Raw genomic sequence first — 43,749 nt, forward strand, 5'->3', positions numbered from 1 at the left:
CGGCAACGCGCCCACCGCCCTGTTCCGGCTGCTGGAGATGATCGACGAGGGCGCGCCCCGGCCGGCCGCCGTCATCGGTGTCCCGGTCGGTTTCGTCGGGGCCGCCGAGTCCAAGGACGCTCTGGCCGCGCACCCGTCGGGCCTGGAGCACCTGGTCGTGCGCGGCCGTCGCGGGGGCAGTGCCATCGCCGCCGCCGCGCTCAACGCGATCGCGAGTGAGGAAGAGTGAGCGGCAAGCTGTACGGGGTGGGGCTCGGCCCCGGTGACCCGTCCCTGATGACCGTACGGGCCGTGGAGGCCATCGCCGAGGCGGACGTGATCGCGTACCACAGTGCGCGGCACGGTCGTTCCATCGCGCGCTCGATCGCGGCGAAGCACATCCGCGCCGACCACATCGAGGAGCGGCTGGTCTACCCGGTCACGACCGAGACCACCGACCATCCCGGCGGCTACAAGGGCGCGATGGAGGAGTTCTACACCGAGGCGTCGGCCCGGCTCGCCGCGCATCTGGACGCGGGACGGACGGTCGCGGTCCTGGCCGAGGGCGATCCGCTCTTCTACGGCTCCTACATGCACATGCACAAGCGGCTCACCGACCGCTACGACACCGAGGTCATCCCCGGCGTCACGTCCGTGTCCGCCGCCGCGGCCCGGCTGGGCACGCCGCTCGCCGAGGGCGAGGAGGTGCTGACGATCCTGCCGGGCACGCTGCCCGAGGAGGAGCTGACCGCACGGCTCGCCGCGACGGACGTGGCCGTGGTGATGAAGCTGGGGCGGACCTTCACCAAGGTGCGCGGCGCGCTGGAGAGTTCGGGGCGGCTCGGTGAGGCCCGCTATGTCGAGCGGGCCACCATGGCCGGGGAGCGGCTCGCCGAACTGGCGGACGTGGACCCGGAGTCGGTGCCGTACTTCTCGGTGGCCGTGCTGCCGAGTCAGGTCGACGCCGAGCGGCCCGAGGCCCGGGAGCGGGGCGAGGTCGTGGTGGTCGGGACCGGCCCCGCCGGTCCGCTGTGGCTGACGCCCGAGACGCGGGGCGCGCTGGCCGCCGCCGACGACCTGGTCGGCTACACCACGTATCTGGACCGGGTGCCGCGGCGGGCGGGTCAGGTCCGGCACGGCTCGGACAACCGGGTCGAGTCGGAGCGCGCCGAGTTCGCCCTGGATCTGGCCCGGCGCGGGCGGCGGGTCGCGGTCGTCTCGGGCGGCGACCCGGGCGTCTTCGCCATGGCGACGGCCGTGCTGGAGGTCGCGTCGCAGAAGGAGTACGCGGACGTCGGGGTGCGGGTGCTGCCGGGTGTGACCGCCGCCAACGCCGCGGCGGCCCGCGCGGGTGCCCCGCTCGGGCACGACTACGCCACGATCTCCCTCTCCGACCGGCTGAAGCCCTGGGAGGTCGTCGAGGGACGGCTGCGGGCGGCGGCCTCGGCGGATCTGGTGCTCGCCCTGTACAACCCCGGTTCCCGCAGCCGCACCTGGCAGGTGGGCAAGGCCCGAGAGCTGCTGCTGGAGCACCGCGCACCGGACACCCCGGTGGTGGTGGCACGGGACGTGGGCGGCTCCGGCGAGCGGGTCCGGATCGTGCGGCTGGCCGACCTGGACCCGGCCGAGGTCGACATGCGCACGATCCTGCTGGTCGGGTCCTCGCAGACGCGGGCCGTCCGGCGCGGGGACGGCGAGGAGATCGTCTGGACTCCGCGCCGGTACCCCGAGGCGTAAGCGGGTGCGGCCCGGTTCAGCTCTCCTCGGCCACCGAAGCGGCGGCCGGGGAGGCGGCTGGGGCGGGCCGGGCCAGGCCCTGTGTCCACTTCTCCTCGATCCGGCCCACCTTCCACACCAGCAGGGCCACGGCCCAGGTGGCGAAGAACAGCCCGACGACGACGTAGCCGATGATGTTCAGGTCGAGGCCGGACACCCAGTCCCAGAACGGGCCGTGCAGGTCGGCCTGTTCGGCGATCAGGCCCAGCAGTTCGACCGTGCCGATGAGCAGCGCCACGGCGACCGACAGGCCGGTGATGGTGAGGTTGTAGTAGACCTTGCGCACCGGCTTGGAGAAGGCCCAGCCGTAGGCGAAGTTCATGAACGAGCCGTCGATGGTGTCGAGCAGGGACATACCGGCCGCGAACAGGACCGGCAGGCACAGGATCGCGTACCAGGGCAGGCCGGAGGCGGCGCCCGAACCGGCGAGGACCAGCAGGGCGATCTCCGTCGCGGTGTCGAAGCCGAGACCGAAGAGCAGGCCCAGGGGGTACATCTGCCACGGCTTGGTGATCGACTTCATCAGGCGGCCCAGGAGCCGGTTCATGAAGCCGCGCTTGTCGAGCTGTTCCTCCAGGGCGGCCTCGTCGAAGTGGCCGGTGCGCATCCGGCGGAAGACCTTCCAGATGCCCGCCATGATCACGATGTTGATGATCGCGATGAGGTAGAGGAAGGTTCCCGAGACGGTCGTGCCGATCCAGCCGGTGACGCCGTGCAGTGCGGAGTCGTCGTTGGCGACCGGCCCGGACAGTGCCTTGACGCCGAGGGAGAGCAGGAAGGCCAGGGCGAACACGATGCTCGAGTGGCCCAGCGAGAACCAGAAGCCGACCGACAGCGGGCGCTGTCCCTCGCTCATCAGTTTCCGGGTGGTGTTGTCGATCGCCGCGATGTGGTCGGCGTCGAAGGCGTGGCGCAGGCCGAGCGTGTAGGCCGTGACGCCGATGCCGATCCCGAAGGTCTTGGCCCCCAGGGTGTAGTGCTCCGGGGCGACGATCACGACGAGCGTGAACCAGCCGACGAGGTGCAGGGCCAGGATGAACGCGGCCATTCCGCCGATGCTCGCCCACTCCTTGCGGGTCATCGACGTGCGGATGCGGTGCCGGGCGGAGCCGGGAGCGGTGGTCATGGGGGCGCAGGCCTCACGGGTCGAGGAACGGCTGTTCTCAGCCGCGCTCTCAAGGCTTCTGCGCGTTCACTGCAGGTACAAGACAGGTGCGGCAAAGCCCCTGTCAGGTTTCAGCCAGTAGTCGGGAAAGCCCGCCCGTGCGGGAGTTCACTGATCCACCGGGCCGCTTCTTCCGGACCTGCCACGGCGGACACCTGTTCGGGAACCGGCGGCCGGCGGACCACGACCACGGGCACTCCCGCCTCCCGCGCGGCCGTGAGTTTCGGCGCGGTGGCGGCTCCGCCGCTGTCCTTCGTCACGAGGACGTCGATGCGGTGGCGGTGCAGGAGTTCGCGTTCTCCGTCGAGGGTGAAGGGGCCTCGGTCGAGGAGCACCTCCATGCGGGCGGGGTGCGGGGCCTCGGGGGCGTCCACGGAGCGTACGAGGAACCACAAGGTGTCCAGACCGGCGAACGCGGCCAGGCCCATGCGTCCGGTGGTGAGGAACACCCGGCTGCCGAGGGCGGGCAGCAGCCCCGCGGCCTCCTCCAGGGAGCCGGCCTCGTGCCAGTCGTCGCCCGCGACCGGGACCCAGCCGGGGCGCCGTACCGCGAGCAGGGGAACATGGGCGGTGGCGGCGGCACGTGCCGCGTGGAAACCGATCGTCCCGGCGAAAGGATGGGTGGCGTCGATGAGTGCGTTCACCCGGTGCTCGCGCAGCCACGCGGTCAGCCCCTCCACTCCCCCGAAGCCTCCGATCCGGACCTCGCCCGGAGGCAGCCGGGGGCCGGCCACCCGCCCGGCGAGCGAGCTGGTCACGGTCAGGCCGGGTGTGCCGTCGAGCAGTTCCGCGAGGCGGCGGGCTTCGGTGGTCCCGCCCAGAATCAGTACGTGCATGGAAGTCCAGGTCCGTTCATGAGCAGCGAAGTGAAGGGTGGCCGCAGGGCCCAGCTGGAGCACACCGGCCTGCGGCACGGGTGGACCACGGGTGCCTGTGCGACGGCGGCCACGACGGCCGCGTACACGGCACTGCTGACCGGGGAGTACCCCGACCCGGTGACGATCACCCTGCCCAAGGGGCAGACGCCGTCGTTCGCGCTGGCGGCCGAGGAACTGGGCGACGGATCCGCGATGGCGGGCGTCGTCAAGGACGCGGGCGACGACCCGGATGTCACGCACGGCGCGCTGATCCGGGCCACGGTACGGCGGCTGCCCGCCGGGGCCGGGGTGGTCTTCAGGGCGGGGCCCGGGGTCGGGACGATCACCCGCCCCGGCCTGCCGCTGCCCGTCGGCGAGCCTGCCGTGAACCCCGTCCCCCGCCGGATGATGTGCGAGCACGTGGCCGAGGTCGCCGCCCGCCACGGTGGCACCGGCGACGTCGAGATCACCGTCTCCGTCGACCACGGCGAGGAGATCGCCCGCTCCACGTGGAACCCGCGGCTGGGCATCCTGGGCGGTCTGTCCATCCTCGGCACCACCGGGATCGTGGTGCCGTACTCCTGCTCGGCGTGGATCGACTCCATCCGCCGGGGCGTGGACGTGGCGCGGGCGGCCGGCCGTACGCATGTCGCCGGGTGCACCGGGTCGACATCGGAGAAGACGGTCGTCGCCGAGTACGGGCTGCCCGAGGACGCCCTGCTCGACATGGGCGACCTCGCGGGCGCCGTGCTGAAGTACATCCGCCGCCACCCCGTCGACCGGCTGACGATCTGCGGTGGCTTCGCCAAGCTGTCCAAGCTCGCCGCCGGCCATCTCGACCTGCACTCCGCCCGCTCCCAGGTCGACAAGGGCTTCCTCGCCGAACTGGCCCGGCAGGGCGGCGCGGACGAGGCGTTGCGTGCCGAGGTGGCCGAGGCCAACACCGGGCTGGCCGCGCTCCAGTTGTGCATGGCCGCCGGGGTGCCGCTCGGAGATCTGGTCGCCAGGACCGCTCGCGACGAGGCACTGGCCGTGCTGCGCGGTGCGCCGGTCACCGTCGACGTGATCTGCATCGACCGGGCGGGCACGGTGGTGGGGCGCAGCTCCGTGGCCTGAGGGCCCTTGCGCCGCCGGTGCGTTGCCGACCCGCTCAGCACACGTGCCGCTCCCGCTCCGCCGAGTAGAGGTGGCTGTCCCGGAACCCCTCCGCCCCCAGCGTCCGCCCGACCATGATCACGGCCGTGCGCAGCACACCGGCCTCCTTGGTCTTGGCGGCGATCTCGTCGAGGGTGCCGCGAATGATCACCTCGTCGGGGCGGGAGGCGTAGGCGACGACTGCGGCCGGGCAGTCGGCGCCGTAGTGCGGGAGGAGTTCGTCGACCACGCGGTCCACATAGCCGGCGGCCAGGTGCAGCACGATCAGCGCGCCGCTGCGGCCGAGGGTGGCCAGGTCCTCCCCGTCGGGCATGGCGGTGGCACGCTGGGCGACGCGGGTGAGGATCACGGTCTGGCCGACGGTCGGCACGGTCAGCTCCCGCTTCAGGGACGCCGCCGCGGCGGCGAAGGCCGGGACACCCGGGACCACCTCGTAGGGCACTCCGGCCGCGTCCAGCCGGCGCATCTGCTCGGCGACCGCGCTGAACACCGACGGGTCCCCGGAGTGCAGCCGCGCCACGTCGTGCCCCTCCTCGTGGGCGCGGACCAGCTCGGCGGTGATCTCGTCCAGGGTGAGCTGGGCGGTGTCCACCAGCCGCGCGTCCGGCGGACATTCGGCAAGCAGCTCGCGCGGGACCAGGCTGCCCGCGTAGAGGCAGACCCGGCAGGCCCCGAGGGTGCGGGCGCCGCGCACGGTGATCAGATCGGCGGCACCGGGTCCGGCGCCGATGAAGTACACGGTCATCTGTTGGCTCCCGAAGGGGTGTCGAGGGTCTTCTGTGCGGCCCACTGGGTCACCGGCATCGCCTGCCGCCACCCGGTGAAGCCACCCACGGGCACGGCGTGCGCCACCGCGAGCCGCACCAGCTCGCCGCCATGACGACGGCGGGCGTCGGCGAGGAGCGCCTCCGACTCCAGTGTCACGGTGTTGGCGACCAGCCGCCCACCGGCCGGCAGGGCCTCCCAGCAGGCGTCGAGGAGTCCGGGGGCGGTGAGGCCGCCGCCGATGAACACGGCGTCGGGCACGGGCAGTTCGGCCAGGACGGCGGGCGCGGCACCGGTGACGACCCGCAGGCCGGGCACGCCGAGGCGCTCGGCGTTGCGGGTGATGCGTGCGGCGCGCACCGGGTCCCGCTCGACGGTGACCGCGCGGCATGAGGGGTGGGTGCGCATCCACTCGATGGCGATCGAGCCCGAGCCGCCGCCGATGTCCCACAGCAGTTCCCCGGGGGCGGGGGCGAGCGTGCCGAGCGTGACGGCGCGGACGTGGCGCTTGGTGAGCTGCCCGTCGTGCTCGTAGGCGTCGTCCGGGAGACCGGGCACGGCGCCGAGGTGCGGGGCGTCCGGGGCACGATGGCAGGTGACGGCGACGATGTTGAGGGGGTCGCCGGGTGGCCGTGCGTCCGGCCAGTCGTCCGCGGTGGCCTCGGCGGTCGTGTGCTCCTTCGCGCCGCCGAGTTGTTCCAGGACCCGCATCCGGCTCGCGCCGAATCCCCGGTCCCGCAGGAGGGCGGCGACCTCGCCGGGTGTGTCGGCGCCCGCGCTGAGGACGAGGATCCGCCGGCCGTCGTGCAGGGCGGTGGCGAGACGGGCGGGGGGACGGCCGACGAGCGTGACGATCTCGACGTCCTCCAGGGGCCAGCCGAGGCGGGCGGCGGCGTAGGAGACGGAGGAGGGGTGGGGCAGGACGCGCAGGGTGCCCGCTTCCCCGACTTCCTCGGCGAGGGCGCGCCCGATGCCGTAGAACATGGGGTCCCCGCTGGCCAGTACGGCGATCCGGCGGCCGGCGTGTGCCGCGAGCAGGCCGGGCACGGCGGGGCGCAGGGGCGAGGGCCAGGCGATCCGCTCCCCGGCGCACCGCGGGGGCAGCAGGTCGAGCTGGCGCGGGCCGCCGATCAGGACCTCGGCCTCGCTCAGCGCCGCCCGGGAGGCGTCGGTCAGGCCCTCCCAGCCGTCGGCCCCGATCCCGACGACGGTCACGGCGGCGGTCGGTGCGGGACGTGCGGGGTTCACTGCGCGGTACCTCGGGATTCGGGGGGCAGCTCTCATGGGCGACAAAAGCGCACTCTACTGGGCGCCGACCAGCACACCTTTGCTCGGGTGCGCATTTCCCTGGCCCTTATTGCACGCCACTTGCAACAGCCTGCCGCCGGTGTCCGGCCTTCACCCGGATCCGGCGAGGCCGAGTTCGCGCTCGCCGAGCGGTGTGAAGAAACGCTCCACGTCGGCGTCGGTGACCTCGTCGAGAGTCGACGGTGACCAGCGGGGGTCGCGGTCCTTGTCGATGACCTGGGCGCGGATGCCCTCGACCAGGTCGGGCGTGCTCAGGGACGCGCAGGAGACCCGGTACTCCTGCTCCAGCACCCGCTCCAGCGAGCCGAGCCGGCGGGCGCGGCGCAGGGCGGTCAGGGTGACCTTGAGCGAGGTGGGCGACCTGGCCAACAGGTTCTCGGCGGTCTCTTTCGCCGCCGGGTCGCCGTACGCGAGCAGCCGTTGGACGATCTCCTCGACCGTGTCGGAAGCGAAGCAGGAGTCGATCCACTCCCGCCGCCCGGCCAGTTCCCCTTCCGGTACGGGCTTCACATGCCGGTCCAGGGCTTCCCCTACGGGCATGACGGCGAGGTCGTCGACGAACCGTCCCAGCGCCTCGGACGGTACGTAGTGGTCGGCGAGGCCGCACAACAGTGCGTCGCCGGCGCCGATCTGCGCGCCCGTCAGGGCGAGGTGGGTGCCGAGTTCGCCCGGGGCGAGGCCGAGCAGGTAGGTGCCGCCGACGTCCGGGACGAAGCCGATGCCGGTCTCGGGCATGGCGATCCTCGACCGCTCGGTGACGATCCGGACGCTGCCGTGCGCGGAGACGCCGACGCCGCCGCCCATGACGATGCCGTCCATGACGGCGACGTAGGGCTTGGGGTAGCGGGCGATGCGGGCGTTGAGGCGGTACTCGTCGCGCCAGAAGGCGGCCGAGGCGGTGCCGTCCCCGTCGCGGGCGTCGTCGTGGATGCCGCGGATGTCGCCGCCCGCGCACAGGCCGCGCTCCCCCGCGCCGGTGATGACGACGGTCTCGACGGACGGGTCCCGCTCCCAGTCGGTCAGGGCCTCGTCAATACGGCGCACCATTGCGTGGGTGAGGGCGTTGAGGGCTTTGGGCCGGTTGAGGACGATGTGGGCGGCCCGGCCCGTCGCACGGAAGAGGACGTCGGTCATCCGAGTGCCTCCGTCAGGCCTCGGACCGCGATGACGCGCATGATCTCGTTGGTTCCTTCCAGGAGCTGGTGGACTCGCAGGTCGATCTTCTCGAGGCCCTACGCGCTGAGGTGAGGCGCCCCCTGCGAAGAGAGTGCGTGACCGACATCACACCGCGCATTTCGCTGTCCTCAGGTCATCATATGACCTGATCTCACGGAGGCCGTCGATACGACCGGCCTCCGGACGGCACAGCAACGCGAGGATGGGCATGAGCGACCAGAACAAGCCCGCGCGACCGCGCGTGGGCGTGGTGGGCCTAGGAGCCATGGGCCTCGGGATGGCCCGGAGCCTGCGGGCGGCGGGGTACGACGTCGGCGTCCACGATCTGCGACCGGAGACGGCCGCGGACTTCGCCCGCGAGGGCGGGACGGCGTTCGGGACCTGTGGCGAGCTGGCAGCCGCGGTCGACGTCCTGGTCGGCGTGGTGGTGAACGCCGCGCAGGTCGAGACCGTGCTGTTCGGTGCCGAGGGCGCGGCCGACCGGCTCCGCCCCGGCGCTGTCTTCGTCATGTGCTCCACGGTCGACCCGGGTTGGTCCGCCGCTCTCGAAGGCCGCTTGGCCGAGCGGGGCGTGCTCTACCTGGACGCGCCCATCTCCGGCGGCGCCGCCCGCGCGGCGGCCGGTGAACTCACCATGATGACGTCCGGCTCCACCGAGGCGTACGCCCTCGCCGACCCGGTGCTAGAGGCCATGAGCAGCACCGTCTACCGCCTGGGAGAGCACGCCGGGCTCGGCTCCAAGGTCAAGATCGTCAACCAGCTGCTCGCGGGCGTGCACATCGCCGCGGCGGCCGAGGCGATGGCCCTCGGCATCAAGGCGGGCGTTCCCGCCGAGGCCCTCTACGAGGTCATCACGCACAGCGCCGGCAACTCCTGGATGTTCGAGAACCGCATGGCCCATGTGCTCGACGGCGACTACACGCCTCTTTCCGCCGTCGACATCTTCGTCAAGGACCTCGGGCTCGTACTGGACGCCGCCCGGCCGGAACGGTTCCCGCTCCCCCTCGCCGCCACCGCCCACCAGATGTTCCTCCAGGCATCGGCGTCCGGGCTGGGTGCCGAGGACGACAGCGCGGTCATCAAGATCTTCCCGGGTGTCGATCTGCCCAAGCCGGTGGAGGCCTGACATGGGGATCCGTCTCGGATGCATCGCCGACGACTTCACCGGCGCCACGGACCTCGCCAACAATCTGGTGCGCGCGGGCATGCGCGTGGTCCAGCTGATCGACACACCACCGGCCGGCGCCGAGCAGGCGATCGACGCGGACGCCGTGGTCATCGCCCTCAAGTCGCGGACCGTCCCGGCGGCCGACGCCGTCGAGGCATCGCTGCGAGCCCTGGCCTGGCTGCGGTCCCTGGGCGCCGAGCAGATCTACTTCAAGTACTGCTCCACCTTCGACTCGACACCGGCCGGCAACATCGGCCCGGTGACCGAGGCGCTGATGGACGCGCTGGGCACCGACTTCACGGTCGCGACGCCGGCGTTCCCCGACAACGGGCGCACGATCTTCAAGGGGCATCTCTTCGTCGGCGACGTGCTGCTCAGCGACAGCGGCATGCGCCACCACCCGCTCACGCCGATGACCGACTCCAATCTGGTCTCCGTGCTCGGCGCGCAGACCACACGCGAGGTCGGCCTCGTCGACCACACGGTGGTCGCCGACGGCGCCCAGGCGATCCGGGCCCGCGTCGACGCCCTGCGCGAGGACGGTGTCGGGATCGCCATCGTCGACGCCGTCTCCAATGACGACCTGGTGCGTCTGGGCGCGGCCGTCCAGGGGTTCCCGCTGGTGACCGCGGGCTCGGGGCTGGCGATCGGTCTTCCCGCGAACTGGGGGTTCAAGCCGTCCCGCGCCGCCGCGGAGCTGCCGCCTCCCGCCGGCCACCGAGCGATCGTGTCGGGGTCGGTCTCCACGGCCACCAACCGTCAGGTCCTGGAGTACCTGCGCACCGGCCGGCCCGCCTTCAGCGTGGACCCGCTGCGTGTGGCCGCCGGCGAGGACGTGGTCGGACAGGCCCTGGCCTTCGCCGAGTCGCATCTGGACGACGGTCCTGTGCTCGTCTACTCCACCGACTCCGCCGACACGGTCCGGACCGTCCAGGGCCGGCTCGGTGCCGCCGAGGCCGGTGAACTCGTGGAGCGGACGCTGGCCCGCATCGCCCAGGGGCTCGTGGCACGCGGCGTGCGGCGGCTCGTCGTCGCGGGAGGTGAGACCTCGGGAGCGGTCGTCCAGGCGCTCGGTGTCACCGGGCTCCGGATCGGTCCGCAGATCGACCCCGGTGTGCCCTGGTGCGCTGCGGCTCTGCCCGACGGAGAAACGTTCCACATCACGCTCAAGTCCGGCAACTTCGGCGGCCCCGACTTCTTCACCCGCTCTTTCGCGCTCCTGGACGAGGAGGCAGCATGACCCCGCAGCCGAGCACCACCGCCCGGACGGCACACGACGAGGCGGTCGACCGGGCCCGCGACGAGATCGTCCGCGTGGGCACCAGCCTGTTCGCCCGGGGCTACGTCCACGCCAGCGCGGGCAACATCAGCGCCAAGGTCGGCGACCGCCATCTGATCACGCCCACCGACGCCGCCCTGGGGTTCCTCGAACCCGGCCGCCTGGCACTGGTCGACGGCCGGGGTGAGCAGATCGCGGGCGACCGTGCCAGCAAGACCCTGACGCTCCATCGGCGCATCTGTGCCGCCGACCCCACGGCGCGGTTCGTCGTCCACACCCACTCCACGCACCTGGTCGCGCTCACGCTGGCCGGTGTGTGGAGCGCCGCGGACGTACTGCCGCCCATCACGCCTTACTACGTGATGAAGGTCGGGCACGTGCCGCTCATCCCCTACCACCGGCCGGGCGACCCCCGCGTGGCCGACCTGGTGACCGCCCTCATCGCCGACCGCGCAGCGAGCCGAACGCCCATCAGGGCGGTGCTGCTGGACCGGCTGGGCCCCGTGGTCTGGGGCCCCGACGCGGCCACCGCTCTCGCCGTCCTCGAAGAACTCGAGGAGACGGCACGTCTCTGGCTCCTGACCGACCGTCGCCCCGAGCCGCTCCCCGATCACGCGCTCGATGAACTGAGGTCCACCTTCAACGCCGCGTGGTGAACCCCTTCTCCCCTGCCGGATCCCCCGAGCCGCTCAAAGGATCACCATGTCCATGCCTATATCGGCGTCCCAAGTCCCCGACGTCGCCCGTGAGAACGCCGTCTTCCGCAAGGTCGTACGACGTATCGTCCCCTTCCTCGTCCTCTGTTACGTCGTCTCCTACCTGGACCGGGTCAACGTCGGCTTCGCGAAGCTGCAGATGTCCGACGACCTGGGATTCAGCGAGGCGGCGTACGGCCTCGGCGCCGGCCTGTTCTTCATCGGCTACTTCCTCTTCGAGGTGCCGTCGAACCTGATGCTGCAGCGCGTCGGCGCCCGCACCTGGATCGCCCGGATCATGATCAGCTGGGGCGTCGTCTCGGCGGCGTTCATGTTCGTCCACAACGAGGCGACGTTCTACGTCCTGAGGTTCCTTCTCGGTGCCGCCGAGGCCGGGTTCTATCCGGGGGTGATCCTGTACTGCACGTACTGGTTCCCGTCGCAGCGTCGTGCCCGGGTGATCGCGATGTTCATGTCCGCCATCCCGGTGGCCGGCATCTTCGGCAACCCGCTGTCCGGCTGGATCATGGACCGGTTCCAGGGTGTGAACGGCTGGCAGGGCTGGCAGTGGATGTTCCTGCTGGAGGCGATCCCCGCCCTCCTGATCGGCGTGGCCACCCTGTTCTACCTCGACAACAGCGTGCGCGACGCGAAGTGGCTCACCGACGAGGAGAAGGACGTCGTGGAGCGGGCGATCGCCGAGGACGCCGCGCACCAGACCGTGCACGGCCGGGTCTGGGACGCCTTCCGCGAGCCGAAGGTGTGGCTGATGTGCTTCATCTACTTCTGCTTCGTGATGGGCCAGTACGCCCTGACGTTCTGGATGCCGACGTTCATCGAGTCCACCGGCATCGAGGGCAATCTCGCGATCGGGGTGCTCAGCGCGGTGCCGTTCCTGGCCGCACTCGTCACGATGAACCTGTTCGGGCGTTCGGCGGACAAGCGCCGCGAACGCCGCTGGCACCTGGTCGTCCCGAGCCTCATGGGCGCCGTCGGCTTCTCGCTGGCGGCCGGCTGGTCCGGGTCCACCGTGCTGTCCCTTCTCGCGCTGTCCGTCGCCGCGGCCGGTGTGCTGACCTGCTCGCCGCTGTTCTGGTCGCTCCCCACCGCGTTCCTCGGCGGTACGGCAGCCGCGGTCGGTCTCGCCGTGATCAACTCGGTCGGCAACCTCGCCGGCTTCGTCAGCCCCTACATGATCGGCGCGTTGAAGGACGCCACCGGCTCGACATCGCTCCCGATGTACGTCCTGGCGCTCAGCCTCGTCGTCGGCGCCGCCGCGGTGCTCACCACCGACAAGAAGACCGTCAACCGCTGACCGGTCTTTCCCGGTCCCCTCACAGGAGCCAGCATGCCGAGGTTCGCAGCGAACCTGTCCATGATGTATCCCGAGCACGACTTCCCCGACCGCTTCGCCGCGGCCTCGGCGGACGGCTTCACCGCCGTCGAGTATCTCTTCCCCTACGCCTACGACAGCACGGAGTTGCGGCACCGGCTCGACGACCACGGCCTCAGGCAGGTGCTCTTCAACGCACCTCCCGGGGCCTGGGAGTCCGGAGAACGCGGTATCGCGGCGCTGCCCGGCCGCGAGGCGGAGCACCGCTCCGGGATCGCCCGCGCTCTCGAGTACGCCGCCTCGCTGGACTGCGCGCGGCTGCACGTGATGGCCGGTCTCGTGCCGCCGGACATGACGCCGAAGGAACGGGCCGAGCACCGCGACACCTACCTGGCCAACCTGGAGTGGGCAGCGGAGCGGGCCGCCGAGTCGGACGTCGACATCCTGGTCGAGCCGATCAACGGCCGCGACATGCCCGGCTACTTCCTGTCCAGGCAGGCGGAGGCCCACGCGGTGGTACGGGAGGTGGGCGCCCCGAATCTCAAGGTGCAACTCGACCTGTACCACTGCCAGATCGTCGAGGGCGATCTCACGATGACGCTGCGCCGCGACCTGCCGACCGGCCGGGTCGGTCATCTGCAGATCGCCGGCGTGCCGGACCGCCACGAGCCGGACAGCGGCGAACTCGACATCCGGCATCTGTTCGGCGTCGTCGACGACCTGGGCTTCGACGGGTGGATCGGCTGCGAGTACATCCCCCGGGCCGGCACGAGCGAGGGCCTCGGCTGGCTGAACGACTACCGAGGAGACAGCGCATGAGGATCGTCATCACGGGCGGCTTCGGCTTTCTGGGACGCGAGATCACCGACACCCTGCTGAGGACCCGGACGCACGGTGGTGCGCCGATCGATCAACTGGTGCTCACCGACCGTTTCGTGCCGCCCGGGGCGCCGCAGGCGGCCGATCCCCTGGTGGAGGTCGTGCGGGGTGACCTGGTCGAGTGTCTCGACGAGGTGTTCGCGGAGCCGGTGGACGTGCTGATCCACCTCGCCGCCGCCGTCTCGGCCGAGTGCGAGGCCGACTTCGACCTCGGCATGGGCGCCAACCTGGACACCACCCGCGCCCTCCTCGAAGCCGCCCGGGCCCAGTCGGCTTCCGGCGGGCCGACGCCGCGCCTGGTGTTCTCCAGCAGCGTCGCGGTCTACGGCTCCGACCCGGCCCTGCCGCTCCCGCCGGTGGTCAGCGAGTCGACCCTGCCCACGCCCCGGTCGAGCTACGGGATCCAGAAGCTCGTCTGCGAGCAGCTGGTCGCGGACTACACGCGCCGGGGCTTCATCGACGGACGCGTCGCCCGGCTGATGACCGTGTCCGTACGACCCGGCAAGCCGAACGCCGCCGCCTCCGGCTTCCTCTCCGGCATCGTCCGCGAGCCGCTCGCCGGCCTCCCCGCGATCTGCCCCGTACGCCCCGACCTGCGGGTGGCCCTGGCGTCACCACGGCGAACGGTCGAGGGAATCCTCCGCATCGCCGAAGCCGAGCGCGGCAGCGGGAAGGGCCGGCTCGACGGCGGACTGCCCGTCAACCTCCCCGCGCTCACGGTCTCGGTCGCCGAGATGCTGACCACGCTGCGGCGGGTGGCGGGCGACGCCGCGGCCGATCTGGTGACCGTCGCGCCCGATGGTGCCGTCGAGGCCGTGGTGGGGTCGTGGCCCTCCGTCTTCGACAACACCCGGGCCGCCGCGCTCGGGCTGGAGCCCGACCCGAGCTTCGAATCGGTGGTGCGGGACTACCTCGCCGACCACCCCGACGCGGTCCTGGTCAAGGCCTAGCGGAAACCGAAACGACGAGACCCGGACCTATAGACTGATAACCATGTTTTCCAAGGTGAGCGGTCCTGTCCGGCTCGCGGATCAGGTCGCCGCGACCCTCTCGGAGGAGATCGAGTCGGGGCGGCTGGCCGAGGGCGACCGACTGCCGACCGAGGTCGAGCTGGTCAGGCAGTTGGGCGTCAGCCGCACGGTGGTGCGCGAGGCTCTGTCGCGGCTCCGCAACGCGGGCCTGATCGAACCGCGCCAGGGCATCGGCGTGTTCGTCCTGCCGCGGCGCACCCGCCCGCTCGACCTGGAGGCCGCCGACACCAAGGCGAAGGTGCTGCAGATCGTGGAGGTGCGCCGCGCCATGGAAGGTGAGGCGGCCCATATCGCGGCCACCCGGGCCACGCCCCTCGACCTGGCGCGGATGCGTCAGGCCCTGGACGCGATCGACTCGGCGGTCGCGTCCGGCGGTGACGGCGTGGACGAGGACCTCGCCTTCCACCGGTCCATCGCCGAGTCGACCGGGAACACCGTGATGGTCTCGACCCTGCGGTACCTGGGCGATGTGTCACGCAGCGGTATCCGCGTCACGCGTGCCAACGAGGCACGCCGGAACGACTTCATCGAAGCGGTCCGGGCGGAGCACCACGCCATCCTCGCCGCCATCGAGGCCCGCGACGCCGAGGCGGCACGCACGGCCGCACGCCTCCACATGAACCACGCCGCCGCCCGCCTCCAGGACGCGGACGACGGGTTCTGGACCGACGCCGAGGACATCGAGGTGGATCTCGACGGCGCGCCCTGACGCGCCGGCGGTGGGCAGGCCCTGGGGGCTGTCGCAGGGGTGGGCCGGTGGGTGGAGGGCCGGGTCAGGTGGCTTCGTGGCCGGAGAGGCCGCGGAGGATCTCGTCGGTGTGCTGTCCCAGCAGGGGCGGGGGCAGCAGGTACCGCGCGGGCGTCGCGCTCAGTGCGAGGGGGTGGGCGACCTGACGGGAGGGCCTGCCTCCTCCTTCTGAGCCGGCAGCGTCGGCGGGGAGGTCGATGACGCCGGGCAGGCCGATCTCGTGGGCGAAGGTGAACGCCTCGTCCAGGTTGTTGACCGGGCCGGCCGGTACTCCGGCGGCCAGCAGGACCGCCGACCAGTGGTCCGCGCCGTCGGTGCTCAGCAGCCGGGTCAGGATCTCCGCGAGTTCGGTGCGGTGGGCGACCCGGTCGGCGTTGGTGCGGAACCGGTCGTCGAGAGCGAGACCGGGTTCGCCGACGACCTCGGCGAGGACCGCGAACTGCTTGTCGTTGCCCACCGCGAGGGCGAGCGGACGGTCTGCGGTGGGAAAGGTCTCGTACGGGGCGATGCTCGGGTGCGCGTTGCCCATGCGGCCCGGGACCACACCGGCGACGGCGAACGCCGAGGCCTGGTTGACCATGGCCGACAGCAGGGAACTCAGCAGGTTCACCTCCACGAGCTGCCCCTCCCCGGTGGCGTCCCGGTGCCGGAGGGCGGCGAGGATGCCGAGTGAGGCGTGCAGCCCGGTGATCACGTCCACGAGGGCCACACCCGCCTTCACCGGCTCGCCTTGGGCCTCCCCGGTCACGCTCATCAGGCCTCCGGCGGCCTGCACCAGCAGGTCGTATCCGGGGATCGCGGCGCCCGCACCGCTGCCGAAGCCGCTGATCGAGCAGTAGATCAGCTCCGGGTGACGCGCACGCAGCTCCTCGTGGCCGAGGCCGAGCCGCTCCATCGTGCCGGGCCGGAAGTTCTCCACGACCACGTCGCACTCGGCGACCAGGGACCGTGCCTGTTCGCGGCCGGCGTCCGTCGCCAGGTCCAGGACGACCGACCTCTTGTTCCGGTTCACGCTCAGGTAGTAGGTCGACGTACCGTCATGGTCCGCCGGAGGCCGCCAGGCCCGGGTGTCGTCCCCGACGCCCGGCCGCTCGATCTTGACCACGTCGGCGCCCAGGTCGGCGAGGAGCATGGTGGCGTAGGGTCCCGCGAGAACCCGGGAGAAGTCGGCGATGCGCACACCGTCCAGTGCGCCCCGTCCGTCCGGCATGTTGTCCTGGGTGCTCACACACCCTCCTCTCTGATCGTCCCGCTCGGCCGTGGCTCGGCGGGGGCCGTTTCCGGTCACCACCACTGCCGCAAGGGCGTTTCCGGGTGAATGAGTTCGACCACGGGAAGGCCTGGGCCGTGGGGAGCGACGGCCCGTACGACCGTCACCCGCGCGCCCACCGCCACGGCGACCGGTGCCGTTCCGGTGACCTGGTAGAGCAGGTTGAAGCCCTCGTCCATCGCGACGAACCACGTGTTCTGCTGGACCTGGCCGTTTCGGCGGACCACGGCTCCGGCACCCGCGCTGCGTTCCCGGCCGAAGGCCACGGCCCCGCACGCACGGAAGTACGAGCGCCGGTACGCCGGAGTGCCGCACCAGAGGCAGCGCTGGAAGAAGAGGCCTTTCCCGAGCTCGGTGTCTTCCCGGGTCTCTGTCTGGAGCATCGCGGCCTCCTGCACGCAATTCGGTGACCGGATAGGTGACCGGAATCCGATGTCCCTTTCACCCTGGCCCGGCTCCGAAGCGCCGGTCAACGACGACCTGGCGCATCTTTGTGCGCGGAAGGCGATCCGTTCCCTGAGGTCAGAGCGGGTTGCCCGGATCCGGTCATGACTACGATCGGACATCCGGCATGTCCCCCGGTCGGCCGCTGGACGATGACGACCTGAACCCGCGGAGGATGAGATCACCATGGCGAAACGGGACGGCGCGATCGGCGCCCTCTTGCCGCGCGACCTTCCGGCGCGGGACATCATCACCCGGTCGCCCCCGCCTACGTACGGGAGGCCCTCGAAGTGGTGGGGGAACCGGACTGGCGGCCCCACATCGCCCCGCTCCCCTTCCACGACGAATTCGTCGCCCTGCGCTCTCGCTGCGACAGCCCGCGGGATTTCGCCCGCGCCCTGCCGGACGACTTCGCTCGCGGCGATCCTGTGAGCAGTCCACCGACACACGGGAAAGAGCAAGCTTCTTGATGGACCTGGCCACACGCCGCCGCCGAGCGGCGCTGTTCCTCTTCTTCCTCATACCCGGCCTGTCGATCTCCTCCTGGGTCACCCGGACACCTGACATCCGGGATCAACTCGGCGTCTCGACGGCGCAGATGGGCATCGTCCTGTTCGGGCTGTCCGTCGGCTCGATGATCGGCATTCTCAGTTCCGGCACGCTCGTGGCCAGGTTCGGCACCCGGCCCGTCATGGGCGTCGCGACGCTGCTGGTCATTGCGAGCATGGCGGTCATCGGCGGCGGGACGATGCTCTCCTCCGCCCCCGCGACCACCGCCGGGCTGTTCCTCTTCGGCGCCGGCATGGGCGGTGGGGAGGTGGCGATCAACATCGACGGCGCCGACGTCGAGCGGATCACGGGGCGGACGGTCCTGCCCACGCTCCATGGGTTCTTCAGCCTGGGCACGGTCGTGGGGGCCGCGTTCGGCATTCTGTGCACGGCTGTCTCCTGGCCGGTGCAGTGGCATCTGACCGGGATGGCCGCCGTCACTGCGGTCATGTTCGCCTACGCCTTCCGCGCCATCCCGCACGCGGTCGGCAAGACCCGGGGCAATCGCGGCTCGCGGCCTGACGCCGACGCGGCGCCGGCCGAGGTGAAGGTCTGGAAGGACCCACGGCTGCTGCTGATCGGCGGTGTCATCCTCGCCATGGCGCTGGCCGAGGGCTCCGCCAACGACTGGCTGCCCCTGCTCATGGTCGACGGCCACGGCATGGACCCCGCCCTGGGATCAGCCGTCTACACGGGCTTCGCCGCCGCCATGACCATCGGCCGTTTCGGCGGCGGGCTCCTCATCGACCGACTCGGCCGCGCCCCCGTCGTCCGGGCCAGCGCCGTCTGCGCGACTCTGGGAATCGCCGTCGTCGTCTTCGCCGACTCGGCGGTCCTCGCGGGGGCCGCCGTTCTCCTCTGGGGCCTGGGAGCCTCGCTCGGCTTCCCAGTCACCCTCTCGGCGGCCGGTGACTCCGGGCCCGACTCGGCCGCGCGTGTCAGCCTGGTGGCGATGATCGGCTACGTCGCGTTCCTCGTCGGGCCCCCGTGTCTCGGATTCCTCGGCGAGCACTACGGGCTACGTCTCGCCATGATCGTCGTCCTCGCCTTCACCGCCGTGGCGATCATCCTCGCTCCCGCCGTCGGCAAGCGCTCCGCGACCGCGTCACCGGCCACCGAGTCGGCAACCCGGCCGTGAGGGTGTGAGGGCAGAGGGTCAGGACGGCATTCACTCACAGCCCGTGACACGCCGCTCCCAGGCAGGGTGGTTGCTGTCGAGGCGCTGTGGATCGGCGACACCTACTACGACCGGTGGTGGGTCGGCCCCTGGCCGATTCCCTCGCGGAGTGCCGTCAGCGAAGCGCGTCGACCGCGTACAGGGCGCCGAGCGCCGTCGCCAGAGTGCCGAGGACGAGGCGGAGGAAGGGCTCGGGCACATGCGGCTGGAGGCGGGCTCCGAGGTAGCCGCCGAGGAGACCGCCGAGGCCGCAGGACAGGCCGAGGAACCAGTCGGGGGCGATGCTGCCGCTGTGGGCCAGGGAGAGCAGGGCGTAGGTGGCGGCGCCGATCACCGAGGTGGCGAAGGTGGAGGCGAGCGCGGCCGGGGCGACCTTGGCGACGGGGACACCGCGCCCGACCAGGACGGGGCCGAGGATCGAACCGCCGCCGATGCCATAGATGCCGCCCACGACGCCGACCACGAGGGCCAGGCAGGTGACCGTCCGGGGCGCGGGGGCGGGGCGCCGGACCTCCGGGGGTGCGGGACGCAGGGTCCGGGCGATGAGCCAGCTGCCGAGCGGCAGCATCAGCGCGGCGACCAGGAGGCGGAAGACGCCCGGGCCCGGAAGGGCGAACACGCGGATGACCGCTCCCAGGACGACACCGGGCAGGGTTCCCAGCACCAGGCGGCGGACGAGCGGTCCCGCCAGGGCGCCGTCGCGTCGGTAGCGCAGCAGGGCGCCCGGTCCCGCCACCACGTTGTAGAGCAGATTCGTGGGCGTGACAGCCGGGTTGGGCACGGCGAAGACGCTGAGCTGCACCGGGAGCAGGAACACCGCCCCGGAGACGCCGACCGGCGCGGTCACCACGGCTATGAGCATCCCGACCGCGAGGCCGGCCGCCCCCAGTTCCCACCCCACCCGATGCCCCGCCCCAGTCAGCCCGTGCCGGTCTGTCCCGCCCGGCCTTCCGGCGACAGCGTAGATCGCTACCGCGCTCCGCCGCCCGGTTCCAGGGCGCTGAAACCATCGTGAAACCGCGCTGAATGCGCCCTGCCGCAAGCTCTGCGGCATGACCTCGACGACATCGCACACTCTCGCCATCGCGGCCCAGGGGCTGCGCAAGGCCTACGGGGACAAGACGGTTCTCGACGGCATCGATCTGGCGGTGCCGGCCGGCACGGTCTTCTCCCTGCTCGGTCCGAACGGTGCCGGCAAGACCACCGCCGTCAAGATCCTCTCCACCCTCATCACCGCCGACGCCGGCGAGCTGCGGGTGGGCGGACACGACCTGGCCGCCGCCCCGCAGGCCGTGCGGGCCGCGATCGGTGTCACCGGGCAGTTCTCCGCCGTCGACGGGCTGATCACCGGCGAGGAGAACATGCTTCTCATGGCCGACCTGCACCACCTGCCCAGGCAGGAGGGCCGGCGGGTGGCCGCCGAGCTGCTGGAACGCTTCGACCTCACCGACGCCGCGAAGAAGCCCGCCTCCACCTACTCGGGTGGTATGAAGCGCCGCCTCGACCTCGCCATGACCCTGGTCGGCAGCCCACGGATCATCTTCCTCGACGAGCCCACCACCGGCCTCGACCCCCGCTCCCGTCACAACATGTGGGGCATCATCCGCGAGCTGGTCTCCGACGGGGCGACCGTCTTCCTCACCACCCAGTACCTGGAGGAAGCCGACGAACTCGCCGACCGCATCGCGGTGCTGAACGACGGCAGGATCGCCGCCGAGGGCAGCGCCGAGGAACTCAAACGCCTCATCCCCGGCGGCCATGTGCGGCTGCGCTTCACCGACCCGGACGCCTACCGGTCGGCCGCCTCCGCCTTGCGCGAGGTCACCCGCGACGACGAAGCCCTCGCACTGCAGATCCCCAGCGACGGCAGCCAGCGCGAACTGCGTTCCATCCTCGACTGGCTCGACACCGCCGGCGTCGAGGCCGACGAACTCACCGTGCACACCCCCGACCTCGACGACGTGTTCTTCGCCCTCACCAGCACCACCACCGGCGCCACCCACGTCCCCAGCCAGTCCGGCCAGTCCGGCCAGTCCAAGGAGAACGTCCGATGAGCTCCCTCGCCCTCGCCGTGCGCGACTCGTCCACGATGCTGCGCCGCAACCTGCTGCACGCCCGCCGCTATCCGTCGATGACGCTGAACCTGCTGCTCACGCCGATCATGCTGCTCCTGCTCTTCGTCTACATCTTCGGCGACGTGATGAGCGCGGGCATCGGCGGCAGCGGCGCCGACCGCTCCGACTACATCGCCTACATCGTCCCGGGCCTGCTGATGATGACCATCGGCAGCACCGTGATCGGGGCCGCGATCGCCGTCTCCATGGACATGACCGAGGGGCTCATCGCCCGCTTCCGGACGATGGCGATCTACCGGGGCTCGCTGCTCATCGGGCACGTCGTCGGCAGCGTGCTTCAGGTGACGGCCAGCCTGGTCCTCGTCGGTGGCGTCGCCGTGGCCATCGGGTTCCGCTCCACGGACGCCACGCTCCTGGAATGGATCGCGGCGGTGGGACTGCTCGCCCTGTTCTCCCTCGCCCTCACCTGGATCGCGGTCGGCATGGGCATGGCCAGCCCGAACCCCGAGGCGGCCAGCAACATGGCCATGCCGCTGATCCTGCTCCCGCTCATCTCCAGCGCCTTCATCCCGGCCGACACCATGCCCGGCTGGTTCCAGCCGATCGCCGAGTACCAGCCCTTCACCCCCGCCATCGAAACCCTGCGCGGTCTGCTCCTCGGCACCGAGATCGGCAACAACGGCTGGATCGCCGTCGCCTGGTGCGTCGGACTGAGCGCGCTCGGCTACCGCTGGTCGACGGCACAGTTCAACCGCGACCCGAAGTAGAAGCAACCGCCATGACGGCGCGGGCCGCATCCCGCAACTCGTTCCGCTCCAGGGCGGCGTACTCCGACACCGCGTCGGCGTAGGCCGCCCTGTCGGCGTTCTCGGCCGCCCGCCGGGCCCGGGCCGCCGACATCGTCGGCTGGTAGTCGCGCAGCACCCGCAGCCGTTCGGCCAGGGCGATCATCCGTACGGCCGAGGCGTCGCCGGACGCCAGCCCCGCCATGCCGAGGGCGTGCAGCGCCGTCCCGTACCGAAGCTCCATGGGCGATCCGGGCGGACCGTCGAGCATGGTCCGCAGCTCCTGCCGCAGCCGGTCGACCACGTCAGCGACCAGCTCCAGACGGCCGGCGTGCGCGTGCGCCGTCACCGCCGCCGACTGGATCTGCAGCACCCACCGGTCGAGGAAGGGATCGCCGCCGTCCACCGGGCCGACCTCGGCCATCCCCTCCACGGCGCCGCGCCACAGGCCGAGCCCGACCTCCGTCAGCCCGCGGGCGAGCGCTATCTCGGCGCGCCCGCCGAGGCCGGGGCTGTGGAAGTCGTCCTGCTGCGGGGTGTTGAAGCCCTCCGCCTGCCGCAGCCAGTACTCGGCCTCGTCGGGGTCGCCGCGGTGCAGGCAGGCGAGGACAAGGCCACTGCGTACGCCGATGGAGTCGTGCTCGTCACCGAGCCGAGGCAGCGCCTCCAGCGCCGCCTTGAGATGCTCGTACGCCGCCTCGCCCTGCTCCGTCCTCAGGCACAGTTCGCCCAGCCGGGCGTGTCCCATGACCTGCAGGAACGGATTGTCGACCGGGCCCAGCGCGGTGACGATCCGACGGGCCGAGGCGAGCGCGCGGTCGATGTCATGCTCGTACTCCCAGACGTAGGTGGCGACGCACTCGGCGATGCCGGCGAGCAGCGGCTGCTCGCTGTCGCAGAGCTTTTGCAGCACCTCGTAGTCGGGAGGCAGCATCTCGGGGACCGCGCCCAGCACCACCGCGATGGCGCGCACCAGGGTGTCCGGCGGGGCCGGGGGCAGCCGCCGGAGGGTGACGAGCTGGCGTACGACGTGCGGGCCGTAGCCCATGAACAGGGTCGTCGTGGACAACACCGCGGCGGCGCGGGCGACTTCGACGTACTCGGGCTCGGGGTGGTAGTGCGACAGCGGCGGGCCGGTTTCCGCGGCGAGGGCGGTGAGGCGGGTGAAGTTGGAGCCGGTGGACCACAGGGCGGTGAGGACCGCGGTGAGGGCGGCGATGGTGGGGCCGTCCGTACGAGCCAGGGCGTGCCGCAGAGCGAGCACGAGGTTGTCCTGCTCGGCTCTGATCCGCTCCCAGGCGGACAGCGGTCCCGAGCCGAAGAACCAGTCGTGGTGGGTGACCCCGAAGTCCCGCGCCCAGGCGAGGAAGCGGCGGACGGCTTCCTCGTCCTCGCCCGCCTCCGTGCGCCGGGCCGCGCTGAACTCCCGTACGGTCTCCAGCATCCGGAACCGCACCCCGGCCGGGGTGTCGGCGACGGTGAGCAGCGACTGGTCGGCCAGCTGCTCCAGCAGGGACAGCGCGTCCCCGCCGAGCACCTGCTCCGCCGCCTCGCCCGAGATGCCGCCGGGAAAGACGGACAGCGTGCGCAGCGCCGCTCTGGCGTCCTCGTCGAGGAGGTTCCAGCTCCAGTCCACGACCGCGTGCAGGGTGCGATGACGTTCCGGCACGTCCCGCGCGCCACCGCGCAGCAGCGTGAACCGGTCGCCGAGGCGCCGGGCGATCTCGGGCACCGACAGCACCCGTACCCGCGCGGCGGCCAGTTCCACGGCGAGCGGCAGCCCGTCGAGGTGGCGGCACAGCCCGGCCACGGCGTCCTGCGGCAGCTCGACGCCGGGCCGGGCGGCCCTGGCCCGCTGGGTGAACAGCTCGACGGAGGTGGCGAGTCGGAGCTCCGGCAGCGCGTACACCGCCTCCGAGGTGAGGCCCAGCGGGGCCCGGCTGGTGGCGAGCACCCGCAGGTCCTTCGAGGACGAGACCAGGGCGCGTACGAGGCCGGCGGCGCCGGCGACGACCTGCTCGCAGTTGTCCAGCACCAGCAGAGCGGGCCCGGAGCCGAGCACGCCGAGGATGCCGGACACGGGGTCGTGGCCGCCCATTCCGGCACCGGGCCGCCCCTCGCCCGCGCCGAGCGCGGAGGCCACCTCGGCGGTCACGTCCGCGTCCGAGGTGACGCCGGCGAGCGGCACGAAGTACACCACGCGCTGTTCGGCCCGGCGGCTGACGGCGTGCGCGAGCCGGGTCTTGCCGAGGCCGCCGGGGCCGACGACGGTGACGGCGCGGGAGGCGTGCAGCAGCCGCTCCACCGCGGCGATGTCCTCGTCCCGGCCGAGGAGCGGGTTCGGCTCGTGCGGCACGCCGTGTCTGACCGCGGGTGCCTCGCCGCTCAGCAGCTCCCGCTGTACGGCCTTGAGCGCGGCGCCGGGATCCGTGCCGAGTTCGTCGCGCAGTTCGCGGCGGTAGGCCTCGTACCGGGTCAGCGCGGCGGACGGGCCGGCCGTCGCGGCCTCGCCGCGCAGCAGTTCGGCGAGCACTTCCTCGTCGCGCGGATGCTCCGCGGCGGCCAGGGCCAGTGGTCCGGCCGCCTCCGCGTGCCGTCCGAGGCGGGCGAGCGCGAGGGCTCGCGCGCGGACGAGCGCGCCGCGGACGGGGGCGCGCTCGGTGCGCAGCGCGGCCAGGGGGTCGTCGGTGTCGTCGGCGTCGGCAGGGGTGCCTTCCCAGAGCGCGAGCCCGGCCTCGGCCGCCGCGAGCGATCCGGCGTGGTCGCCGGCCCTGGCCCGGTCCGCGCCGGCGGCGGCGTGCCGCAGCAGAGCGGAGCTGTCGACCTGGTCCTCGGCGAGGGTGAGCCGGTATCCGGTCGGCGTGCTGGCGATGACGTCGGCGCCGAGCTGGGCCCGCGCCCGGGACACGAGGACCTGCACCGCCTTGCCCGGCCGCTCCGGCAACGCGTCCGGCCACAGCCCCGCCACGAGCCGGTCGGTGCTGCAGCCGGTGCGCAAGTCGCCCGCGAGCAGCGCGAGGAGGCCACGGAGCCGGGGCGCGGTGACCTCCTGTCCGCGGTAGGCGACACGCGGCAGCAGGGTCAGGTCGGTGGTCACCCGTGCAGATTAGCCAAGGCCCGGCCGCCGGAACTCCCACGGCGTCGCCTCCTCCGCGGTCACGGTCCGCTCAGCGGCGCGGATCGGCCAGGCGAGCGTGTCGCGCCGCCTTGAGTGTCTCGGGCAGGAAGCGGTGCTCGAGGGCCGTGCGCCGGGTCGCGAGGTCGCCTCCGACGACCTGGGCCCGGCCGTCCATCATCGCCAGGAAGCCCTGACGGGCGACGTCCTTGCGGCTGTTCTTCCGCATGCCGGGGCCGAAGGCCGTGTTGTTCATGCCGGCGCGGGCGTGGAAGTCGCTGTCGGTGGCGCCGGGCATGAGCGTGGTGACGCTGACGCCGTGTTCCTTGAGCTCTTCGCGCAGGCCGAGGGCGAACATGCGGGTGAAGGCGCGTGAGGGCCCGTAGACGGTCTCGTAGGGCGTGGGCAGGGTGGCGGAGAGCGATGAGGTGATCAGGATGCGGCCGCGCCGGTGGGCCGCCATGTGCCGGGCGACGTGCTTGGCCAGGTGGACCACGGAGGTGACGTTCAGATCGATCAGGCTCAGTTCGTCGTCGAGGTCGGTGTCGAGGAAGGCCCCGCCGATGCTGCGCCCGGCGTTGAGGACGGCAGCTTCGAGTGGCCGGCCGGTCTCCTCCACGGCGCGCCAGACGGTCTCCACGCCGTCCGACTCGGCGAGGTCGGCGCGCACGGCCTTGACCTCGCCGCCGTATGCGGCCAGTTCGGCGGCCGCCTTGTCGGTGTCCTCGCTGCGGCCCGTGGCCACCAGGTCGAAGCCGTTGACGGCGAGCAGCAGCGCCAGTTCGTATCCGATGCCGGACGAGGCTCCGGTCACCAGGGCCAGCGGACGGTGGGAGGGGGAGGCGGTGCCGCTCACGGGGTGCTCCGTTCGGTCGGGGAGGGGTCGGCGGGTTCGGGCCGTACGGCGGTCTCGTCGGCGTTCCAGCTGGTCAGCAGCTGCCAGGCCTCCTGTGAGGCCTGGTCCTGCGCCGGCAAGTAGAGGAACAGGGTCTGGTCCTCCTCGCCGGGCAGGGTGAACGCCTGGTAGTCGATGGTCAGCGGGCCCACCACGGGGTGGCGGAAGCGCTTCTGGCCGAAGGTGCGGTTGAGGACCTTGTGGTCGTCCCACCAGCGGCGGAAGTGCTCGCTCTTCATGGTCAGCTCCCCCACCAGTTCGGCGGTGCGGGTGTCGTCGGGGTGCCGTCCCGCGTCCAGCCGCAGGATCGCGGTCATCTCCGCGGCGATCGTCTGCCAGTCCGCGTAGAGCTCTCGCGCCTCGGGGTCCAGGACGATCCAGCGGGTCAGGTTGCGCTCGCGGTAGGGCATGGCGTCGAAGTCGGCCATCAGGACCCGGCACAGGTGATTGGTCGCCAGCACGTCTCCCCGCCGGCCGAGGACGAATCCCGCGTGGTCGTCGAAGGAGTCCAGGAACCGGCGCAGCCCGGGCCGCGCCTTCTGCACGGCGGGCGCACCGCGGCGGGCCTTGGCGGGTTTGGGTCTGGTCAGGTCGAACAGGTGGGCGCGTTCGGCGTCGTCCAGGCGCAGCGCCTCGGCGATCGCCCCCAGCACGCTGTCCGACGGAGTGATGTTGCGGCCCTGCTCCAGCCGTGTGTAGTAGTCCGTGCTGACACCGGCCAGCTGCGCGACTTCCTCACGCCGCAGGCCGGGCACGCGCCGGTAGGCCCCGCCCTCCGGCAGGCCCACCGACCGCGGTGCGATGCGGGCACGGCATCGGCGCAGGAACTGGCTGAGATCGACGTTGCTGGCCATGCCTTCCATGTTCCCCGCGCCGGGCCGCTCCGGCCGCCAGGAAGGTGGGTCGCCTGGTCCTAGGACTACGCCGCCCGGTCCGTGGCGCGGGACGCGAGCAGGGTGCGCACGGCCTGGACCGCGGCTCCGGTCAGGGCGGGGTCGGAGCCTCGTCGGGCGAGGGCACTGAGCCGGACCGGTGGGACTTCGGGGAGGCCCCGGTACGGGATGAGCCCGTCGGGGTGCTGTCCGCCGGGGACGGCGAGCAGGGCGGCGCCGAGTCCGGCACGGGCCGCGTCCAGGACGCCGGCGAGGTATCCGGCTTCGGCGACCACGGTGGCCGGCATGCGGCAGGCGGCCAGTTCGGTGAGGGCGCGACGGCGGATGACGCACGGGGCGTTGACGGCGACCAGGGGCAGCTGCCCGGAGGCGGGCGGCTGCCAGCCCGGGGCGGCGTACCAGCGCAGCGGGAGGTCTCCGACGGAGGTGCCCTCGGTGGTGGTCGCTTCGGTGACGTAGACGGCGAGGTCGAGCTCACCGCGTTCGACCGCCTCGGTCAGCCGCGCCGAGCGGTCGATCCGCACCCGTACCTCGGCGTCCGGCCGGACCGCGCGGACGGCGTCGGTGAGCGCCGGGAGGATCTGGTCGGCGCCGTGTTCGGTGGCACCGACGACGACGGTCGCGGCTGTCGCCCCCTCCTCGCCCAGGAGGCGCTGGACGGCGGCGTCGTGCGCCCCGAGGATCAGCCTGGCCTCTTCGAGGAGTTGGGCGCCGAGGGCGGTGAACCGGGTCTTGCGGCCGTCGCGTTCCACGACGGGATGTCCGAGGGACTTCTCCAGGCGTCGTACGTGCTGACTGACCGCGGACTGGCTGAGCGCGAGTTCCCCGGCAGCCCGGTGGAAGCCGCCGTAGTCGGCGACGGCGATGAGGCTGCGCAGTGCCACGATGTCCAGAACCGGCCGCATGGCCGCAGGTTAGCACCCATCGATGACGAATTCTGATCGGTTTTGATGGCGAATCGTCGTTGGACGTCGGTCTCTTGCCTCGTGCATGCTGAGCGCATGCTGCGTTCAGCCCTCGTGACGGCCCGCAGGCCGCGCGCCCACCGCATCGGACCCTGGCCGTCGGCCACCGGGTCGGCGGCGCGCTGCGGCGCGGGTGCCTGGCTGACGCAGCGGCGTGTGGTCGACTTCGGCCGCAGCGGCGCCATGCGCTGTCGCTGACCCTTTCGCCCCCCTTCGAGCGCGCCCGCTTCGCCGCTTGAGCGATGCCGCGCACCGCGCGCGGCCTCCGTACCGCCGCGCGCCGCTTCTCTCTCCTCCCCGTCCACCGCACCGCACCGCCACGCCCTGCCCGGCGTCGCCGCTGTCGATGAATCGAGTCACCATGAGCTCTTCTCAGCCTGTCCACTCCTGGGACGAACCCGAAGGAATCGCCCCGCGCGGCACCCTCGTCGTGCTCCCCGGCCGGGGTGAACACGGCGGTGTCTACGAGCGGTTCGGCCGCCGTATCGCCGCCGACGGGTACCGCGTCCGGGCCCTGGGGGACGCCTCCCTGGACCCGGCGGCCGTCATCGACGCCGCGGCCAAGCTGCTGCGCGACGAGACGCTGCCCGGCCCGCGGGTACTGGTCGGTTCCGACACCGGCGCCTCGTACGCCGCGACGCTGGCCGCCCGCGACACCCCCGGCCTGGACGCGCTGATCCTCGCCGGGCTGCCGACGGGTACCGACGCGGGCACCACGGCGCCTGACTTGGAAAGCGAATGGGAAGGCGAACTGGAGCAGCGCACCGCCTGCCCCACGCACCGGGGCCGGCTGACCGCCGACACGGCCTTCCGGCGTGGTGCTCTGGAGGAGCCCGCGGCACAGGAACTGCCCGCGCCGGACCGGATCTCCCTCCCGGTGCTCGGTCTGCACGGCGCCGACGACGCCATCAGCCCCCTCGAAGAGGCCCGTCGTGTCTACCGCGCGCTGCCGGAAGCGGAACTGGTGAGCCTGGCCGGGACCCGGCACGACGTCCTCAACGACGTCACCCACCGCACCGCCGCCGCCACCGTCGTGCTCTTCCTGGAGCGGCTGCGGCTCTCCCCCGGCCTGGCGCCCGTCGCCGTCGCCGAGGACATCGCATGACCGCGTTCGAGAGCCTCCCCGTGCTGACCACCGCCGCCGAACTGGACCTCCTCCTGCGCACCGGCGATCCGGCCCCGGTCGTCCTCGACGTGCGGTGGAGGCTCGGCGATCCGCACGGCCGCGCGCACTACCTCGAGGAGCACATCCCCGGCGCCCGCTACGTCGACCTCGACACCGAGCTCGCCGCTCCCGCGACACCGGAGGGTGGCCGTCATCCGCTGCCGGACCCGGAGTCGCTGCAGGCCGCGGCGCGCCGCTGGGGGCTTTCCGCCGGCCGTCCGGTGGTGGTGTACGACGACAACGGCAACACCGCAGCCGCCCGCGCCTGGTGGCTGCTGCGCTGGGCCGGGGTCGAGCAGGTGCTCCTGCTGGACGGGGCCCTGGACGCCTGGCGTGCGGCGGGGCTCCCGACGGCGAGCGGCGAGCCGGAGACGCAGGTGCCCGGCGACATCGTGCTCAAGCCGGGGCAGCTGCCGGTCCTGGACGCGGACGCGGCGGCCGAAGTCGCCCGGGGCGGCGTCCTGCTGGACGCACGGGCCGCCGAGCGGTACCGCGGGGAGGTCGAGCCGGTCGATCCGCGCGCCGGACACATCCCCGGCGCCCGCTCCGCCCCGACCGGCGACAACCTGGCGGCGGACGGCACCTTCCGGCCCGCCGAGGACCTCGCGCTGCGCTTCACGGCGCTGGGCGCCGACGACGCGACCGAGGTCGCCGTCTACTGCGGCTCCGGCGTCACGGCCGCCCACACCGTCGCGGCCCTGGCCCACGCCGGCATCCCAGCCGGCCTCTACCCCGGCTCCTGGTCCGCCTGGTCCGCCGACCCCGCACGCCCCGCAGCACAGGGAGAACAGCCGGGCTGACCCCCGCCTCCTCCCCCGTCCCCGACCGAGAGGCCGCCGCATGCCCTCCCCGCACTCCGCCGTGTCGGAAACCTCACCGCCGACACACGGATCCGCACCACCGACTACACCCACCGCACCAGAAGCCGCGGCGCCCACCGGACCGGCGCGGCCGACTCGCCCCACCGCCACGAAGGCCGCCCGCCCCGGCACCCCGCGCAAGCGGTCCCGCTTCCGTGTGCCGCGGGGCGTGCGCCGGGCCTCCGGGCCCCTGGGACTGGTGCTGGTCTGGTTCCTGGCGAGCGCCACCGGCGTACTGCCCGAGTCAGTGCTGGCCTCCCCCGTCGACGTCGTCCGGCGGGCCGCGGACCTGATCGGCACCGGTGAACTGCCGCAGGCCATCGCCGCGTCCGGTCGCCGCGCCGCGACCGGCTTCCTCATCGGTGCGACCGTCGCGCTCGCGCTGTCGCTCACCGCGGGGCTGTTCCGGCTGGGTGAGGACGTCATCGACGCGTCGATGGGCATGTTCCGGGCCATCCCGTGGGTGGGTCTGATCCCGCTGTTCATCGTCTGGTTCGGCATCGACGAGACCCCGAAGATCGCGCTGGTCGCGCTCGGCGTCACCTACCCGCTGTACTTCAACATCTACGGCGGCATCCGCTCCGCCGACTCCCAGCTCATCGAGGCCGGACGGATGGCGGGGCTCGGCCGGATCGGTCTGATCCGGTACGTGATCCTGCCGTCCGCGCTGCCCGGCGCCCTGGTCGGCCTGCGCTACGCGCTGTCCACCGCCTGGCTGGCCCTGGTCTTCGCCGAGCAGGTCAACGCGGACGCCGGCATCGGCTATCTGATGAGCAACGCCCAGCAGTACTTCCAGACCGACGTCATCGTCCTGTGCCTGGCCGTCTACGCGGTGCTGGGGCTGCTGTGCGACTTCGCCGTGCGGCTGCTGTCGCGGCGGCTGCTGGCCTGGCGGGCCTCGTTCGACGGCGAAGGAGCGTGAGGGAGCGATGAGCACGACTGCGAGTACGACGGCGAGCACCCAGGTGGAGGTACGCGGCCTGAGCCGCGCCTTCGACGACAAGACCGTCATCGACGATCTCGATCTCACCATCCGTCAGGGAGAGTTCGTCGCCCTGCTCGGGCACAGCGGCTGCGGGAAGTCGACGCTGCTGAAGATCCTCGCCGGGCTGGACAGCGAGACCGAGGGCGAGGTGACCGTGCCCGAGCGCCGCTCGGTGGCCTTCCAGTCGCCGCGGCTGATGCCCTGGCTGCGGGTGTGGCGCAACGTGGTGCTCGGCCTGCCCCGCTCCAAGGACCGGTCGCTCGCCGAGCGCTATCTCGCCGAGGTCGGCATCGAGGAGTACGCGGGCAGCTGGCCCAAGACCCTCTCCGGCGGCCAGGCGCAGCGCGTGTCGCTGGCCCGGGCGCTGGTCCGCGAGCCCGAACTGCTCCTGCTCGACGAGCCGTTCGGCGCCCTGGACGCCCTCACCCGCGGCCGGGCGCAGCGGCTGGTGGCCGATCTGTGGCAGCGGCACGGCTGCTCGGTGCTGCTGGTCACCCACGACGTGGAGGAGGCGCTGCTGCTGGCCGACCGGGTCCTGGTGATGGACGGCGGGCGGATCGCCTACGAGGCCGAGGTCGGCCTGGAGCGGCCCCGGGCGCTCGGTTCCCCCGACTTCGTACGGCTGCGCGGCGAACTGCTGCACCGGCTCGGCGTCCACGACGCCTCGGCGCCTCGCGAAGAGGCCACGACAGAAACGGCACCCACCTCATGACCCGCACGACCACGCGCCGCACCCTCGGCGCCGCGCTCACTCTGACCGCCCTGCTCGCCACCACCGCCTGCGGCGGAAGCGGTGCGGCCGTCTCCGGCGGAAGCGACTCCGGGACGCTCGTCATCGGTGACCAGGCCAAGAACCTGCAGACGCTGTTCAACACCTCCGGGGCCCTCAAGGGGACGTCTTACAAGGTCAAGTGGGCCGAGTTCGAGGGGGCCGCGCCGCTCTTCCAGGCCGTGCAGGCCGGGGCCGCCGACACCTCGTACGCCGCCGATCTGCCCACGCTCCAGGCGCTGTCGGGGGGTGTGCCGGTGAAGGCGGTGGGCGCGCTGCGCAACGACGGCACGCACACCGGGATCGTGGTGCGCGGCAACTCGTCGGTGAAGAGCGTCAAGGATCTCAAGGGCAGGAAGGTCGTGGTCTCCTCGGCCAAGGGGTCCATCGCCGAGTATCTGCTCGCGCACGTGCTGCAGCAGGCCGGGCTGAAGTACTCCGACGTCAAGGTGCAGTATCTGCTGCCGACGGACGCGCAGGCCGCGTTCACGTCCGGCAAGATCGAGGCCTGGGCGACCTTCGGGGTCTACAAGGCCGTCGCGGAGCAGCAGGGCGGCCGCCTCCTGGTCAACGGCGCCGACGGGCGGGTGAGCGGCTACGGGTTCATCGGCGCCTCCGAGAAGGCCCTGGCCGACAAGAGCAAGAAGGCGGCCGTCGCCGACTATCTGCGCCGCCTGGACAAGGCCCTGGCCTGGTCGCGCAAGCACCCGGACGACTACGCCAAGGCGATCCAGCAGAACAACGGGGCCTCCCCCGCGATCGCGAAGACGCTGGTGAGCCAGGCCAACGGCGAGCTGCTGCCCGTCAGTTCACAGGTGGTCGAGTCCGTGCAGAAGGTCGGCGACACCATGCACGGCATCGGTGTCCTCGCCCCGAACCCGACCGTCGCCGACCACGTCGACTCCAGCCTCGTCAAGGAATGAGCCCCGCCATGCCCGTCGAGTTCATCAGCGCCGTCCACCCCAACCCCGCCACCGAGGGCGACCCCACCGCGGGCACGGGCATCGACGTCGACTACGCCCGCCGCTACGCCCGCGCCCTGGACGACGGCGGCTTCGACTACACCCTCGTCACCTACCACTCGGCCTCGCCCGACGCGCTGCAGCTGGCGCAGTTCGTGGCGAACCACACCGAGCGCATCAAGCCCGTCCTCGCCCATCGCCCCGGCGTGATCTTCCCGACCCACGCGGCCCGGGCCCTGGCCACCCTGGACCGGATCAGCAAGGGCCGTCTGGCGGTGCACATCATCTCGGGCGGCAACGACGAGGAGCAGCGCCGCGAGGGCGACTACCTGAACAAGAGCGAGCGGTACGCGCGCTCCGACGAGTACATCCGGATCCTGCGCGAGGTGTGGGCGGCCGACGGGCCCGTCTCGCACGAGGGCCCGTACTACCGCTTCGAGGGCTTCCGCTCGGATGTCACGCCGTACCAGGGCACGATCCCCATCTCGGTGGGCGGCTCCTCGGAGGACGCCTACCGGGTGGGCGGGCAGCAGGGCGACATCTTCGGGCTGTGGGGCGAGCCGCTGAAGGAGACCGCCGAGCAGATCGCGGCGGTCAACGAGTACGCCGACGCCGCCGGCCGGCCCCACCCGCGCATCTGGGTGTCCTTCCGCCCGATCATCGCGCCCACCGACGAGCTGGCCTGGGAGAAGGCGCACCGCGTCCTCGGCACGATCACCACGAACCACGAGGAGCGGGCCAAGCGGCGCCACTATCCGGCCCTCGGCCAGGGCACCCCGGCCAATGTCGGTTCGCAGCGGCTGCTGGCCGTCGCCGAACGCGGCGAGGTCCACGACCGCTGCCTGTGGACCGCGCCCGCGACGGCCACCAACGCGGCCGGCGCCTCCACGGCGCTGGTCGGCTCCCCCGAGACGGTCGCCAAGGCGCTGCTCGACTACGTCGACATCGGCTGCGAGCTGCTGTCCATCCGTGGCTACGACCCGCTCAACGACGCGATCGACTACGCCCGGCACGTCCTTCCGCTGGTCCGCCAGGAGCTGAAGCACCGGGCCGCCTCGGGAGCCGCCGCGTGAGGCGGGCGGGGCGCGCGCTCGCTCTCACCACCGTCGTCCTGTCCCTGGCCGCCCTGACCGGCTGCGGCGGCTCGGCGGGAGCGGAGGGCGACGGGCAGGGGTCCTCCGTCACCCTGCGCGTCGGCGCGACGGGCTGGAAGGGCGAGGAGGCCCTGCTGAAGTTCGCCGGCCTGGACGACACGCCGTACGAGGTGCAGTGGAGCCTGTTCCAGGGCGGCGACAAGCAGTTGGAGGCCGTACGGGCGGGCGCGTTGGACGTGGCCAGCTCCAGCGAGATCCCGCCGGTCTTCGCGGCGGCCGACGGGAAGCCCAACTTCAAGGTCGTCGCCGTGCAGCGCGGCAACACCCTGAACCAGGAGGTGGTGGCCCCCAAGGGCTCGGGGGTCACCTCGATCGCGCAGCTGAAGGGGAAGAAGGTCGGCTACGTCAAGAACACCACCGCCCACTACTTCCTGTACGAGCTGCTGAAGCGGGCCGGACTCGGCTGGGACGACATCACCGCCGCCCCGCTGGAGCCGGACAAGGCGCTCGCCGCGCTGGGCGGCGGTTCCGTCGACGCCTTCGCCGGATACGGGAACTCGATCATCGCCGCCCGGCAGCAGGGCGCCCGCACGATCGGTTCCGGCAAGGACGTCCTCTCCGGCAACTTCCTGTGGACGGCCTCCGACGAGACCCTCGGCGACAACGCCGAGCGCGAGGCGCTGACGGATCTGCTCGCCCGGCTCGACCAGGCGAACGCGTATGTCCGCGACGGGCGTGAGAAGGAGTACGCGAAGGTCATCGCCGCCGCAACCCACCAGCCGGTGAACCAGGCGCTGGAGGAGTACAGCGAGGGCCAGGCGCAGCGCAGGACCGAGGTGCGGCCGGTGAGCGCCCGGGCCACCGCCTCCCAGCAGGAGGTCGCCGACGCGTTCCTGGACCTCGGCGCGCTCGAGCAGGGGCTGAAGGTCAGCGGCTTCTGGAGCGACCGGCTGAACGCCCCGCTGCGCAAGGAGCTGGCCCGATGACGACCGGTCTGCTGCTCCGCGCCCCCGACCTGGGGGCCCTGCCCGAGGTCACCCGGCGGCTCGCCGCCACCGCCGCCGCTCACGACCGCGACGGCACCTTCCCCGCCGAGGGGATCCGCGCGGCACACGAGGCGGGGTTGCTCACCGCCACCGTCGGCGCCCGATACGGCGGGCCGGGCCTCGGGGTATCGGCCACCGCCCGGATCCTGCACGCGCTCGGCGAGGGCGACCCGTCGGTGGCGCTGATCGCCGCGATGAGCCTCACCGTCCACCACCGCCAGGCCGTTCGGCCGCACTGGCCGGAGGAGTTGTACGAGAAGGTGCTGTCCGGCGCGGCTCACGGCCCGGTGCTGCTCAACCACGTACGGGTGGAGCCCGACCTCGGTTCTCCCGCACGCGGCGGGCTGCCCGCGACGGTGGCCCGGCGCACGGCCACCGGCTGGTCCCTGACCGGCCGCAAACGCTTCGCCACCGGTGTGGAGGGGCTGGACTGGCTGCTGGTCTGGGCGACCACGGACGAACCCACCCCGCGCGTGGGCACGTTCGCCGTGCCCGGCAGTTCCCCCGGCATCGAGATCACCCACCGCTGGGACCATCTGGGGCTGCGGGCCAGCGGCAGCCACGACATCGCGCTGCACGATGTGGAGATCCCGGCCGGGAACGTGGTGGACATCGCCCCGCACGGCGCGGGCGCGGAGCAGGACAACCGGGCCGGCGCCGCCCTCCATCTCCCGCTCGCCGCCCTCTATCTGGGCGTGGCCCGGGCCGCGCAGAAGTACTTCCACCGGTTCGCTCACGAACGGGTGCCCGCCAATCTCGGCCATCCGGTGGCCCGCACGGAGCGCTTCCGGCGCACGGCGGGCGAGATCGCGCTGCGGCTCGACTCCGCCGAGCAGCTGGTGTTCGGCGGCGCCGAGCGGGTGGAGGCCGCCGACGACGCCTATACGCCCGAACAGGCCCTGGGCGCCCGTGTCCTGGCCGACCGGCACGCCACCGAGGCCGTCGCGCTGGCCCTGCGGCTGCTCGGCAACCCGGGGCTGACCCGCGACAACCCCCTGGAACGCCACTTCAGGGATGTCCAGTGCGCCCCGGTGCACGCCCCGCAGGAGGACACGGCCCTGCTCGCCATCGGAGCGCGGGCACTGGAAACGGGCCGGCCCGGCCACCCCTAGGCGCCCTTCGCCTCCTACGCAGAGAGAACAGCCTCATGCCTCTTCCCCACCCCGGTCCCTCGGCCGCCCGGCTCCTCACCGCGCTCCGCCGTGAACTGCCCGAGGGAGCGCTCAGTGTCGCCCCCGAGGCCACCGCGCCGTACGCCGCCGACCGCTCGGGCAGCCGCCCGGACGGGCAGCCGCTGGCGGTCGTGCACGCCACCCGCGCCGAGCACGTACAGACCGCGCTGCGGCACGCGCACGAGCTGCGGGTGCCGGTCGTGCCGCGCGGGGCCGGCACCGGGCTGTCCGGCGGGGCGAACGCGGGGGCGGGCAGTGTCGTCGTCGACCTGTCGCGGATGAACCGGATCCTCGAACTGAGCCCCGAGGAACAGACCGCCGTCGTGGAACCGGGCGTCATCACCGCCGAACTGGACCGTGCGGCGGGCGAGTTCGGACTGCGTTACGCGCCCGATCCGGCGAGCGCGGCGATCTCCACGGTGGGCGGCAACATCGCCACCAACGCGGGCGGGCTGCGCTGCGCCAAGTACGGCGTGACCCGGGACGCCGTCCTCGGGCTCGACGCGGCGCTCGCCGACGGAACGCTGATACGGACCGGTCGGCGCACCGTCAAGGGCGTCACCGGCTACGACCTGACGGCGCTGCTCACCGGCTCCGAGGGCACCCTCGGTGTGATCACCGCCGCGACGGTGCGGCTGCGGCCGGTACCGGAGGCGACCGCCACCGTCGCCGCGTACTTCGACACCTTCGCCGAGGGCGCCGAGGCCGTGTCCGCGCTCACCGCCGCCCATGTCGAGCCCGCGATGGCCGAGCTGCTGGACGGTCCGGTCCTGGCGGCCGTGGACGCGGCCCAGGACACGGATCTGCGCGCGCGAGGCGGTGCGCTGCTGCTTCTGCAGTGCGACGGGCGGGCCGCGGAAGCGGAGGCGGAGGAGGCGGTACGGCTGCTGCGGAAGCATGCGGCGTCCGTCGAGACCACCACCGACCCGGTGGAGGCGGACCGGCTTCTCACCGCCCGCAGGCTCGTCCTGCCCTCCCTGGAACGCATCGGCCGGGTGCTGATCGAGGACATCGCGGTACCCCGGGCCCAACTCGCCCCCGCAGTGCGGGAGATCGCGGCCGTCGCCGAACGCCACGACGTACGGATCTTCACCTTCGCCCACGCCGCGGACGGCAACCTCCATCCCATCCTCGTCCTCGACCCCGACTCCCCCGACGTCCCGGAGGCGGCCTGGCAGGCGGCGAGCGACATCTTCGCCACCGCGCTGCGCCTGGGCGGCACGCTCACCGGCGAGCACGGGGTGGGGACGCTCAAGCGGCGCTGGCTCGCCGAGGAGCTCGGCGCCGAGCAGCACGCGCTGCAGCGACGCGTGAAGGCGGCCTTCGACCCGCACCACGTCCTCAACCCCGGCAAGGCCCTCTGACCTACCGTCAGTCCCGGCGTTCCTCGGCCGACTTCCGCTCCTGGGCGGCCAGTTCGCGGTACTCGGCCGCCGGGTGGTCGGCCCGGACACGAGGTCCGCCGCCCGGTCCGTGCAGGCGTTCGCGCAGGGTGGCAGCGGCGGGATCTTCCGGGAGCCGGCCTCGGGAACGAAGCTCGGGCACGACCAGGTCGACGAAATCGGCGAAGGTGCCGGGCGTCACGGCGTAGGCGAGGTTGAAGCCGTCGATGTCCGCCTCCTCCACCCAGCGTTCCAGCTCGTCGGCGACCGTGGCCGGGGAACCCACCACCACGGGCCCGATACCGCCGATGCCCAGGTAGCGGGCCACCTGGTCGGGGGTCCACCGGCGGGTCGGATCGGCGGTGGAGAAGATCGCGAGCGCGGAGCGCACGGCTTCGGTGTCGACGTACTCCAGAGGCTGGTCCGGGGCGAGTTCGGACAGGTCGAGGCCGCTCCAGCCGCCGTAGAGGGCGAGGGCGCCCTCGTAGGAGGCGTAGGAGATCAGGTCGGCGTACTTGGCCTGGGCCTCCTCGTCGGTGGGGGCGGTGATCGCGGTGAGCAGGATGAAGATCTTGACGCCGTACGGGTCGCGGCCCTCGGCGGCGGCCTTGGCCCGGATGTCGTCGACGACGCGGCGGGTCGCCTCCGGTGTGACCGCGTTGATGAAGACGCCCTCCCCGTGCCGGGCGGCGAAGGCCCGGCCGCGCGGGGAGGCGCCGGCCTGGAAGACCACCGGGGTGCGCTGCGGCGACGGCTCGGACAGGAACACGCCCGGCACGGTGAAGTGGCGGCCCTTGTGGGCGATGTCCCGGATGCGGTCGGGGTCGGTGAAGACGCCCCGTTCCCGGTCGCGGACGACCGCGTCGTCGTCCCAGGAGTACTCCCACAGCTTGTAGCAGACCTCGAGGAACTCCTCGGCGACCTCGTAGCGGTCGTCGTGCCCGACCTGTTCGCCGAGCCCCAGGTTGCGGGCCGCGCTCTCCAGGTAGGAGGTGACGACGTTCCAGGCGATCCGGCCCTTGGTCAGATGGTCGAGGGTGGTGAGGGTGCGGGCGAGCTTGTACGGCTGCTCGTAGGTGAGGGAGACGGTCACGCCGAAGCCGAGGCGCTCGGTCACCGCGGCCATGGCGGAGACGGCGGGCAGCGGGTCGGACAGCGGGATCTGCGCGCCCTGGCGGACGGCGGCGTCGCGCGAGCCCTGGTAGACGTCGTACGCGCCGAGCACGTCGGCGATGAAGAGCGAGTCGAACCCGCCGCGTTCCAGCAGCCGCGCCAGGTCGGTCCAGTAGGCGAGGTCGGTGTAGCGGTGCGCCTGGTCGTCGGGGTGCCGCCACAGGCCGGGCGACTGGTGGCCGACGCAGGCCATGTCGAAGGCGTTCAGATGGATGCGGCGGGTCATTTCAGGGCTCCGGAGGACAGGCCGGCGACGAGCCGGCGCTGGGCGGCCACGGCCAGGACGTAGACGGGCGCGATACCGATGAGGGAGACGACGGCCTGCTGGCCGAACTCGACGTTCTTGTCGCCCTGGAAGAGGGAGAGCAGCACCGGCAGGGTCTGCGCACTGCTGTCCTGGGCGAAGCTGAGGGCGAAGAGGAACTCGTTGTAGCTGAGGAAGAAGCAGATCAGCGCGGCGGCCGCCACACCCGGCGCGATGAGCGGCAGGACGACACGCCTGAGGCTCGCCCAGGGGCCGAGTCCGTCGAGCCAGGCGGCCTCCTCGATCTCCTTCGGCACCTTCCGTACGAAGCCGTCCAGCAGCCAGATCGCCACCGGCACGTTGGCCAGACCGTCCACCAGGGCGAGCCCGGTGACGGTGTTGTTCAGCTCCAGGTTCCGCAGCAGATAGAACAGCGGGAGGACGGCCACGACGGGCGGCGCGCAGTAGCTGGACAGCACCAGGGTCGCGAGTCTGCCCCCACGGCGTCCGGCCCGAGCCGTGAAGTAGGCGCCCGGTACGGCGATCAGCAGCGTGAGCACGACGGAACCGGCGGCAACCGTCCAGGAGTTGACGATGTAGTGGCCGACCTCGACGGCCCGGAAGGTGTCGGGCCAGTTCCGCCAGAACAGGTGCGAGGGCAGGAGCCCGCCGTTGAGGACGTCGTCGCGGGAGCGGGCGGAGAGGGAGGCGACGTACAGCAGCGGTACGGCCATGAGCAGGGCGATGACCGTGAGCAGCGCGGTGACGCCGGTGGGACGGCGGCGTCTGGCCGGGCGGTGCGGGGGCCTCTTGGTCTCGGGCTCGGCCGCGACCTCTTCCCGTACGGCTTCGAGCGTGGTCATACCGCCACCTCCTCGTACTTCTTGCGGCGGATCGCCACCAGGCTGGTGACCAGGCCGATGAGCAGGGAGAACAGCACGGTCGCGGCCGCCGCGCCGCCGACGTCGAACTCCTGCAGCGCGGTGCGCTGGATGTCGTACGTACTCGTGGTGGTCGAGAAGCCGGGGCCGCCGGACGTCACGACGTAGACGATGTCGAAGACCTTGAAGCCGATCACGAGTTTGAGCAGCAGGACGGACAGCAGGGTCGGTTCGATGTACGGCAGGACGATCGAGCGGAGAGTCCGCGCACGGCCGGCGCCGTCGAGGGCGGCGGCCTCGCGCAGTTCGTCCGGTACGCCGAGGAGCGCGGCGTACACCAGCAGCATCACGAACGGTGTCCACTGCCAGCTGTCGATGACGACGAGGGTGGTGAAGGCCCCCGTACCGCTGCCGAGCGGATTCACGCCGGGCAGTCCTGCCGCGTGCAGGACGCCGTTGAGGGCGCCGCCCACCGGGGCAAGCAGCAGCTTCCACGCCACGCCGACCATGACGGGCGGCGTGACCAGCGGCAGCAGCAGGAGCGTGCCCAGCAGGCCCGGGCGGGCGGCCCTGGCACGCAGCAGGAGCGCGAGGGCCGTGCCCAGCACCAGCTGCACCGCGGCGGCGAGCACCGCGAAGAGCGCCGACCGCCACAGCGAGCCCGTGAACGACTGGCTCTCCAGCGCGGTACGGAAGTTGTCGAACCCGGTCCAGCGTTGCAGGGGCCGGGCGAGGGTGGAGTCGGTGAAGGCCAGGCCGATGACGTAGACGAGCGGGTAGGCGGCGAACACCGCGAGGAAGACCACGGACGGCGCGGCGAGCGCCCCGGGGACCCGGGCGGCCGGCCTGGCTGTCATCCGGACGCTCCCTTGAGTTCCTTGGCCCAGGCGCGCTGGGTGTTCCCCAGAGCGGTCTTCGCGCTCTGCTTGCCCTGCAGGCCGAGGGCGAGCTCGTCGACCAGGGTCTGCAGCAGATCGGGGGCCTTGGGCACGGTCGGCCAGGGCAGGGGGTCGCCCGCGAGGCCGGTGCGGACGACCTCGTAGGAGTCGGGCGAGTTCTTGCGGAACGCCGAGGAGCTGAGGGTGCTGGTGCGGATCGGGTCGGCGCCCGCGTCGGGCTGGGCGAGCACCAGGAGGTTCTGCTGTGCGGCGGTCGCCCACTTGATGAAGGCGGCGGCGGCCTCCTTCTGCTTCGACGCCGTGGACACGGCCAGTCCGAAGCCCGCGTCGAGCGAGGTGCGGGGCTTGGTGTTGTCGCCGCCGACCGGGAGGGTGGTGACGGCCCACTTGTCGACGACCTTGGACTGCTTGGGGTCCTGGGCGCGCTTGGCGAAGTCGGTCCAGAAGTCGAGCATGGCGCCCTTGCCGTCGAGGAAGGCGGGCAGCGCCTGGTCGAAGCCGATCTGCAGCGGAGTGGGCAGCGCGCTGGGCGCGGCGTCGAACAGCACCTGCGCGGCCTCGATCGCCTCCGGGGTGTCGAGGGTGGGCGCGCCCGACGCGTCGAGGAAGGAACCGCCGTATCCGGCGAGGCGGTTGGCGAAGGCGCAGCCGAGGATCACGGGGACCTGCTGGGCCTCGATGATGGTGCCGTAGTACTTGCCCTTGGCGTCCTTGGTGATCTTCGCGGCGATGTCGTTGTACTCGTCCCAGGTGCGGGGCGCCTCGACCTTGTGCCGCTCGAAGATCTCGGTGTTGTAGAAGAGGATGTGGGTGTCGCCGTCGTAGGGCAGGCCCCAGCGCTTGCCGTCGTAGCGGGTGTAGGTGTCGTACAGGGACGGCAGGAAGTCGCTCTCCTCGATGTCCTTGTGCGCCTTGATGTAGGCGGTGAGGTCTTCGATGACACCGCCCTCGGCGAGGGTGCCGACGGCCGCGTACCAGTACATGAAGACGTCGAACTGGCCCGCCCCGGACTGCACGTCGAGCACGGCCTGCGCCGTGAGCTTGTCGTAGGGCACGGGGGTCACCGACAGCTTGGCGCCGGTGGCCTCCTCGAAGGGCTCGCTCAGGTACTTGAACGACAGGGCGTTCGGCTGGTTGGCCAGGATCTTGAGGGTGACCCCGTCGAGGTCGGGCTTGGCGGTCGGGTCGAGCGCGACGGATTCGGAGGAGCCGCAGGCGGTCAGGAGCGGGCCGGCCGCGGCGAGGGCGGCGGCACCGCCGGCGGCGCGCAGCAGGTGTCTGCGGGAGAGCGGGGAACGCGACAGGCGCGGGGTCGGGGTCATGGGGTGGTTCTCCTGGCTTCTTCTTACGTGTAGAGGGTGAAAGGCGCGTGAGTGCCGTTCAGGAAGTGGTCGCCGACCTCGCGGAGCTTGTAGGCGACGGGGTCGTGCAGGGTGTGGGTGCGGACGTTGCGCCAGAACCGGTCGAAGCCGTGCGCGGACGCCGTCGCCCTCGCGCCGGTGACCTCCAGGATCCGGGCGGTGATGTCGAGGGCGGCCTTGGTCGAGGCGACCTTGGCGGCGGCGACGGTGGCGGCGATCTCGCCGCGCTCCTCGGCGGTGAGGTCCTGGCCTCGGTCGATGCCGCGCTGGACGGCTTCGGCGGCGTGGTCGGCGAGGAGCCGCACCGAGCGTGCGGACACGGCGAGTTCGCCGTAGGTGGCCAGGGTGTAGGGGTCCTGGGTGGCGGAGTCGACGCCCGACAGCAGCCAGGGGCGGGTGGTGTCTCTGGTGTACTCGGCGGCCTCGGCGAGCGCGCCCTCGGCGATGCCCAGGTAGAAGTGGACGAAGACCAGCTGGATCGCGGGGGTGACGAGGGTGGCGAACGGAGTGAGGGTGCCCGCCTCCTCGGAGAGGGACCCGATGATCTCGTCCGCCGCCACCGGCACGGCGTGGAACTCCACGCTGCCGCTGGCCGAGAGCCGCTGCCCGAAGTTGTCCCAGTCGTCGTGGCGTACGACTCCGGTGTGGGCCGGGTCCACGAAGACGACGACGGGTTCGCCGGTGTCCGTGCGGGTGGCGCCGGCGACGAGCCGGTCGGCGACGCGGGCGCCGGTGGCGAAGCTCTTGCGCCCGTCGAGCCGGAAGCCGTCGCCCTCGTGGGTCAGGGTGACGTCCGGGTCCCGGGGGTTGAACGCCCCGCCCCACAGCCACTCTCCCTCGGCCGCCGCGCGCTCCAGCCGCTCGGCGGTGGCGGGCTCGCCGAAGAAGCGCGGGTTCCAGGACAGCAGGTAGTGGTAGCCGAGGAGTTGCCCGATCGAGCCGTCCCCGGCGGCGATCTCGCGAATGACGGCGTAGGCGGTGCGCCAGTCCGCTCCCCCGCCGCCGTACTCGGCGGGCACCAGCAGCGTGAGCAGCCCGGCCGCGCGCAGCCGTTCCACCTCCTCGAAGGGCGGCTTGTTGGCCTTGTCGCGCTGGGCGGCGTCCTGGGCGAGGCCGGCGGCCACGGCACGGGCGGTGGCGATCCAGTCGGTCGTGGTCATGGGGTCCTCAGACGATTCCGTTGGCGGGCGGGGCGACCCCGTTCAGGGCGTGGTTGCCGAGGTGCTGGATCTTCCAGCGGCGCGGGTCGTGCAGGGTGTGGGTGCGGGCGTTGCGCCAGTGGCGGTCCAGGCCCCGGCCGCCGGTCACGGACCGGGTGCCGATGAGGGCGAAGACGTCGTTGGCGACGGTCAGGGCGGCGCTGTCGGCCTGGGCGCGGGCAGCGGCCACGGCGACGGAGGCCTCGGCCGCGAGGCCCGCGTCGGCGGGGGCTTCGCGGGCGGCGTCGAGGGCGGCTCCGGCCCGGTCGAGGAGGGCCTCGGCGGCTCGTACGACGAGGGCCAGCTCGCCGAACTTGTTGATCACCAGTGGTTCTTCGCTCGCCCGGTCGGCGCCCGACTCGCCCCACGGCCGGGCGATGTCCCGGATCAGCTCGCCGCCCTCCTCCAGGGCCCCGCGGGCGATGCCGGTGTCGACGGCCGCGTGGATGAACTGGCCGAAGGCGCCGAAGACCTCGGGCCGTTCGAAGGTGAGGTGGTGGGGCACCACCCGGTCGGCCGGCACGTGCACGTCCGCGAACCGCACGGTCCCGCTGGCGGTGCCGCGCTGCCCGATGCCGTCCCAGTCGTCCACCACCGTGACGCCGGGGGCGTCGTACGGGACGAAGGCCGCGGTGAGACCGTCGTCCGGGCCGAGGGCGAAGACCGGGATCCAGTGGGCGAACAGGGCGCCCGTGGAGTAGTTCTTGGTGCCGGTCAGGGTGTACGAGCCGTCGGGGCGGGGCTTCAGCCGGGTGGAGAACTCCAGCGCGTGCCGGGTGCCCTTCTCGGCGAGGGCGTTGCCGAACCTGCGTCCCGCCAGCAGTTCGGCGTAGAACAGGTCGCGTTGTGCGGCCGTGCCGTTCTCCTTCAGCACCTCGACGAAGAAGAAGTGGTTCTGCGGGATCTGGCCGATGCTCGGGTCGGCGGCCGACAGCAGTCGGACGACCTCGCCGAGGGTGCGGGCGCCGACGCCGGCACCGCCGTGGGAGCGGGGCACGGTGATGGCCAGCAGCCCGGAAGCGGACAGCCGGTCGAGCTCGGCGCGCGGCAGGATGTGCTCCTGTCTCTTATACAC

41 protein-coding genes are annotated in these 43,749 nt (G+C 72.3%); 23 read left to right on the forward strand and 18 right to left on the reverse strand.

From position 1 onward, the window contains the following. Both ACFT4A_RS38355 and ACFT4A_RS38360 read left to right on the forward strand, forming a co-directional pair. The coding region (locus ACFT4A_RS38355) for a precorrin-8X methylmutase (RefSeq protein WP_382840140.1) at nt 1-229 on the forward strand (229 nt) is incomplete at its 5' end. Next, a complete protein-coding gene (locus ACFT4A_RS38360) occupies nt 226-1,716 on the forward strand; it encodes a precorrin-2 C(20)-methyltransferase (protein ID WP_382840142.1) in 1,491 nt (496 codons plus the stop codon). The genes ACFT4A_RS38355 and ACFT4A_RS38360, both read left to right, overlap by 4 nt. A gap of 16 nt (nt 1,717-1,732) precedes the next feature. On the opposite strand, the gene ACFT4A_RS38365 is transcribed toward ACFT4A_RS38360, so the two are convergent. Together ACFT4A_RS38365 and ACFT4A_RS38370 are read right to left on the reverse strand one after the other, a co-directional pair. After that, nucleotides 1,733-2,881: a HoxN/HupN/NixA family nickel/cobalt transporter gene (locus tag ACFT4A_RS38365; protein ID WP_382840145.1), complete on the reverse strand. Its 1,149-nt coding sequence runs from the start codon at nt 2,879-2,881 to the stop codon at nt 1,733-1,735. Between the two features lie 110 nt (nt 2,882-2,991). Next, nucleotides 2,992-3,756, reverse strand: coding sequence for a cobalt-precorrin-6A reductase (locus ACFT4A_RS38370; protein ID WP_382840147.1), 765 nt, complete (start codon nt 3,754-3,756; stop codon nt 2,992-2,994). An 18-nt stretch (nt 3,757-3,774) separates the two neighbouring features. Between ACFT4A_RS38370 and ACFT4A_RS38375 the strand changes: the two genes are divergently transcribed. After that, nucleotides 3,775-4,893 (forward strand): cobalt-precorrin-5B (C(1))-methyltransferase, encoded by a 1,119-nt coding sequence (locus ACFT4A_RS38375; RefSeq protein ID WP_382840150.1) that lies wholly within the window; start codon nt 3,775-3,777, stop codon nt 4,891-4,893. Between the two features lie 34 nt (nt 4,894-4,927). Here the strand turns inward: ACFT4A_RS38375 and cobM are convergent, their stop codons facing one another. The 3 genes from cobM to ACFT4A_RS38390 all read right to left on the reverse strand — a co-directional run bounded on the left by cobM (nt 4,928) and on the right by ACFT4A_RS38390 (nt 8,139). Beyond that, nucleotides 4,928-5,677 carry a precorrin-4 C(11)-methyltransferase gene (gene cobM / locus ACFT4A_RS38380; protein WP_382840153.1) on the reverse strand — a complete coding sequence of 250 codons (750 nt, stop codon included), beginning with the start codon at nt 5,675-5,677 and terminating at the stop codon, nt 4,928-4,930. Further along, nucleotides 5,674-6,945, reverse strand: a complete 1,272-nt coding sequence (gene cbiE / locus ACFT4A_RS38385; protein WP_382840156.1) for a precorrin-6y C5,15-methyltransferase (decarboxylating) subunit CbiE — start codon at nt 6,943-6,945, stop codon at nt 5,674-5,676. The genes cobM and cbiE overlap by 4 nt, the downstream gene beginning before the upstream one ends. A 150-nt stretch (nt 6,946-7,095) precedes the next feature. Continuing rightward, nucleotides 7,096-8,139 (reverse strand): enoyl-CoA hydratase/isomerase family protein, encoded by a 1,044-nt coding sequence (locus ACFT4A_RS38390; protein WP_382840158.1) that lies wholly within the window; start codon nt 8,137-8,139, stop codon nt 7,096-7,098. Nucleotides 8,140-8,389: 250 nt separating this feature from the next. On the opposite strand from ACFT4A_RS38390, the gene ltnD reads away from it, so the two are divergent. The 7 genes from ltnD to ACFT4A_RS38425 are packed head-to-tail and all read left to right on the forward strand — an operon-like array spanning nt 8,390 to nt 15,275. Continuing rightward, nucleotides 8,390-9,307, forward strand: a complete 918-nt coding sequence (gene ltnD, locus ACFT4A_RS38395) for an L-threonate dehydrogenase (RefSeq protein WP_382840161.1) — start codon at nt 8,390-8,392, stop codon at nt 9,305-9,307. Nucleotide 9,308: 1 nt separating this feature from the next. Beyond that, nucleotides 9,309-10,589 (forward strand): 3-oxo-tetronate kinase, encoded by a 1,281-nt coding sequence (gene otnK / locus ACFT4A_RS38400; RefSeq protein ID WP_382840163.1) that lies wholly within the window; start codon nt 9,309-9,311, stop codon nt 10,587-10,589. After that, nucleotides 10,586-11,284, forward strand: coding sequence for an aldolase (locus ACFT4A_RS38405; protein WP_382840166.1), 699 nt, complete (start codon nt 10,586-10,588; stop codon nt 11,282-11,284). Before otnK ends, ACFT4A_RS38405 begins: the two co-directional genes overlap by 4 nt. Before the next feature lie 52 nt (nt 11,285-11,336). After that, on the forward strand, nt 11,337-12,638 hold the full coding sequence (locus ACFT4A_RS38410; RefSeq protein ID WP_382840169.1) for an MFS transporter: 1,302 nt from the start codon (nt 11,337-11,339) through the stop codon (nt 12,636-12,638). 33 nt (nt 12,639-12,671) lie between these two features. Beyond that, nucleotides 12,672-13,475: a 2-oxo-tetronate isomerase gene (otnI, locus tag ACFT4A_RS38415; protein ID WP_382840171.1), complete on the forward strand. Its 804-nt coding sequence runs from the start codon at nt 12,672-12,674 to the stop codon at nt 13,473-13,475. Beyond that, nucleotides 13,472-14,485 (forward strand): D-erythronate dehydrogenase, encoded by a 1,014-nt coding sequence (denD, locus tag ACFT4A_RS38420; RefSeq protein ID WP_382840174.1) that lies wholly within the window; start codon nt 13,472-13,474, stop codon nt 14,483-14,485. Before otnI ends, denD begins: the two co-directional genes overlap by 4 nt. Nucleotides 14,486-14,528: 43 nt before the next feature. After that, nucleotides 14,529-15,275: a FadR/GntR family transcriptional regulator gene (locus tag ACFT4A_RS38425; RefSeq protein WP_382840177.1), complete on the forward strand. Its 747-nt coding sequence runs from the start codon at nt 14,529-14,531 to the stop codon at nt 15,273-15,275. Nucleotides 15,276-15,339: 64 nt separating this feature from the next. Here the strand turns inward: ACFT4A_RS38425 and ACFT4A_RS38430 are convergent, their stop codons facing one another. Both ACFT4A_RS38430 and ACFT4A_RS38435 read right to left on the reverse strand, forming a co-directional pair. Next, a complete protein-coding gene (locus ACFT4A_RS38430; RefSeq protein ID WP_382840242.1) occupies nt 15,340-16,524 on the reverse strand; it encodes a CaiB/BaiF CoA transferase family protein in 1,185 nt (394 codons plus the stop codon). 74 nt (nt 16,525-16,598) lie between these two features. After that, nucleotides 16,599-16,967, reverse strand: coding sequence for a hypothetical protein (locus ACFT4A_RS38435; protein WP_382840179.1), 369 nt, complete (start codon nt 16,965-16,967; stop codon nt 16,599-16,601). Nucleotides 16,968-17,497: 530 nt separating this feature from the next. Here ACFT4A_RS38435 and ACFT4A_RS38440 point away from each other — a divergent pair. Next, on the forward strand, nt 17,498-18,715 hold the full coding sequence (locus ACFT4A_RS38440) for an MFS transporter (protein WP_382840182.1): 1,218 nt from the start codon (nt 17,498-17,500) through the stop codon (nt 18,713-18,715). Between the two features lie 154 nt (nt 18,716-18,869). Here the strand turns inward: ACFT4A_RS38440 and ACFT4A_RS38445 are convergent, their stop codons facing one another. Beyond that, a complete protein-coding gene (locus ACFT4A_RS38445; protein ID WP_382840245.1) occupies nt 18,870-19,616 on the reverse strand; it encodes a TSUP family transporter in 747 nt (248 codons plus the stop codon). A 190-nt stretch (nt 19,617-19,806) separates the two neighbouring features. On the opposite strand from ACFT4A_RS38445, the gene ACFT4A_RS38450 reads away from it, so the two are divergent. Continuing rightward, nucleotides 19,807-20,808, forward strand: a complete 1,002-nt coding sequence (locus ACFT4A_RS38450) for an ATP-binding cassette domain-containing protein (protein ID WP_382840184.1) — start codon at nt 19,807-19,809, stop codon at nt 20,806-20,808. After that, nucleotides 20,805-21,596 carry an ABC transporter permease gene (locus ACFT4A_RS38455; protein WP_382840187.1) on the forward strand — a complete coding sequence of 264 codons (792 nt, stop codon included), beginning with the start codon at nt 20,805-20,807 and terminating at the stop codon, nt 21,594-21,596. Before ACFT4A_RS38450 ends, ACFT4A_RS38455 begins: the two co-directional genes overlap by 4 nt. Here ACFT4A_RS38455 and ACFT4A_RS38460 read toward each other — a convergent pair. The 4 genes from ACFT4A_RS38460 to ACFT4A_RS38475 form a co-directional block, all read right to left on the reverse strand. Further along, nucleotides 21,577-24,711, reverse strand: a complete 3,135-nt coding sequence (locus tag ACFT4A_RS38460; protein WP_382840190.1) for an ATP-binding protein — start codon at nt 24,709-24,711, stop codon at nt 21,577-21,579. The two genes, ACFT4A_RS38455 and ACFT4A_RS38460, sit on opposite strands and share 20 nt — an antisense overlap. Nucleotides 24,712-24,781: 70 nt before the next feature. Continuing rightward, on the reverse strand, nt 24,782-25,585 hold the full coding sequence (locus ACFT4A_RS38465) for an SDR family NAD(P)-dependent oxidoreductase (protein WP_382840193.1): 804 nt from the start codon (nt 25,583-25,585) through the stop codon (nt 24,782-24,784). Then, complete coding sequence (locus ACFT4A_RS38470) at nt 25,582-26,478, reverse strand: helix-turn-helix transcriptional regulator (protein WP_382840196.1); 897 nt, start codon at nt 26,476-26,478, stop codon at nt 25,582-25,584. Before ACFT4A_RS38470 ends, ACFT4A_RS38465 begins: the two co-directional genes overlap by 4 nt. A 65-nt stretch (nt 26,479-26,543) precedes the next feature. Continuing rightward, nucleotides 26,544-27,422 (reverse strand): LysR family transcriptional regulator, encoded by an 879-nt coding sequence (locus tag ACFT4A_RS38475; RefSeq protein ID WP_382840199.1) that lies wholly within the window; start codon nt 27,420-27,422, stop codon nt 26,544-26,546. Between the two features lie 96 nt (nt 27,423-27,518). Here ACFT4A_RS38475 and ACFT4A_RS38480 point away from each other — a divergent pair, with 96 nt between their 5' ends. From ACFT4A_RS38480 to ACFT4A_RS38525, 10 genes are all read left to right on the forward strand, one after another. Continuing rightward, nucleotides 27,519-27,680: a hypothetical protein gene (locus ACFT4A_RS38480; protein ID WP_184586773.1), complete on the forward strand. Its 162-nt coding sequence runs from the start codon at nt 27,519-27,521 to the stop codon at nt 27,678-27,680. 163 nt (nt 27,681-27,843) lie between these two features. After that, nucleotides 27,844-28,587 (forward strand): alpha/beta hydrolase, encoded by a 744-nt coding sequence (locus ACFT4A_RS38485; protein WP_382840202.1) that lies wholly within the window; start codon nt 27,844-27,846, stop codon nt 28,585-28,587. After that, nucleotides 28,584-29,447 (forward strand): sulfurtransferase, encoded by an 864-nt coding sequence (locus tag ACFT4A_RS38490; protein WP_382840205.1) that lies wholly within the window; start codon nt 28,584-28,586, stop codon nt 29,445-29,447. Before ACFT4A_RS38485 ends, ACFT4A_RS38490 begins: the two co-directional genes overlap by 4 nt. Before the next feature lie 40 nt (nt 29,448-29,487). Continuing rightward, a complete protein-coding gene (locus ACFT4A_RS38495; RefSeq protein ID WP_382840208.1) occupies nt 29,488-30,429 on the forward strand; it encodes an ABC transporter permease subunit in 942 nt (313 codons plus the stop codon). A gap of 7 nt (nt 30,430-30,436) precedes the next feature. Next, nucleotides 30,437-31,204, forward strand: a complete 768-nt coding sequence (locus ACFT4A_RS38500; protein WP_382840210.1) for an ABC transporter ATP-binding protein — start codon at nt 30,437-30,439, stop codon at nt 31,202-31,204. Beyond that, entirely contained in the window at nt 31,201-32,184 is a 984-nt protein-coding gene (locus ACFT4A_RS38505) for an ABC transporter substrate-binding protein (protein WP_382840213.1), read from the forward strand. Before ACFT4A_RS38500 ends, ACFT4A_RS38505 begins: the two co-directional genes overlap by 4 nt. An 8-nt stretch (nt 32,185-32,192) precedes the next feature. Next, nucleotides 32,193-33,296 (forward strand): LLM class flavin-dependent oxidoreductase, encoded by a 1,104-nt coding sequence (locus ACFT4A_RS38510; protein WP_382840216.1) that lies wholly within the window; start codon nt 32,193-32,195, stop codon nt 33,294-33,296. Then, complete coding sequence (locus ACFT4A_RS38515) at nt 33,293-34,303, forward strand: ABC transporter substrate-binding protein (protein ID WP_382840218.1); 1,011 nt, start codon at nt 33,293-33,295, stop codon at nt 34,301-34,303. Before ACFT4A_RS38510 ends, ACFT4A_RS38515 begins: the two co-directional genes overlap by 4 nt. After that, the gene (locus tag ACFT4A_RS38520) at nt 34,300-35,475 is read left to right on the forward strand and encodes an acyl-CoA dehydrogenase family protein (RefSeq protein ID WP_382840221.1); all 1,176 of its coding nucleotides are present in this window, start codon (nt 34,300-34,302) and stop codon (nt 35,473-35,475) included. The genes ACFT4A_RS38515 and ACFT4A_RS38520 overlap by 4 nt, the downstream gene beginning before the upstream one ends. A gap of 35 nt (nt 35,476-35,510) precedes the next feature. Further along, complete coding sequence (locus ACFT4A_RS38525) at nt 35,511-36,899, forward strand: FAD-binding oxidoreductase (protein WP_382840223.1); 1,389 nt, start codon at nt 35,511-35,513, stop codon at nt 36,897-36,899. A gap of 7 nt (nt 36,900-36,906) precedes the next feature. On the opposite strand, the gene ACFT4A_RS38530 is transcribed toward ACFT4A_RS38525, so the two are convergent. The 6 genes from ACFT4A_RS38530 to ACFT4A_RS38555 form a co-directional block, all read right to left on the reverse strand. After that, nucleotides 36,907-38,316, reverse strand: coding sequence for an LLM class flavin-dependent oxidoreductase (locus ACFT4A_RS38530; protein WP_382840226.1), 1,410 nt, complete (start codon nt 38,314-38,316; stop codon nt 36,907-36,909). Then, complete coding sequence (locus tag ACFT4A_RS38535) at nt 38,313-39,197, reverse strand: carbohydrate ABC transporter permease (RefSeq protein ID WP_382840229.1); 885 nt, start codon at nt 39,195-39,197, stop codon at nt 38,313-38,315. Before ACFT4A_RS38535 ends, ACFT4A_RS38530 begins: the two co-directional genes overlap by 4 nt. Continuing rightward, nucleotides 39,194-40,072 carry a carbohydrate ABC transporter permease gene (locus tag ACFT4A_RS38540; protein WP_382840231.1) on the reverse strand — a complete coding sequence of 293 codons (879 nt, stop codon included), beginning with the start codon at nt 40,070-40,072 and terminating at the stop codon, nt 39,194-39,196. The genes ACFT4A_RS38535 and ACFT4A_RS38540 overlap by 4 nt, the downstream gene beginning before the upstream one ends. Further along, nucleotides 40,069-41,436, reverse strand: coding sequence for an ABC transporter substrate-binding protein (locus ACFT4A_RS38545; RefSeq protein ID WP_382840234.1), 1,368 nt, complete (start codon nt 41,434-41,436; stop codon nt 40,069-40,071). Before ACFT4A_RS38545 ends, ACFT4A_RS38540 begins: the two co-directional genes overlap by 4 nt. A 23-nt stretch (nt 41,437-41,459) precedes the next feature. Continuing rightward, a complete protein-coding gene (locus ACFT4A_RS38550) occupies nt 41,460-42,635 on the reverse strand; it encodes an acyl-CoA dehydrogenase family protein (protein ID WP_382840236.1) in 1,176 nt (391 codons plus the stop codon). A gap of 7 nt (nt 42,636-42,642) precedes the next feature. After that, the coding region (locus tag ACFT4A_RS38555; protein ID WP_382840239.1) for an SfnB family sulfur acquisition oxidoreductase at nt 42,643-43,749 on the reverse strand (1,107 nt) is incomplete at its 5' end.

Origin of the sequence: Streptomyces sp. NPDC057099 (assembly GCF_042671245.1) — a bacterium.
GTDB classification, from domain to species: Bacteria; Actinomycetota; Actinomycetes; order Streptomycetales; family Streptomycetaceae; genus Streptomyces; species Streptomyces purpurascens.

What these genes read in the sequence shown, in the direction of transcription:
- ACFT4A_RS38520 (WP_382840221.1), top strand. Translation starts at nt 34,300, where the DNA reads ATGACGACCGGTCTGCTGCTCCGCGCCCCCGACCTGGGGGCCCTGCCC.
- ACFT4A_RS38470 (WP_382840196.1), bottom strand. Translation starts at nt 26,478, where the DNA reads ATGGCCAGCAACGTCGATCTCAGCCAGTTCCTGCGCCGATGCCGTGCC.
- ACFT4A_RS38370 (WP_382840147.1), bottom strand. Translation starts at nt 3,756, where the DNA reads ATGCACGTACTGATTCTGGGCGGGACCACCGAAGCCCGCCGCCTCGCG.
- ACFT4A_RS38475 (WP_382840199.1), bottom strand. Translation starts at nt 27,422, where the DNA reads ATGCGGCCGGTTCTGGACATCGTGGCACTGCGCAGCCTCATCGCCGTC.
- otnK (WP_382840163.1), top strand. Translation starts at nt 9,309, where the DNA reads ATGGGGATCCGTCTCGGATGCATCGCCGACGACTTCACCGGCGCCACG.
- ACFT4A_RS38505 (WP_382840213.1), top strand. Translation starts at nt 31,201, where the DNA reads ATGACCCGCACGACCACGCGCCGCACCCTCGGCGCCGCGCTCACTCTG.
- ACFT4A_RS38445 (WP_382840245.1), bottom strand. Translation starts at nt 19,616, where the DNA reads ATGCTCATAGCCGTGGTGACCGCGCCGGTCGGCGTCTCCGGGGCGGTG.
- ACFT4A_RS38480 (WP_184586773.1), top strand. Translation starts at nt 27,519, where the DNA reads ATGCTGCGTTCAGCCCTCGTGACGGCCCGCAGGCCGCGCGCCCACCGC.
- ACFT4A_RS38540 (WP_382840231.1), bottom strand. Translation starts at nt 40,072, where the DNA reads ATGACAGCCAGGCCGGCCGCCCGGGTCCCCGGGGCGCTCGCCGCGCCG.
- ACFT4A_RS38405 (WP_382840166.1), top strand. Translation starts at nt 10,586, where the DNA reads ATGACCCCGCAGCCGAGCACCACCGCCCGGACGGCACACGACGAGGCG.
- ACFT4A_RS38435 (WP_382840179.1), bottom strand. Translation starts at nt 16,967, where the DNA reads ATGCTCCAGACAGAGACCCGGGAAGACACCGAGCTCGGGAAAGGCCTC.
- ACFT4A_RS38525 (WP_382840223.1), top strand. Translation starts at nt 35,511, where the DNA reads ATGCCTCTTCCCCACCCCGGTCCCTCGGCCGCCCGGCTCCTCACCGCG.
- ACFT4A_RS38425 (WP_382840177.1), top strand. Translation starts at nt 14,529, where the DNA reads ATGTTTTCCAAGGTGAGCGGTCCTGTCCGGCTCGCGGATCAGGTCGCC.
- ACFT4A_RS38410 (WP_382840169.1), top strand. Translation starts at nt 11,337, where the DNA reads ATGCCTATATCGGCGTCCCAAGTCCCCGACGTCGCCCGTGAGAACGCC.
- ACFT4A_RS38500 (WP_382840210.1), top strand. Translation starts at nt 30,437, where the DNA reads ATGAGCACGACTGCGAGTACGACGGCGAGCACCCAGGTGGAGGTACGC.
- ACFT4A_RS38545 (WP_382840234.1), bottom strand. Translation starts at nt 41,436, where the DNA reads ATGACCCCGACCCCGCGCCTGTCGCGTTCCCCGCTCTCCCGCAGACAC.
- otnI (WP_382840171.1), top strand. Translation starts at nt 12,672, where the DNA reads ATGCCGAGGTTCGCAGCGAACCTGTCCATGATGTATCCCGAGCACGAC.
- ACFT4A_RS38440 (WP_382840182.1), top strand. Translation starts at nt 17,498, where the DNA reads ATGGACCTGGCCACACGCCGCCGCCGAGCGGCGCTGTTCCTCTTCTTC.
- ACFT4A_RS38365 (WP_382840145.1), bottom strand. Translation starts at nt 2,881, where the DNA reads ATGACCACCGCTCCCGGCTCCGCCCGGCACCGCATCCGCACGTCGATG.
- ACFT4A_RS38495 (WP_382840208.1), top strand. Translation starts at nt 29,488, where the DNA reads ATGCCCTCCCCGCACTCCGCCGTGTCGGAAACCTCACCGCCGACACAC.
- ltnD (WP_382840161.1), top strand. Translation starts at nt 8,390, where the DNA reads ATGAGCGACCAGAACAAGCCCGCGCGACCGCGCGTGGGCGTGGTGGGC.
- ACFT4A_RS38490 (WP_382840205.1), top strand. Translation starts at nt 28,584, where the DNA reads ATGACCGCGTTCGAGAGCCTCCCCGTGCTGACCACCGCCGCCGAACTG.
- ACFT4A_RS38485 (WP_382840202.1), top strand. Translation starts at nt 27,844, where the DNA reads ATGAGCTCTTCTCAGCCTGTCCACTCCTGGGACGAACCCGAAGGAATC.
- ACFT4A_RS38450 (WP_382840184.1), top strand. Translation starts at nt 19,807, where the DNA reads ATGACCTCGACGACATCGCACACTCTCGCCATCGCGGCCCAGGGGCTG.
- ACFT4A_RS38535 (WP_382840229.1), bottom strand. Translation starts at nt 39,197, where the DNA reads ATGACCACGCTCGAAGCCGTACGGGAAGAGGTCGCGGCCGAGCCCGAG.
- ACFT4A_RS38430 (WP_382840242.1), bottom strand. Translation starts at nt 16,524, where the DNA reads ATGCCGGACGGACGGGGCGCACTGGACGGTGTGCGCATCGCCGACTTC.
- ACFT4A_RS38530 (WP_382840226.1), bottom strand. Translation starts at nt 38,316, where the DNA reads ATGACCCGCCGCATCCATCTGAACGCCTTCGACATGGCCTGCGTCGGC.
- ACFT4A_RS38375 (WP_382840150.1), top strand. Translation starts at nt 3,775, where the DNA reads ATGAGCAGCGAAGTGAAGGGTGGCCGCAGGGCCCAGCTGGAGCACACC.
- cobM (WP_382840153.1), bottom strand. Translation starts at nt 5,677, where the DNA reads ATGACCGTGTACTTCATCGGCGCCGGACCCGGTGCCGCCGATCTGATC.
- ACFT4A_RS38550 (WP_382840236.1), bottom strand. Translation starts at nt 42,635, where the DNA reads ATGACCACGACCGACTGGATCGCCACCGCCCGTGCCGTGGCCGCCGGC.
- ACFT4A_RS38455 (WP_382840187.1), top strand. Translation starts at nt 20,805, where the DNA reads ATGAGCTCCCTCGCCCTCGCCGTGCGCGACTCGTCCACGATGCTGCGC.
- denD (WP_382840174.1), top strand. Translation starts at nt 13,472, where the DNA reads ATGAGGATCGTCATCACGGGCGGCTTCGGCTTTCTGGGACGCGAGATC.
- ACFT4A_RS38510 (WP_382840216.1), top strand. Translation starts at nt 32,193, where the DNA reads ATGCCCGTCGAGTTCATCAGCGCCGTCCACCCCAACCCCGCCACCGAG.
- ACFT4A_RS38390 (WP_382840158.1), bottom strand. Translation starts at nt 8,139, where the DNA reads ATGACCGACGTCCTCTTCCGTGCGACGGGCCGGGCCGCCCACATCGTC.